The organism is Streptomyces sp. NPDC055025, assembly GCF_053608565.1.
This window is the reverse complement of the sequence record NZ_JBSGVS010000050.1, coordinates 1-57,530: the sequence shown is the minus strand read 5'-3', so window position 1 is coordinate 57,530 and position 57,530 is coordinate 1. Positions and strand designations below refer to the sequence as shown.

48 protein-coding genes and 1 pseudogene (1 of these 49 running past the window's edge) are annotated in these 57,530 nt (G+C 70.3%); 36 read left to right on the top strand and 13 right to left on the bottom strand.

The genetic code is table 11. The features are described 5' to 3' along the window. On the bottom strand, window positions 1–787 hold the 5' portion of the coding sequence (locus tag ACWGDX_RS27690) for an ABC transporter ATP-binding protein (RefSeq protein WP_453629817.1). 197 nt of this gene lie to the left of the window's left edge; only the first 787 of its 984 coding nucleotides appear in the window; its start codon is at window positions 785–787; the stop codon falls past the left edge of the window. A gap of 300 nt (window positions 788–1,087) precedes the next feature. Here ACWGDX_RS27690 and ACWGDX_RS27685 point away from each other — a divergent pair, with 300 nt between their 5' ends. From ACWGDX_RS27685 to ACWGDX_RS27650, 8 genes are all read left to right on the top strand, one after another. Beyond that, entirely contained in the window at window positions 1,088–1,837 is a 750-nt protein-coding gene (locus ACWGDX_RS27685) for a helix-turn-helix transcriptional regulator (RefSeq protein WP_453629815.1), read from the top strand. After that, window positions 1,834–3,255, top strand: a complete 1,422-nt coding sequence (sufB, locus tag ACWGDX_RS27680) for a Fe-S cluster assembly protein SufB (RefSeq protein ID WP_453629813.1) — start codon at window positions 1,834–1,836, stop codon at window positions 3,253–3,255. Before ACWGDX_RS27685 ends, sufB begins: the two co-directional genes overlap by 4 nt. Before the next feature lie 87 nt (window positions 3,256–3,342). Further along, a complete protein-coding gene (gene sufD, locus ACWGDX_RS27675) occupies window positions 3,343–4,521 on the top strand; it encodes a Fe-S cluster assembly protein SufD (RefSeq protein WP_453629811.1) in 1,179 nt (392 codons plus the stop codon). Beyond that, the gene (locus ACWGDX_RS27670; protein ID WP_365902494.1) at window positions 4,521–4,838 is read left to right on the top strand and encodes a non-heme iron oxygenase ferredoxin subunit; all 318 of its coding nucleotides are present in this window, start codon (window positions 4,521–4,523) and stop codon (window positions 4,836–4,838) included. Before sufD ends, ACWGDX_RS27670 begins: the two co-directional genes overlap by 1 nt. 7 nt (window positions 4,839–4,845) lie before the next feature. Then, on the top strand, window positions 4,846–5,610 hold the full coding sequence (sufC, locus tag ACWGDX_RS27665; RefSeq protein ID WP_453629809.1) for a Fe-S cluster assembly ATPase SufC: 765 nt from the start codon (window positions 4,846–4,848) through the stop codon (window positions 5,608–5,610). Continuing rightward, window positions 5,607–6,881 carry a cysteine desulfurase gene (locus ACWGDX_RS27660; RefSeq protein ID WP_453629807.1) on the top strand — a complete coding sequence of 425 codons (1,275 nt, stop codon included), beginning with the start codon at window positions 5,607–5,609 and terminating at the stop codon, window positions 6,879–6,881. Before sufC ends, ACWGDX_RS27660 begins: the two co-directional genes overlap by 4 nt. A gap of 24 nt (window positions 6,882–6,905) precedes the next feature. Continuing rightward, window positions 6,906–7,370 (top strand): Fe-S cluster assembly sulfur transfer protein SufU, encoded by a 465-nt coding sequence (gene sufU, locus ACWGDX_RS27655; RefSeq protein ID WP_365902497.1) that lies wholly within the window; start codon window positions 6,906–6,908, stop codon window positions 7,368–7,370. Further along, window positions 7,367–7,705, top strand: coding sequence for a metal-sulfur cluster assembly factor (locus ACWGDX_RS27650; protein ID WP_363080665.1), 339 nt, complete (start codon window positions 7,367–7,369; stop codon window positions 7,703–7,705). The genes sufU and ACWGDX_RS27650 overlap by 4 nt, the downstream gene beginning before the upstream one ends. An 89-nt stretch (window positions 7,706–7,794) precedes the next feature. Here the strand turns inward: ACWGDX_RS27650 and ACWGDX_RS27645 are convergent, their stop codons facing one another. Further along, the gene (locus tag ACWGDX_RS27645; RefSeq protein WP_453629804.1) at window positions 7,795–8,793 is read right to left on the bottom strand and encodes an oxidoreductase; all 999 of its coding nucleotides are present in this window, start codon (window positions 8,791–8,793) and stop codon (window positions 7,795–7,797) included. A 315-nt stretch (window positions 8,794–9,108) separates the two neighbouring features. Here ACWGDX_RS27645 and ACWGDX_RS27640 point away from each other — a divergent pair, with 315 nt between their 5' ends. From ACWGDX_RS27640 to dapD, 4 genes are all read left to right on the top strand, one after another. Beyond that, on the top strand, window positions 9,109–9,447 hold the full coding sequence (locus ACWGDX_RS27640; RefSeq protein WP_363080673.1) for a DMT family transporter: 339 nt from the start codon (window positions 9,109–9,111) through the stop codon (window positions 9,445–9,447). Beyond that, window positions 9,447–9,983, top strand: coding sequence for a TetR/AcrR family transcriptional regulator (locus ACWGDX_RS27635; RefSeq protein ID WP_453629802.1), 537 nt, complete (start codon window positions 9,447–9,449; stop codon window positions 9,981–9,983). The genes ACWGDX_RS27640 and ACWGDX_RS27635 overlap by 1 nt, the downstream gene beginning before the upstream one ends. A 33-nt stretch (window positions 9,984–10,016) precedes the next feature. Beyond that, window positions 10,017–10,220, top strand: a complete 204-nt coding sequence (locus tag ACWGDX_RS27630; protein ID WP_363080676.1) for a hypothetical protein — start codon at window positions 10,017–10,019, stop codon at window positions 10,218–10,220. A 221-nt stretch (window positions 10,221–10,441) separates the two neighbouring features. Then, on the top strand, window positions 10,442–11,440 hold the full coding sequence (dapD, locus tag ACWGDX_RS27625; protein WP_453629800.1) for a 2,3,4,5-tetrahydropyridine-2,6-dicarboxylate N-succinyltransferase: 999 nt from the start codon (window positions 10,442–10,444) through the stop codon (window positions 11,438–11,440). A gap of 7 nt (window positions 11,441–11,447) precedes the next feature. Here dapD and dapA read toward each other — a convergent pair whose 3' ends face one another. After that, the gene (gene dapA / locus ACWGDX_RS27620; protein WP_453629798.1) at window positions 11,448–12,350 is read right to left on the bottom strand and encodes a 4-hydroxy-tetrahydrodipicolinate synthase; all 903 of its coding nucleotides are present in this window, start codon (window positions 12,348–12,350) and stop codon (window positions 11,448–11,450) included. Window positions 12,351–12,662: 312 nt separating this feature from the next. Between dapA and ACWGDX_RS27615 the strand changes: the two genes are divergently transcribed. The 4 genes from ACWGDX_RS27615 to ACWGDX_RS27600 all read left to right on the top strand — a co-directional run bounded on the left by ACWGDX_RS27615 (window position 12,663) and on the right by ACWGDX_RS27600 (window position 16,681). Continuing rightward, window positions 12,663–13,295, top strand: coding sequence for a hypothetical protein (locus ACWGDX_RS27615; RefSeq protein ID WP_453629796.1), 633 nt, complete (start codon window positions 12,663–12,665; stop codon window positions 13,293–13,295). Window positions 13,296–13,336: 41 nt separating this feature from the next. Beyond that, window positions 13,337–13,990, top strand: a complete 654-nt coding sequence (locus ACWGDX_RS27610) for an SMI1/KNR4 family protein (RefSeq protein ID WP_453629794.1) — start codon at window positions 13,337–13,339, stop codon at window positions 13,988–13,990. Window positions 13,991–14,225: 235 nt separating this feature from the next. After that, complete coding sequence (locus ACWGDX_RS27605) at window positions 14,226–14,930, top strand: antibiotic biosynthesis monooxygenase (RefSeq protein ID WP_453629793.1); 705 nt, start codon at window positions 14,226–14,228, stop codon at window positions 14,928–14,930. Window positions 14,931–15,196: 266 nt separating this feature from the next. Beyond that, window positions 15,197–16,681 (top strand): hypothetical protein, encoded by a 1,485-nt coding sequence (locus ACWGDX_RS27600; RefSeq protein WP_453629791.1) that lies wholly within the window; start codon window positions 15,197–15,199, stop codon window positions 16,679–16,681. A gap of 458 nt (window positions 16,682–17,139) precedes the next feature. Here ACWGDX_RS27600 and ACWGDX_RS27595 read toward each other — a convergent pair whose 3' ends face one another. Beyond that, window positions 17,140–17,904, bottom strand: coding sequence for an SDR family NAD(P)-dependent oxidoreductase (locus tag ACWGDX_RS27595; protein ID WP_453629789.1), 765 nt, complete (start codon window positions 17,902–17,904; stop codon window positions 17,140–17,142). Window positions 17,905–18,009: 105 nt separating this feature from the next. Between ACWGDX_RS27595 and ACWGDX_RS27590 the strand changes: the two genes are divergently transcribed. Then, window positions 18,010–19,428, top strand: a complete 1,419-nt coding sequence (locus ACWGDX_RS27590) for an alkaline phosphatase PhoX (protein ID WP_453629787.1) — start codon at window positions 18,010–18,012, stop codon at window positions 19,426–19,428. A gap of 256 nt (window positions 19,429–19,684) precedes the next feature. Beyond that, a complete protein-coding gene (locus ACWGDX_RS27585; protein WP_078490871.1) occupies window positions 19,685–19,912 on the top strand; it encodes a hypothetical protein in 228 nt (75 codons plus the stop codon). A gap of 83 nt (window positions 19,913–19,995) precedes the next feature. On the opposite strand, the gene ACWGDX_RS27580 is transcribed toward ACWGDX_RS27585, so the two are convergent. Next, window positions 19,996–21,201, bottom strand: a complete 1,206-nt coding sequence (locus ACWGDX_RS27580) for a TerD family protein (RefSeq protein ID WP_453629786.1) — start codon at window positions 21,199–21,201, stop codon at window positions 19,996–19,998. Between the two features lie 155 nt (window positions 21,202–21,356). Continuing rightward, on the bottom strand, window positions 21,357–22,166 hold the full coding sequence (locus ACWGDX_RS27575; RefSeq protein ID WP_453629784.1) for an NAD-dependent epimerase/dehydratase family protein: 810 nt from the start codon (window positions 22,164–22,166) through the stop codon (window positions 21,357–21,359). Between the two features lie 326 nt (window positions 22,167–22,492). On the opposite strand from ACWGDX_RS27575, the gene ACWGDX_RS27570 reads away from it, so the two are divergent. Further along, window positions 22,493–23,545 (top strand): 5-dehydro-4-deoxyglucarate dehydratase, encoded by a 1,053-nt coding sequence (locus ACWGDX_RS27570; RefSeq protein ID WP_453629782.1) that lies wholly within the window; start codon window positions 22,493–22,495, stop codon window positions 23,543–23,545. Beyond that, entirely contained in the window at window positions 23,542–24,744 is a 1,203-nt protein-coding gene (locus ACWGDX_RS27565) for a hypothetical protein (protein WP_453629780.1), read from the top strand. Before ACWGDX_RS27570 ends, ACWGDX_RS27565 begins: the two co-directional genes overlap by 4 nt. A 69-nt stretch (window positions 24,745–24,813) precedes the next feature. Here ACWGDX_RS27565 and ACWGDX_RS27560 read toward each other — a convergent pair whose 3' ends face one another. Beyond that, a complete protein-coding gene (locus ACWGDX_RS27560; protein WP_453629779.1) occupies window positions 24,814–26,046 on the bottom strand; it encodes a sialidase family protein in 1,233 nt (410 codons plus the stop codon). A gap of 573 nt (window positions 26,047–26,619) precedes the next feature. On the opposite strand from ACWGDX_RS27560, the gene ACWGDX_RS27555 reads away from it, so the two are divergent. The 10 genes from ACWGDX_RS27555 to ACWGDX_RS27510 all read left to right on the top strand — a co-directional run bounded on the left by ACWGDX_RS27555 (window position 26,620) and on the right by ACWGDX_RS27510 (window position 43,638). After that, window positions 26,620–30,744, top strand: a complete 4,125-nt coding sequence (locus ACWGDX_RS27555; protein ID WP_453629777.1) for a LamG-like jellyroll fold domain-containing protein — start codon at window positions 26,620–26,622, stop codon at window positions 30,742–30,744. A 168-nt stretch (window positions 30,745–30,912) separates the two neighbouring features. Next, complete coding sequence (locus tag ACWGDX_RS27550) at window positions 30,913–37,794, top strand: polymorphic toxin-type HINT domain-containing protein (RefSeq protein ID WP_453629775.1); 6,882 nt, start codon at window positions 30,913–30,915, stop codon at window positions 37,792–37,794. A 15-nt stretch (window positions 37,795–37,809) separates the two neighbouring features. Continuing rightward, a complete protein-coding gene (locus ACWGDX_RS27545) occupies window positions 37,810–38,043 on the top strand; it encodes a hypothetical protein (RefSeq protein ID WP_453629773.1) in 234 nt (77 codons plus the stop codon). Between the two features lie 154 nt (window positions 38,044–38,197). Then, window positions 38,198–38,461, top strand: a complete 264-nt coding sequence (locus ACWGDX_RS27540; protein WP_453629771.1) for a hypothetical protein — start codon at window positions 38,198–38,200, stop codon at window positions 38,459–38,461. Next, window positions 38,451–38,708 (top strand): hypothetical protein, encoded by a 258-nt coding sequence (locus ACWGDX_RS27535; RefSeq protein WP_453629769.1) that lies wholly within the window; start codon window positions 38,451–38,453, stop codon window positions 38,706–38,708. Before ACWGDX_RS27540 ends, ACWGDX_RS27535 begins: the two co-directional genes overlap by 11 nt. A gap of 147 nt (window positions 38,709–38,855) precedes the next feature. Continuing rightward, complete coding sequence (locus ACWGDX_RS27530; RefSeq protein WP_453629767.1) at window positions 38,856–39,644, top strand: GNAT family N-acetyltransferase; 789 nt, start codon at window positions 38,856–38,858, stop codon at window positions 39,642–39,644. Between the two features lie 157 nt (window positions 39,645–39,801). Beyond that, entirely contained in the window at window positions 39,802–39,936 is a 135-nt protein-coding gene (locus ACWGDX_RS27525) for a hypothetical protein (protein ID WP_453629765.1), read from the top strand. 63 nt (window positions 39,937–39,999) lie between these two features. Further along, window positions 40,000–41,472, top strand: coding sequence for an NCS2 family permease (locus ACWGDX_RS27520; RefSeq protein ID WP_453629763.1), 1,473 nt, complete (start codon window positions 40,000–40,002; stop codon window positions 41,470–41,472). Between the two features lie 190 nt (window positions 41,473–41,662). Beyond that, complete coding sequence (locus tag ACWGDX_RS27515) at window positions 41,663–41,965, top strand: hypothetical protein (RefSeq protein ID WP_453629761.1); 303 nt, start codon at window positions 41,663–41,665, stop codon at window positions 41,963–41,965. Window positions 41,966–41,988: 23 nt separating this feature from the next. Next, window positions 41,989–43,638, top strand: coding sequence for an amidase (locus ACWGDX_RS27510; protein WP_453629759.1), 1,650 nt, complete (start codon window positions 41,989–41,991; stop codon window positions 43,636–43,638). A 168-nt stretch (window positions 43,639–43,806) separates the two neighbouring features. Here ACWGDX_RS27510 and ACWGDX_RS27505 read toward each other — a convergent pair whose 3' ends face one another. The 3 genes from ACWGDX_RS27505 to ACWGDX_RS27495 all read right to left on the bottom strand — a co-directional run bounded on the left by ACWGDX_RS27505 (window position 43,807) and on the right by ACWGDX_RS27495 (window position 46,684). Continuing rightward, window positions 43,807–45,255, bottom strand: coding sequence for a penicillin-binding transpeptidase domain-containing protein (locus ACWGDX_RS27505; protein WP_453629757.1), 1,449 nt, complete (start codon window positions 45,253–45,255; stop codon window positions 43,807–43,809). Window positions 45,256–45,428: 173 nt separating this feature from the next. Next, window positions 45,429–45,914 (bottom strand): GNAT family N-acetyltransferase, encoded by a 486-nt coding sequence (locus ACWGDX_RS27500; protein WP_453629755.1) that lies wholly within the window; start codon window positions 45,912–45,914, stop codon window positions 45,429–45,431. Next, window positions 45,914–46,684, bottom strand: a complete 771-nt coding sequence (locus ACWGDX_RS27495) for an IclR family transcriptional regulator (RefSeq protein WP_453629754.1) — start codon at window positions 46,682–46,684, stop codon at window positions 45,914–45,916. The genes ACWGDX_RS27500 and ACWGDX_RS27495 overlap by 1 nt, the downstream gene beginning before the upstream one ends. Before the next feature lie 231 nt (window positions 46,685–46,915). Here ACWGDX_RS27495 and ACWGDX_RS27490 point away from each other — a divergent pair, with 231 nt between their 5' ends. Together ACWGDX_RS27490 and ACWGDX_RS27485 are read left to right on the top strand one after the other, a co-directional pair. Next, window positions 46,916–48,487, top strand: coding sequence for an aldehyde dehydrogenase (NADP(+)) (locus ACWGDX_RS27490; protein ID WP_453629752.1), 1,572 nt, complete (start codon window positions 46,916–46,918; stop codon window positions 48,485–48,487). A 165-nt stretch (window positions 48,488–48,652) separates the two neighbouring features. Next, window positions 48,653–49,948 (top strand): MFS transporter, encoded by a 1,296-nt coding sequence (locus ACWGDX_RS27485; RefSeq protein ID WP_453629750.1) that lies wholly within the window; start codon window positions 48,653–48,655, stop codon window positions 49,946–49,948. Window positions 49,949–50,048: 100 nt separating this feature from the next. Here ACWGDX_RS27485 and ACWGDX_RS27480 read toward each other — a convergent pair whose 3' ends face one another. Then, window positions 50,049–51,029, bottom strand: a complete 981-nt coding sequence (locus tag ACWGDX_RS27480; RefSeq protein WP_453629748.1) for a quinone oxidoreductase family protein — start codon at window positions 51,027–51,029, stop codon at window positions 50,049–50,051. 181 nt (window positions 51,030–51,210) lie between these two features. Between ACWGDX_RS27480 and ACWGDX_RS27475 the strand changes: the two genes are divergently transcribed. From ACWGDX_RS27475 to ACWGDX_RS27465, 3 genes are all read left to right on the top strand, one after another. Further along, a complete protein-coding gene (locus tag ACWGDX_RS27475) occupies window positions 51,211–51,876 on the top strand; it encodes a TetR family transcriptional regulator (RefSeq protein WP_453629747.1) in 666 nt (221 codons plus the stop codon). A gap of 205 nt (window positions 51,877–52,081) precedes the next feature. Then, window positions 52,082–52,810 carry a DsbA family oxidoreductase gene (locus ACWGDX_RS27470; protein ID WP_453629745.1) on the top strand — a complete coding sequence of 243 codons (729 nt, stop codon included), beginning with the start codon at window positions 52,082–52,084 and terminating at the stop codon, window positions 52,808–52,810. Window positions 52,811–52,879: 69 nt separating this feature from the next. Then, a complete protein-coding gene (locus ACWGDX_RS27465) occupies window positions 52,880–53,929 on the top strand; it encodes an aminotransferase class V-fold PLP-dependent enzyme (RefSeq protein WP_453629743.1) in 1,050 nt (349 codons plus the stop codon). A 54-nt stretch (window positions 53,930–53,983) separates the two neighbouring features. On the opposite strand, the gene ACWGDX_RS27460 is transcribed toward ACWGDX_RS27465, so the two are convergent. Together ACWGDX_RS27460 and ACWGDX_RS27455 are read right to left on the bottom strand one after the other, a co-directional pair. Then, on the bottom strand, window positions 53,984–55,483 hold the full coding sequence (locus ACWGDX_RS27460) for a serine hydrolase domain-containing protein (protein WP_453629741.1): 1,500 nt from the start codon (window positions 55,481–55,483) through the stop codon (window positions 53,984–53,986). Window positions 55,484–55,668: 185 nt separating this feature from the next. After that, window positions 55,669–56,247 (bottom strand): annotated as a pseudogene (locus ACWGDX_RS27455) (MarR family winged helix-turn-helix transcriptional regulator); the annotation flags it as partial. Window positions 56,248–56,398: 151 nt separating this feature from the next. Here ACWGDX_RS27455 and ACWGDX_RS27450 point away from each other — a divergent pair. Continuing rightward, window positions 56,399–57,463, top strand: a complete 1,065-nt coding sequence (locus tag ACWGDX_RS27450; RefSeq protein ID WP_453629739.1) for an alkene reductase — start codon at window positions 56,399–56,401, stop codon at window positions 57,461–57,463. Window positions 57,464–57,530 lie beyond the last annotated feature (67 nt).

Sequence of the window (57,530 nt, the reverse complement as noted above, 5' to 3'; positions counted from 1 at the left end):
CCTTCAGCAGCGAGCCCAGGTCCAGCCCGGGGCGGCCGGTGAAGCGCAGGGTGTTCTCGGCGCCGCCCCGGCACAGCTCCTCCGGGCTGCCCTGGGCGATCACCCGGCCCGCGTCGATGATCACGACATCGTCGGCCAGTTCCTCGGCCTCGTCCATGAAGTGCGTGGTCAGTACGGCGGTGACGCCGTCGGCGCGCAGCTCGCGGACGAGATCCCAGGTGGAGCGGCGGGCCTGCGGGTCGAGCCCGGCGGTCGGTTCGTCCAGGAAGAGCAGCTCGGGGCGGCCGACGACGGCCAGCGCCAGCGCGAGCCGCTGCTGCTGCCCGCCCGAGAGCCGGCGGTACGGGGTACGGCCGCAGTCGCCGAGGCCGAGCCGCTCGGTCAGCGTGTCCACGTCCAGCGGATGAGCGTGCAGCCGGGCCATATGGCGGAGCATCTCGTCGGCGCGCGCGCCGGAGTACACGCCGCCCGACTGGAGCATCACGCCGATGCGCGGGCGGAGCCGGGCGGCGTCGGTGACGGGGTCGAGACCGAGGACGCGCACGGTGCCCTCGTCGGCCCTGCGATAGCCCTCGCAGATCTCGACCGTGGTGGTCTTGCCCGCTCCGTTGGGGCCGAGTACGGCGGTGACCGTACCGGCGCGCACCACCAGATCGAGACCGTCGACCGCGGCCTTGGACCCGTACCGCTTGACCAGGCCACGGACCTCGACGACGGGGTCTCCGGGGGCGGGGTCCGCGGCGGGACCGCGGCCGGGCCGGGAGCCGCCCGGGAAGACGCTGCGCATGGCGGGAAGTGTATGCACGGCCCGCCGACCCCCGGCCCGCGGGGCCGAAAGGGGCCCCCAGGGGGCCGGAAGCCGCCGTATCCGCACCCTCGGCGGAGTGCGCGGAGACCGTTCTTCGCTCCGTTCGCGACCCGTTCTCGGCTCGTTCTCGGCTCTCCGGACCACCGCGCGCACCCGCCGGAAGCCCTTGTCCCATACGGAGGAACGCGGCTTGTTAGGTAACCCTTAGTGATGAAGCGCACCGTCGGCCGCTGCGGACCGTGGTTGTCAGGGCCGCCGGAATTACGCAACAATGGCGTTGTGAAATACGTTGGCGAGGCTCCCCAGGAGGAACTCGCGACCGGTGAGCACTCCACTCGAAACCGCGTCGCGCGCTCCATTCTGGACCACGGCCCCTCCACGGTCTCCGAGCTGGCGGGGCGCCTCGGGCTCACCCAGGCCGCCGTCCGCCGTCATCTCGACGCCCTGGCAGCCGACGCCGTCGTGGAGCCGCGCGAGCAGCGTGTCTACGGCTCGCGGGGGCGTGGCAGGCCGGCCAAGGTCTTCGCCCTGACCGACTGCGGCCGGGACGCGTTCGACCAGTCGTACGACCAGCTCGCCGCCGACGCCCTGCGCTGGATCGCGCGGATCGCGGGCGGCGGGGAGCGGGGTGAGGCGGCGGTCGCGGCCTTCGCCAGGGCCCGGCTCGCCGACCAGTCCGAGGCCTATCGCTCGGCGGTCGAGTCGGCCGAGCCCGGCAAGCGCACCGAGGCCCTGGCCAGGGCGCTGAGCGCCGACGGGTACGCTGCTACGGCGCGTAGCGCGCCGAACCGGCAGGGCGAGCAGCTCTGCCAGCACCACTGCCCGGTCGCCCATGTCGCCGAGCAGTTCCCGCAGCTCTGCGAGGCGGAGACGGAGACCTTCTCCCAACTGCTCGGTACCCATGTGCAGCGGCTGGCCACCATCGCCCACGGCGACGGTGTCTGCACGACGTTCATCCCCCGCGCGGCCGCCACCCAAGAGACCACCCATCACGCATCTGAAAGCACAGCCGGGAGGAACCCCGAATGACGCTCCCCACGGAGACCGCCCACCCCGAGCTAGAGGGTCTGGGTACGTACGAATTCGGCTGGGCCGACTCCGACGCCGCGGGCGCCGCGGCCAAGCGCGGACTCTCCGAGGATGTCGTCCGCGACATCTCGGGGAAGAAGAACGAGCCGGAGTGGATGCTGAAGCTGCGGCTCAAGGGTCTGCGTCTGTTCGGCAAGAAGCCCATGCCGAGCTGGGGCTCGGATCTGTCGGGCATCGACTTCGACAACATCAAGTACTTCGTACGGTCCACCGAGAAGCAGGCCGCTTCCTGGGAGGAACTGCCCGAGGACATCAAGAACACCTACGACAAGCTCGGCATCCCGGAGGCGGAGAAGCAGCGCCTCGTCGCGGGTGTCGCCGCCCAGTACGAGTCCGAGGTCGTCTACCACCAGATCCGTGAGGACCTGGAGGAGCAGGGCGTCATCTTCCTGGACACCGACACCGCGCTCAAGGAGCACCCCGAGCTGTTCCAGGAGTACTTCGGCACGGTCATCCCGGTCGGTGACAACAAGTTCGCCTCGCTGAACACCGCCGTGTGGTCCGGCGGATCGTTCATCTATGTGCCGAAGGGTGTGCACGTCGACATCCCGCTCCAGGCCTACTTCCGTATCAACACGGAGAACATGGGCCAGTTCGAGCGGACGCTGATCATCGTCGACGAGGACGCCTACGTCCACTACGTCGAGGGCTGCACCGCCCCGATCTACTCCTCGGACTCGCTGCACAGCGCCGTGGTCGAGATCATCGTCAAGAAGGGCGGGCGCTGCCGCTACACGACCATCCAGAACTGGTCGAACAATGTGTACAACCTGGTCACCAAGCGTGCCGTCGCCTACGAGGGCGCGACCATGGAGTGGGTCGACGGGAACATCGGCTCCAAGGTGACCATGAAGTACCCGGCCGTCTATCTGATGGGCGAGCACGCCAAGGGCGAGACCCTGTCCATCGCCTTCGCGGGCGAGGGCCAGCACCAGGACGCCGGCGCCAAGATGGTCCACATGGCCCCCAACACCTCGTCGAACATCGTCTCCAAGTCGGTGGCGCGCGGTGGCGGCCGTACCTCCTACCGTGGTCTGATCGAGATCGGCGAGGGCGCCGCGGGCTCCAAGTCCAATGTGCTCTGTGACGCGCTGCTGGTGGACACCATCTCCCGCTCCGACACCTACCCGTATGTGGACGTCCGTGAGGACGACGTGTCCATGGGCCACGAGGCGACCGTCTCCAAGGTCTCCGAGGACCAGCTCTTCTATCTGATGAGCCGCGGTCTCTCCGAGTTCGAGGCGATGGCGATGATCGTGCGCGGCTTCGTCGAGCCGATCGCCAAGGAACTGCCCATGGAGTACGCGCTGGAGCTGAACCGGCTGATCGAGCTCCAGATGGAAGGCTCCGTCGGCTGATCCGTCGGCTGATCCCCGTCCGGCCGGCAGCTCGGCCAGTGACCGTTATTCCTTACGCAGAGGCAGAGAGAGAGCACGACGACAGCCATGGCTGAGGCTCAGAACATTCCGGCGGGTTCCACCACCGCCGGTTCGATCGCGGTGGCCGCCGAGTCGACCGTCGCCACGCGCATGAGCGCGCCCCCCTCCTACGACGTGGCGGACTTCCCCGTCCCGCACGGCCGTGAGGAGGAGTGGCGGTTCACGCCGCTGGAGCGGCTGCGCGGGCTGCACGACGGCACCGCCGTCGCGTCGGACGGCGTCACGGTCGAGGTGACCGCGCCCGACGGCGTCGTCGTCGAGACCGTCGGGCGTGAGGACCCGCGGATCGGCAAGGCCGGTACACCGGTGGACCGCGTCTCCGCCCAGGCGTTCTCCTCGTTCGAGAAGGCCTCGGTCGTCTCGGTGCCGAAGGAGACCGTGCTGAGCGAGCCGATCAGGATCGCCGTCCACGGCGAGGGCGGTACGGCCTACGGCCATCAGATCGTCGAGCTGGGCGCCTTCGCCGAGGCGGTCGTCGTCATCGACCACACCGGCGACGCCGTGCTCGCGGCCAATGTCGACTATCTCATCGGCGACGGTGCCAAGCTGACCGTCGTCTCGCTCCAGGACTGGGACGAGAGGGCCGTCCATGTCGCCCAGCACAACGCGCTGGTCGGCCGGGACGCCTCCTTCAAGTCCGTGGTGGTCACCTTCGGCGGCGATCTCGTACGGCTCACGCCCCAGGTGCGGTACGCGGCGCCGGGCGGCGAGGCCGAGCTGTTCGGCCTCTACTTCACCGACCGCGGCCAGCACCAGGAGCACCGGCTCTTCGTCGACCACAACGCCCCGCACTGCAAGTCCGACGCCGCCTACAAGGGCGCGCTCCAGGGCGTCGACGCACACGCCGTCTGGATCGGTGACGTACTGATCCGGGCCTCGGCCGAGGGCACCGACACCTACGAGATGAACCGCAACCTGGTCCTCACGGACGGCGCGCGGGTCGACTCCGTGCCGAACCTGGAGATCGAGACCGGTGAGATCGCCGGCGCCGGCCACGCCTCGGCCACCGGCCGGTTCGACGACGAGCAGCTCTTCTATCTGATGGCCCGGGGCATCCCGGAGACCGAGGCCCGCCGGCTGGTGGTCCGCGGCTTCTTCGCCGAACTGGTCCAGAAGATCGGACTGCCGGACCTGGAGGAGCGGCTGATGACCAAGATCGACGCGGAGCTGGAGGCGTCAGTCTGATGGCCTTCGTCCGTGTCTGTGGACTGGGCGAGCTGGAGGAGGACACCCCGAAGCGGGTGGAACTCGACGGCACGCCCGTCTCCGTCGTCCGTACCGCGGGCGAGGTGTTCGCGATCAACGACATCTGCTCGCACGCGAATGTGTCGCTCTCGGAGGGCGAGGTCGAGGACTGCATGATCGAATGCTGGCTGCACGGCTCCAGCTTCGACCTGCGCACCGGTAAACCGTCCGGTCTGCCCGCGACGCGCCCCGTCCCCGTATACCCCGTAAAGATCGAAGGGGACGATGTGCTCGTCTCCGTCACCCAGGAGTCCTGAGGCACCCATGGCAACGCTTGAAATCCACGACCTGCACGTCTCCGTCGAGGCCGAGACCGGCCCCCGCGAGATCCTCAAGGGCGTCGACCTGACCGTCAAGCAGGGCGAGACGCACGCCATCATGGGCCCCAACGGCTCCGGCAAGTCGACCCTCGCCTACTCCCTCGCGGGCCACCCCAAGTACACGATCACCGGTGGCACCGTGACCCTGGACGGCGAGGACGTCCTCGGGATGACCGTCGACGAGCGCGCCCGCGCGGGTGTCTTCCTCGCGATGCAGTACCCCGTCGAGGTCCCCGGCGTCTCCGTCTCCAACTTCCTGCGCACCTCCGCCACCGCCGTACGCGGCGAGGCCCCCAAGCTGCGCACCTGGGTGAAGGAGGTCCGGGAGACCATGGAGCGTCTCCAGATGGACCCCGCCTTCGCCGAGCGCAATCTGAACGAGGGCTTCTCCGGCGGTGAGAAGAAGCGCCACGAGATCCTCCAGCTCGAACTGCTCAAGCCGAGCATCGCGATTCTCGACGAGACCGACTCCGGCCTCGACGTCGACGCGCTGCGGGTCGTCTCCGAGGGCGTCAACCGCGTCCGCGAGACCGGCGAGGTCGGCACCCTGCTGATCACGCACTACACGCGGATCCTCCGCTACATCAAGCCCGACTTCGTGCATGTCTTCGCACAGGGCCGTATCGCCGAGTCCGGTGGCGCGGAACTGGCCGACAAGCTGGAGGAAGAGGGCTACGAGGCATATGTGAAGGGTGGCGTACCCGCGTGACAGAGCTGCCGGGCCTTCTCACAGCGTCGGACCGCCTGCTCGACGAGGCGATCCGCAAGGATTTCCCGATCCTCGACCGGGTGATCCACGACGGCAAGAAGCTCGTGTACCTGGACTCCGCGGCGACCTCGCAGAAGCCGCGCCAGGTGCTCGACGCGCTCAACGAGTACTACGAGCGGCACAACGCGAATGTCCACCGCGGCGTGTACACCATCGCCGAGGAGGCCACGGCGCTGTACGAGGGCGCGCGCGACAAGGTCGCCGCCTTCATCAACGCTCCCAGCCGCGACGAGGTGATCTTCACCAAGAACGCGTCGGAGTCGCTGAACCTCGTGGCCAACATGCTCGGCTGGGCGGACGAGCCCTACCGGGTGGACCATGAGACCGAGATCGTCATCACGGAGATGGAGCACCACTCCAACATCGTGCCGTGGCAGCTGCTGTCGCAGCGTACGGGCGCGAAGCTGAAGTGGTTCGGCATCACCGACGACGGCCGTCTCGACCTCTCGGACATCGACCAGATCATCACCGAGAAGACGAAGATCGTCTCCTTTGTGCTGGTCTCCAACATCCTGGGCACCCAGAACCCGGTCGAGGCGATCGTCCGGCGGGCCCAGGAGGTCGGTGCGCTGGTCTGCATCGACGCCTCGCAGGCCGCCCCGCACCAGGTGCTGGACGTCCAGGCGCTCCAGGCCGACTTCGTGGCGTTCACCGGCCACAAGATGGTCGGACCGACCGGGATCGGTGTGCTCTGGGGCCGTCAGGAGCTGCTGGAGGATCTGCCTCCGTTCCTCGGCGGCGGCGAGATGATCGAGACCGTGTCGATGCACTCGTCGACGTACGCGCCCGCGCCGCACAAGTTCGAGGCGGGTACGCCCCCGATCGCCCAGGCCGTCGGCCTCGGCGCGGCCGTGGACTATCTCTCCGCGATCGGTATGGAGCGGATCACCGCGCATGAGCACGCGATCACCGAGTACGCGGTGAAGCGGCTGCTGGAGGTCCCCGACCTGCGGATCATCGGTCCGGCGACGGCCGAGGACCGCGGCGCCACGATCTCCTTCACGCTCGGCGACATCCACCCGCACGATGTGGGCCAGGTCCTCGACGAGCAGGGCATCGCCGTCCGGGTCGGCCACCACTGTGCCCGGCCGGTCTGCCTGCGGTACGGAATTCCCGCGACCACGCGAGCGTCCTTCTATCTGTACTCCACTCCGGCCGAGGTCGACGCTCTGGTCGAGGGGCTGGAGCACGTCCGTCAATTCTTCGGATGAGGACTGAGGACTGAGAGGCTGTCCGTGAAGCTGGATTCGATGTACCAGGACGTCATCCTGGACCACTACAAGCACCCGCACGGGCGCGGTCTGCGGGACGGCGACGCCGAAGTGCACCACGTGAACCCGACCTGTGGTGACGAGATCACGCTGCGTGTGCGGTACGAAGGTTCGCGGATCGCGGATGTCTCGTACGAGGGCCAGGGCTGCTCCATCAGCCAGGCCAGCGCGTCCGTACTGAACGATCTGCTGGTCGGCAAGGAACTGGCCGAGGCGCACAAGATCCAGGGCACCTTTCTGGAGCTGATGCACTCCAAGGGTCAGCTGGAGCCGGATGACGCGATGGAGGAGCTGCTGGAGGACGCGATCGCGTTCGCCGGTGTCTCCAAGTACCCCGCCCGTGTCAAGTGCGCGCTGCTGAGCTGGATGGCGTGGAAGGACGCGACGGCCCAGGCCCTGGGCGACCGTGCGACGAAGGAGACGGCATGAGCGAGAACGAGACCCTGACGATCAAGCCGGCCTCGGAGGACGAGGTCCGCGAGGCGCTGTACGACGTCGTCGACCCCGAACTGGGCATCGATGTCGTCAACCTCGGCCTGATCTACGGCATCCACATCGACGATTCCAACACCGCCACCCTGGACATGACCCTGACGTCGGCGGCCTGTCCGCTGACCGATGTGATCGAGGACCAGGCGAAGGCGGCGACGGACGGCATCGTCAGCGAACTCAAGATCAACTGGGTCTGGATGCCGCCGTGGGGCCCGGACAAGATCACCGACGACGGCCGCGAGCAGCTCCGCGCACTGGGCTTCAACGTCTGAGACCCGAGGAGCCCGAGCGGACGCGCCACAGAAGCCCCATGCCCCACGAACCGGGTCATGGGGCTTCCGCGCGCGGGTGTCCTTCTCCGCTAGGGCGGAGGGGTGGTCGTGGCGGCTGCTTCGGCGAGGGTGGGGGCCAGGTTCTCGGTGCGGATGCGCTGGTCCACGTAGAGCAGGCCCAGTACGAGCTGGGGGAAGACCGTCACGGCGATCTGGCTGACCAGCTGGCCGATCAGGGACAGTGCCAGATAGCCCACGAGGGCGACGAGGGCCAGTCCCGCGGTGAGATCGCCGTTGTCGTCGGCCGTGTCGAACACACCGGGGAACACGCCCAGTGCTCCGACGAATTGCTGGAAGACCAGTCCGGCGAGGGCCGCCATGGCGAAGGCCAGCAGGGAGATCCCGAAGATCCGCCACCAGGCGCCGCGTACCAGGTGTGCCGAGCGGCTCATGGCCGCCAGCGGGCCACGGGACTCGATCATGGCGACGGCGGGGGCCAGGCTGAAGCGGACCCAGAGCCAGATCGCCGGGGGAGCGACCACCAGTGTGCCGAGGAAACCGGCCGGGATCAGCCAGGAGGCCGGGCGCCATTCGCCCGGCGTGGTGAGTGAGATCAGCGTGGCGGTGAACGCCGCCACGAAGAGTCCCAGCGGGACGAGTGCGATCAGCCAGCTCAGGACCGATGTGCCCAGCACCGCGGGGGTGCGTACCGAGGCGCGCCGCCAGGTCTCGCGCAGGGTGGTCCGCCGGCCCAGCACCGCGTTCTGGACCATCGCCGGGCAGGCCGCCTGGACCAGCGCGTTGGCGGCCAGCAGCGCCAGCGTTCCCAGGACCCAGACACAGCCGAAGGCGATCAGCAGCGGCCGGAGGTCGTGCCAGGACGGATCGGTCTCGAAGGCCGTGTCGAAGACCCGGTGCAGATGGTCGCCGACCTCGGCGTAGGCGACCGCCAGCGCGGCGACGACCACCAGGGTGGCGGCGCCGTACACCAGGGCGGCCAGCCCGAACAGCGGCTTCCAGTAGCGCCCCATGGTGGCGAAGGTGCCGCCCAGTATGTCGCCGAGACCGAGCGGTGCGAGCGGGATCACCCCGGGTCTGGGAGGCGGGGGAGGCGGTGTCCAGCCGCCCCGGCCGTACGGCCCGTTCCCGTAAGGACCGTGAGGGCCGTTCCCGTAGGGCCCGTTTCCGTAAGGGCCGTACGGACCGCCGCCGTACGGTCCTCCTCCGTCCCCGCCCGGACCGCCGTCGCCACCGTCCGGGCCGTTCCCCGGCGGATCGTTTCCGTCCCACCCCGTGCCGTGCGTCACAACCCCGCCCCGTTCGCGCTCGCCCCTCCGGACGGCACACCGTAGCCGCCGCGCACTGAGGTTGGCCAGGGAGTATAGGTACGAGCGTACATACCTATGTGTACGATCGTACGCATGGGATATGGACTGCTGGCCGCGGCGATAGCGGCGGAGGTGGCCGGTACGACGGCCATGAAGTACAGCGAGGGCTTCACCCGGCTGTGGCCCTCGCTGATCACCGTTGTCGGGTATCTGGTCGCGTTCGCCCTGCTCGCGCAGACCCTCAAGACCCTGTCCGTGGGCACCGCCTACGCGATCTGGTCCGGCGCGGGCACGGCGGCCATCGCCGTCATCGGCGTGCTCTTCATGAACGAGTCCGTGAACGCGGCCCGAGTGGCGGGTATCGTCCTGGTGATCGCGGGTGTCCTCGTGCTCAACCTGGGAGGAGCCCACTGATGACCCGGCGTTACGACCCCGAGCGGCGTCGGCGCATCATCGACGCGGCGATCCGGGTGGTCGGGCGCGCCGGTATCGCGGGGCTCAGCCATCGCACGGTCGCCGCCGAGGCCGATGTGCCGCTCGGTTCGACCACGTACCACTTCACCTCACTCGACGAACTGCTGATCGCCGCGCTGCGCCAGGCCAACGAGAACTTCGCCACCGCCATCCAGGAGAGCGGCGCCCTCGCCGATCCGGAGTGCGATGTCGCCGGGGAGCTCGCGCGGTTCATGGGGGAGTGGCTCGCCGGGGAGCGTACGGGGGTGGAGCTGGAGTACGAGCTGTATCTCGCGGCCCTGCGGCGGCCCGCGCTGCGCCCGGTCGCGGCGGAGTGGTGTGCCGCGGTCGCCGAGGTGCTGTCCCGGCGCACCGACCCCGTCACCGCGCGGGCGCTGGTCGCGCTGCTGGACGGGATCTGTCTCCAGGTGCTGCTCACGGACACGGTGTACGACCAGGAGTACGCGCGCGAGATGATGGCGCGGTTGATCCCATGAATCCGGCTTGTCGCCTGACGGTAGGTTGATCGGATGAGCAACACCTCTCAGGGGCCCGAGATCACCTACGCCGAGTGCAGGCAGTGCGGAACCCTGATCGCCGGTCTCGACGGCCGTTACAGCTGCGGTGTCTGCGGCTGGGTCAACCATCACTCGGAGGGACACCGCCCGCTGCCGCGCGCCGAGGACGACATCGACCACGCGGCGGCCGGTACGGACGACAACCGGCTGAGCTGACGGCGGTGCTGTCGGCGGTGCCCGGCCGCAGTGGTCGACGGCCGCAGCGGTCGACGGCGGTGGTGGCCGACGGCGATCGCCGGCGATCGCCGAGCCGGCCTGGGTGCCCCGGGGCCGGAGATCCGCCCCCGGAGATCCGACCCGGGGCACGGCCCCGAGGCGCGCGCCCGTCACCTGAGACCGGTTCGCCCGGGTGCCGTCGGGAACGTTAAATTCTGAGCATGACCGACACCTCTTCGCCCCGTTCTTCCCGTACCACCGGCGCCGTCGCCGCCGGCCTCGCCACCCTCACCCAGGACGGCACCGTCCTGGACACCTGGTTCCCCGCTCCCGGGCTCGCCGCGGAGCCCGGACCGGCCGGCACCGAGCGGCTGACCGCCGAGCGCGCCGTGGAACTGCTCGGTGAGGGCGCGGCCAGGGCCGTCGGGCCCGACGCGCGCCGCGGGGTCGAGGTCGTCGCCGTCCGTACGGTCATCACCTCGCTCGACGACAAGCCGCTGGACGCCCACGACGCGTATCTGCGGCTGCATCTGCTCAGCCACCGGCTGGTCCGGCCGCACGGCCAGAACCTGGACGGCCTCTTCGGGCTGCTCGCCAATGTCGCCTGGACCTCGCTCGGCCCGGTCGCCGTCGACGCGCTGGAGACGGTACGGCTCAACGCGCGCGCCGAGGGGCTGCACCTTCAGGTGACCTCGGTCGACAAGTTCCCGCGGATGACGGACTACGTGGCGCCCAAGGGCGTCCGGATCGCCGACGCCGACCGCGTACGCCTCGGCGCGCATCTCGCCGAGGGCACCACCGTGATGCACGAGGGCTTCGTCAACTTCAACGCGGGGACCCTCGGCACCTCCATGGTCGAGGGGCGGATCTCCGCGGGCGTCGTCGTCGGCGACGGCTCCGACATCGGCGGCGGCGCCTCCACCATGGGCACGCTCTCCGGCGGCGGCAAGGAGCGCATCGTGATCGGCGAACGCTGTCTGATCGGCGCGGAGGCGGGGGTGGGCATCGCGCTGGGCGACGAGTGCGTGGTCGAGGCGGGGCTGTATGTCACGGCCGGTACGCGCGTCACGATGCCCGACGGCCAGATCGTCAAGGCGCGTGAGCTGTCCGGCGCGAGCAATATCCTCTTCCGCCGCCACTCGGTCACCGGCGCCGTCGAGGCCCGTCCGAACAACGCGGTCTGGGGCGGTCTCAACGACGTGCTCCACAGCCACAACTGAGAGCGCCTCACCAGCGCGGCGGCGCGGTGGCGAGCTCCCCGTAGGTCCTCAGCAGCCCGTCGGCCGTCTCCCGGCCGGCGGGCAGCAGCGGTTCACGGACCGGTCCCGCGGGCAGGCCGAGCGCGCCGAGCAGCGCCTTCGCGGTGACCGTGCCGGGCAGGCCCGACGCCATCATCGAGGTGGCCAGCGGCAGGGTGAGCTGGTTGAGCCGTACGGACTCGGCGCACGCTCCCGCGTCGTACGCGTCGAGAACGGCCCGTAGGCGGCGGGGCGCGGCATTGGCGACCGTGCTGACGAATCCGGCGCCGCCCACCGCGTACAGCGGGAGGTTCAGCTCCTCGCACCCCGAATAGTACGCGAGCGATGTCGTGGCGATCACCGTGGAACTGCCGAGCAGGTCGTACGCGCAGTCCTTCACGGCGACGATCCGCGGGTGTCCGGCGAGGCGGAGCATGGTCGCCGGTTCGATACGGGTGCCGGTGCGGCCGGGGATGTCGTACAGCATCAGCGGGATGCCCGTCGCGTCGGCGACGCGCAGGAAGTGCGCCTCCACGGCCTCCTGCGGCGGACGGCTGTAGTACGGCGCCACCACCAGGAGGCCGTGCGCCCCCGCCCGTTCGGCGGCCCGCGCCAGGGCGACGGTGTGCCGGGTGTCGGCGCTGCCCACGCCCGCGAGGACCTGGGCCCGGTCGCCGACCTCCTCGCACACGGCCCGTACGAGCGCGGTCTTCTCGGCGTCCGTGGTGGTGGGGGACTCTCCCGTGGTGCCGTTCAGGACCAGTCCGTCACAGCCCTCGGCCACGAGATGACCGGCGAGCTCGCGGGCGCCTGCCAGGTCCAGTTCTCCGGCGGCGGTGAACGGCGTGACCATCGCGCAGAGGGCGCGGCCGAAGGGGCGTGGAGTGCTCATGGCGGCCAGTGTCCGTCCACCCGACTGTGAAGGTCTACTTAGTTCTGCTTGGAGTGAGGGTGAAGCAGCGCTGAACGCAGGAGGTGGCGGGCCGCCGATACGACCGGCGGGACCGGCGGCTTCCTCGTCCCCGCCCTTCGGACCGGCCCCGGGGCGTTGCGAGCGGTCCGGGGGGTGTCCTGAGTGGCCCCGGGGGCATCCTGAGTGGTCCGGGTCTGCCATCGGCAGTATTCCGCTGTCCGTCGTTCGGCGTTCGTATATCGGCATCGAACAGTGATCGGCCGTCCGTTCGGAATGCGGCAGGATGCTCCCATGATGCGTACTCCGCGCCGTCCGCTGCTTCTGCTGTTACCGGCCCTCGCCCTCGCGTCCGCGGCCTGCGGGAACGAGAGGGCGCACGCGGGCGCCCAGGCCGACCGCGCCGAACTGGAGGCGCGCGCCCGGTACATGCAGTCGGCGATCGAGCTGATCCGGGTGACCGAGATGGACGGCTTCGAGGTGGCGCCGCAGTCGGTCGGGGTCGTCGGCGGCGACGGCTTCGGGAGTACATACGTATCGGCGCGCGACGGCGCGCGCATCCAACTGACCGTGGACCGGGGGACGCTGACGGCGGCGACCTGCCCGGACGTCCCGCTCCACGGGGTCTCGGGCGGCCGGGCGGAGTGCGAGCGGGACGGCACCGCCTGGTACCGCCTTTCCGGAGGTACGCACGAGTACGCGCGGGCCGAGGACGGCCTTGTCGTACGGGTCAGCGGCGAGCGGGCGACGGTGGACCGGGGGACGCTGCGGCGCGCGGCGGAGTCCGCGCGCCCCGCCACGGACGCCGAACTCGACGCGCTGCTGCCGGAACAGACGGCTCCGGCGTCGCCGGTCGAACGGGGCGATCTGCCGCCCGTGGGCGACGGCGCTCCCGACAACAGCGTGCCGGAGGGAGCTTCGGGGTAGCAGGGGCCGGACTGTCAGTGGGTGCTGGTCCAATAGGGGACATGGAGGGCATGAAGAGCATGGAGAACGAAAACGCCCACCGGGGCGAAGCAGACCGGGGCGAAGCGGACCGGGATGACCGGGACGCGGGCGATCCGGGCGCGGCCGACCGGGGTGAACTCGACGCGCTGCGCGCGGCCTTCCCACCGGAGCACTGTCTGCCGCCGCTGGGCTGGGACGCGGTGCGCGCCTTCGAGCGCGGGCAGGGGATCGTCCTGCCCGAGCCGTACCGCACGCTGGTCGCCGAGATCTGCGACGGATGCAGCGAGGGCCCGGCCGATGTCGACGGGCTGATACCCGTGGCGGCGGTGCCCGCCGACTGGGGATGCGCGCAGACACAGCGGGTGCTCTCGGAGCCCTTCCCGCTCACCGAGGCCTGGGTGTGGGAGGACGACCCCCGGCCGTACGAGGAGATCGAGCCGCTCATCGACGAGGTCTGCAACCACGGCAGCGTGGTGCTGGGCACGGACGGCTGCGGGATGTACTGGCATCTCGTGGTCACGGGCCCGCAGCGGGGCCGGATCTGGAACATCAGCGATGTGGGCGCGGCGCCGTTCGGGGCGGCGTTCGGCCACACCACCGCGGGGGACGGGTTCGCCGGCTGGGTGGCGCACTGGGCCACCTCGCGGCGGCCGTGGTTCGACGTCGTGGTCTGATTCGACGGGTGTGGTCCGACGGGGACCACGGCAGGACGGGGGTCATGACGGGACGGGTCCGTGGCGGGACGGAGCCGTGACCGGGCGGGGACCGAGTCAGGACGAGGACCGCGACCGGGTGCCGGCCGCGACGGGGCGGGACCGGCGCGGAAGCTGTTTGACCTCAACCGCACTTCATCTTCGAGGCTGGTGGCGAAGGCGCACCGCGGGGGTGCGCCACCCAGGAGGTACCACCATGTCCGTGCGATCCACCACCCTGCCCGAGATCACCCGCCCAGGTGTGGGGGTCGTCATGGTCGGCCGCTGGCGCCTCGGCGCGCCTGAGGCCCGGCGGGCCGCGGTCGAGGCCATCGACCGCGCGTGGCGGAGCCGGGAGTGGCCGGACGCCGGTCCGCTCTCGTACTCCGTCCTCACCGGCAATGACGGCGACAGCCTGCTCCACTACTCGCAGTGGAGCGGCCCGGAGGCGTACGAGGAGTTCGTCCGCACCCACCGCGACGGGCGTGACGCGGAGATCGACGCGGCCGTGCCCGGGATCGAACGGGTCGGGATGGGCGCGTACGAGCTGTACCGCAGCCTGGAGGGTGCCGCGGGCGAGCGCCGGGTCCCCGGCTGTGTCGCGCTCGTCGAGGCGGAGTTCGACGGCCCCGACACCGAGCGGCAGAAGGCCTGGGTCGATGCCGTCTTCGAGGCCCTCGACGACGAGCCGGCCCCGGCGTCCGGCGGGATCTCGGCGCACTTCCACATCAGTGTGGACGGGACCCGTGTCCTGAACTACGCGGAGTGGGAGAGCGAGCAGGCCCATCTGGACGCGCTCGCCGCCCCGGGGGACGGGGTCGGGTCGGACACCGCGGCATGGCGGCGGGTGCGGAATCACCCCGGACTCACCGGCGGCGCGGTGCGGCGGTACACCCCCGCGCTGAGTCTCACCGCGGGGTGAGAGCGGCGGCCCGGCCGTATGTGGGGTACGGCCGGACCGCCGCGGTTCCCGGGATGCGACGCCCCCCCGTGCGAGGGTTTCCGGCCACTTGGGGAAGAGCCGTGCGAGGGCTGGTCTACGCGCGTAATCTCCTTGCTGGACCGCCCAGTTGTCAAGGGTGCCTCGGTCCGCTCCACCTGTCGGGTACATGAACCGGGTGGGATGGGTCCAAATGCGTCTACGCTGGGGGCCGCCGTGAATCCGTACGCCGCGAGGAGAACCACCAGATGACCGGAGACCGCCCCACCGTGCCCCCGGTACGACTGCCCTCGGACGCGGAACTGGCGCGGGACGCGCTGGCCGCGCCACTGCTCGCCCGCGCCGTGCGGCTGGCCCGCTGGGCGGGCCCCGGGACACGCGTGGGGGCGGGCGGCGAACTTCTCGACGAACAGCTCCCCGAGGCGGCGAAGGTGCTCGGTCTCGTGGACGAGGAGCCACGGGGGGACGGCGAGGCGTACGCGAGCGAGGCATGGCGGGTCGCGGTCGACACGGGTCTGGTGACGGTCGAGGACGACGAGACCGAGGACGGCGCGGACGACGGCGCCGGCGGCCGTGTCACGGCCGGCGAGCAGCTCGCCCTGCTCACCTCCGGCTCCCCGCAGGACATCCTGGGGCTCTGGCTGGACGCCTTGGACGTCGTGTTCGCCGACGCGACCGCGCCGGTCCTGGACGATCTGGCCGCGGCGATCGGCGAGGACGGCGAGATCGACTTCGAGTCGCTCGACTGGGACCCGGAGTCGGAGGCGGAGTTCCTGGAGGGCGTGCTCGGCAATCTCTATCTGCTCACCGTCGCGGACGGCGGCGGCGCCGGGGACGGCGTGTCGGGGCCCGTACCGCTGCCGGTCCTCGCCGCGTCGATGATCGTGCCCGACGACATGGGCGAACCCACCGACGACGTCCTGGAGCAGGTCTCCGAGGCGATGATGCGGCTGGACGACCAGTTCCGGCTGCTGGAGCCGGTCGGGCTGGTCTCGTACGTACCGGTGGACGAGGCCCTGATGGAGGAGGACACGGGGGGCGCGGCCGATGCCTCGCTGCCGGTCGGCGAGGAGGACGTCGCCCGCTACGGCATGGTCCGGCTGACACCGCTCGGGCTCTACGGGATCAGGTCCCGGATGCTGGAGGCGGGGGTCGACGCGCCCGCGGTTGGCGATCTCGCGGACAAGGACGCGCACGCGCTGCTGGACGGGGTCGCGGACTTCCCCGAGCTGTCCGCCCGCGCCGAGACCGAGCAGTGGCTGGCCCGCCGCGCACCGGCCGACGCGGCGGGTGAACTGCTGGCCGCCGCGCGCGGCACGGACCAGCGCGCGCCGCTGCGCCGCCTCCACTGCCAGCAGGCGCTCTCCCTGGTCGGCGCGGAGGCGGAGTCGGCGGTACGGGACGTACTGGACGACGCGGAACTGGGCGGTCTGGCGCGGGTCTGGCTGGCCGAACTGGGAGCGCGCGACGTGCCGCCGCCGCCGGAGCCCATGATCTTCTGGCTGGCCATCGACACGATCGCCGCGCAGCTCGACGCGGAGGGTGAACCGGAGGAACTCCAGGAGCTGGTCGAGGGGCTGGTCGGCCGGCACAGCGGCTTCTTCGACGCGGCCTGGCGGATCGACCACCCGGCGACGGCGGAGGTCCTGGAGGCGATGGGGCGGCTGCACCGGGACCGGGGGATCTCGAAGGAGGCCCGAAAGGCGGCGTTCAAGGCGAGGTCCCGGTCGTAGGGGGGTTCGCCTCCCGGCGCTGCGCCTCCCGGCGGGGGGCCGTGGCTCGGGGTGCGTTGCCGACGCGGGCCGGCGGGTGGGTGCGGGTGGTCGCCCGCCGCGCTTCATGCGCGCCTGGCGGCGCGGGGGCGGTGCGCGCCTGCGGCGCGGGGTGCGGTGGGTGGGTGGTGCGGGTGCCGGGGCACTCCGGAGGTACATGTCCGGACGGCATGATTTACGCCGCGTGCGGGTCTCGCTGTCGGGTGCGGCTCGGTGTGCGGCACACATCACGCTTTAGTGTCCGGACACGCACCTCCTGCGACCCCGACCCCCTCCCGCCGGAGGCCCGGCCGCAGGCCGCAATTCAAGCCCGTCCGGCGATTGAGGACGGACCCGTCACGCGGACGGACCCGCACACGACAACCGGCCCCCGCCGAAACGCACCCCCGACCACGGCCCCCCGCCGGGAGGCGCACCGCTCACCGCAGGTGCGACGCGCCGTTGAGGTCCAGGATCGTGCCCGACGCCCACTCCGCCGCCGGTGACGCCAGCCACAGCACCGCCTCCGCGATCTCCTCCGCCGTGGCCACCCGCCCGAAGGGGCTCTGCGCGCGGATCGCCTCGCCCTCCGGGCCCGTCAGGCGGTGCGCCACGCGTTCCGTGTCGAAGAAGCCCGGGGCCACGGACGCGACGCCGATGCCGTACGGGGCCAGGGAGACGGCCAGGGACTGGCCCAGCGCGTGGACGGCCGCCTTGGTCGCGCCGTAGGCCGGATGGTCCGGCTCGCCGCGGAACGCGCCGCGTGAGCCGATGTTGACGATCCGGCCGCCCGTGCCCCGGTCGATCATGGAGCGGGCGGCGCGGTGGCTGAGCAGGGCCGTGCCCAGCAGATTGACGGATATATGGCGCTGCCAGGCCGCCGCCCACTCCTCGTACGACGTCGAGGGCAGCGGATGGGGTTCGTTCACCGCCGCGTTGTTGACCAGTACGTCGATCCCGCCGAGCGCCTCCGCCGCCTCGTCCGCGATCCGCGCGGCCCCGGCCGGGTCGGACAGATCGCCGCCCAGCAGCGCGTGGCCCGTACCGGACAGCGACTCCAGGGTCCGCCGGGCGTCGGCGGCGCGGCTGCCGTAGTGCACGGCGACCCGGTCGCCGTTGGCGGCGAAGGCTCCGGCGACGGCGCGGCCGAGACCCCTGGACGCGCCGCTGACGAGGACACGGCGACCGGTGGCGGGCAGTTTCATGGAAGAGGGCCTTTCTATGTCGGCCGGTGTTCAACCGGCGTTCAGCCATGGGCGGGAGCGTCGGGAGCGTACTCCCTCCCCCCTTGTGCCCTTCAGGAGACCGCGATGTCGTTGACCCGCAGGGATTTCACCGGAAGATCCGCACTCACCGGGGCGGGCTTCGTCCTGACCGGCGCCGCCGGCGCGCTCGCGACCGCGCCCGGGGCGCTCGCCGCCGAGGACGCTCCCGAGGTGGCGAGCGGTCCCGCGCTGGAGCCGGGTTACGGACCGCTGCGCCCCGACCCGCGCGGGATGGTCGCGCTGCCCGCCGGATTCTCGTACAAGGTGATCACACACAGCGGGGTCACCAAACTGGAGACCGGCGAGGACACGCCCTCCAACCACGACGGCACCGCCACCTTCGAGGGCCCGCGCGGGGTCACGCTGCTCGTCAACAACCATGAGCTGGACGGTCCGAGGGACGAGGTGGAGTACCCGGTGCCGCTCACCGAGGGGCTGGTCTACGACCCGGCCGCGCCCGGTGGCTGCACCGTCGTGGAGACGCACCGCGACGGCCGTACCGCGGAGTGGGTCGGTATCTCGGGCACGGCCAACAACTGCGCCGGCGGACGCACCCCCTGGGGCACCTGGCTCACCTGCGAGGAGAACTCCGACCGGGCGGGCCAGAACGGGATGACCAAGGACCACGGCTATGTCTTCGAGGTCGACCCCTACGACCGCCGTGCCAACCGGAACCCCAAGCCCGTCAAGGCCTTCGGCCGCTACGACCACGAAGCGGTCGTGATCGACCCGCGAACCGGGTACGCGTATCTGACCGAGGACGCCTCGGAGCCCAACGGCCTCTTCTACCGCTGGGTCCCGCCGCACGGCTTCAAGCACGGCCGCGGCCAGCTCCGCCGTCTCGCCGACGACGCGGGTGTCCTCCAGGCGCCCCGCTGCTTCGACGCCGGCGGCCGCTTCGTCGACGACCTCTCGCGCGCCGCGAAGCTCGGCACCGTCTACGGCGTGGACTGGGTGGACGTACCCGACCGGGACGCCAGGACCGTCGACGTACGCCAGCAGTTCGAGGGCGAGGACGTCACCCGGGCCAGGAAGCTGGAGGGCATGTGGTGGGCGGACGGGGGCGCGTACATCGTCTCCTCGTACGCCCGTGACGAGAGCCCCGGCCGCCCGCACGACGGCCAGGTGTGGTTCTACCAGCCCCGGCGCCGCACGCTGACGCTCAAGGTGCTGCTGGGCGTCAACGCCGAACCCGGCGAGGACGGCGCCTTCGACGGCCCGGACAACATCACCGTCTCGCCGTACGGCGGACTGGTCATCGCCGAGGACGGCGAGGGGGTCCAGCATCTCTTCGGCGCCACGGAGCGCGGACGCACCTACCCGATCGCCCGTAACGATCTCAACGACAGCGAGTTCACGGGTGTCGTGTTCTCGCCCGACGGCCGCACCCTGTTCGCCAATATCCAGGAGCCGGGCATCATGCTCGCCATCACCGGCCCCTGGCGGCGCTCGCCCCGGCACTGACCGCCGTTCGCCCCGGCACCGACCGCTGTTCGTGCCGCCCGTACCGTCGAGCCTCCGGTACGGGCGGGTGTACCGGCCGGTCTCCAGGCCCGGACGCCGTTCTTCCAAGGATTCCGGAGCGGTTCCGGAGCGGCCCCGGACCCGTTCCCGAGCTGCGCCGGAGCGGTCCTCAAGGGGTCCCGGAAGGGGTGATCCGGCGGCCCGTCAGCCGCCGGGCATGGCGCGCCGGGGCTCATTGGGCGCATACTTCCAAGTAATGACAAAGTCAGCCGGATCCCGGCGCCACCTGCCGTCCAGTCCCTTCAACCGCCAGGCCCCGGCCTCACCCCCGCCCGAGCAGTTCGATGTGGGAGACCGTGTCTCACACGATCAGTTCGGTCTGGGCAGAGTCATCGGAGTCGAGGGCGAACACGCCGTGCTCATCGATTTCTCGGGGCGACAGGGGAGGATCCTGAGCCCCTTCGCCAAGCTGACCAAGCTCTGAGGCGGAGCCAGAACGCCGCGCCCCCGGGCCGCCGCGGGTCCTGACGGGACCCCGCGGCGGCCCGTAGGCCTGCCAGGGGTCCGTCAGAGGATCTTCGCGGCGGGCTTGACCATGCCGCGGACCGTGCGGGACTTCACGAACTCCCCGAGACCGGTCATCTCCCACTCGCCGGAGAACTGCTTGATCAATTTCGCCATGATCACACCCGTCTGCGGCTCGGCCGTCGTCAGATCGAAGCGGACGAGCTCCTCGCCGGTGGCCGCGTCGATCAGCCGGCAGTACGCCTTGGCGACCTCGGTGAACTTCTGGCCCGTGAAGGAGTTGACGGTGAAGACCAGCCCCGTCGCGTCCGCGGGCAGCCGGCCGAGATCGACGACGATCACCTCGTCGTCGCCCGCGCCCTCCCCGGTGAGATTGTCACCGGAGTGCTTGATGGCTCCGTTGAGGATGGAGAGCTTGCCGAAATAGCAGCTGTCGAGGTGGTTGCGGTTCGGACCGTAGGCGATCACCGAGGCGTCGAGATCGATGTCCTTGCCGCGGTACGCGGGCTCCCAGCCGAGGCCCATCTTGACCTGGCTGAGCAGTGGCCGGCCTCCCTTGACCAGCGACACCGTCTGGTTCTTCTGGAGGCTGACCCGGCCCTTGTCCAGATTGATCTTGCCGCTGCCGGGCGCCGCGGCGGGCGGTCCCGGCGGCGCGGCCGGGGCGGGCGGCGCGGCCTGCGCGGGGGCCTGTGCGGGGGCGGGTGCGGGGGTGGGGACCGGGATCGCGACAGGAGCCGGGGCGGGCTCCTCGACCGAGACACCGAAGTCGGTCGCGATCCCGGCCAGTCCATCGGCGTACCCCTGGCCCACCGCGCGCGCTTTCCACGCGCCGTTCCGCAGATAGATCTCCACGATCACCAGGGCCGTCTCACTGCCCAGCCGCGGCGGGGTGAACGTGGCCAGCGCGCCGCCCGTGGCGGCGTCGCGGATCGTCGCGGTGGGTTCGATGCCCTGGAAGCTCTGCCCGGCGGCGTCCGGGCTCGCCGTGACGACGATCTTCTCGATACCCGGCGGGACGGCGGTGGTGTCGACGACGATCGCGTCCGGCGCCGACCCTTCGCCCGAGCGGTACGTCACGCCCGGACCGGCCGGCTGGTTGTAGAAGATGAAGTCCTCGTCCGAGCGCACCTTGCCGTCGGCGGTGAGCAGCAGGCCCGATACGTCGAGCCGCACGGGGGCGGCGACGTCCACCGCGACATGGGCGGTGGGCAGAGGGATGTTCGAGCCTGGGGTCATAGCTGTCATGCCGACGTAACGAACGACCCCGCTTTACCGTTCCCTTACCTACGCCATTCGCGTCGGCGCCGCGTCCGTACCGCGTCCGTACCGGGCCCGTACCTGCTCAGGCCCACGTCAGGGCCGCGTGCGGCGCCGGGCCCAACACGGAGCCGGACGGGTCGTCAGTGGGGCCAGCGCGGCGGGTCGGTGACGAACCCGCCGCCCAGATACGCGTGGTCCCGGTTGGCCGGGTCGAGCGGTCCCTGCGCCTCGATGAGCTTCTCCGCGAACTGCTCCGAGTCGTCCTGGGGCTCGTACCCCAGCGCCCGCGCGCTCGTCAGGTCCCACCACAGCCGGGTGTTGGCGGAGGAGCCGTAGACGACGGTGTGGCCCACCTCCTCGGCGGTGAGCGCGGCGTGGAAGAGCCGGGCGCAGTCGCCGGGGCTCAGCCAGACGGAGAGCATCCGGACCGTGCTGGGCTCCAGGAAGCAGGAGCCGATCCGTACGGAGACGGTCTCCAGCCCGTGCAGATCCCAGTAGAGCTGGGCGAGGTCCTCGCCGAAGCACTTGGAGAGCCCGTAGAACGTGTCGGGGCGGCGCGGGGTGTCGACGGGGATCAGCGGATCGTCGCCCCGGGGGCGCGGGGTGAAGCCCACGGCGTGGTTGCTGGAGGCGAAGACCGTGCGCCCGACCCCCTCCGCGCGTGCCGCCTCGTAGAGGTTGTACGTCCCCTCGACATTGGTGCGCAGGATCTTGTCGAAGCTGGACTCCAGCGAGATACCCGCGAGATGGATGATCGCGTCCACGCCCCGGACGGCCTCGCGCAGCGCGTCCGTGTCCGCGAGATCGGCCGTGACGGCGTCGGGCGCGCCGTCGACGGGGTTGACGTCGAAGAGCCGCAGTTCGTAGCCGTACGCGGGCAGCAGGCCCCGCATCAGGGTGCCGAGGCCGCCGGCGGCGCCGGTGAGCAGAACGGTGCGCGGTGCGGGCATGGGGAAATCTCCTCGGCGGCGTGGATCCCCTCGGCGGCGCGGATCCATGGACGGCGGTCTCGGCGGGTGGGCGGCCGGCCGGGTGTACCCGGCGTACTCAGCATGCTCAGATCCGTAGACATTATTCACATGCGTGGACACGCTAGGGAGTCGGGACCGGCAGCGTCAAGTGTGGCGCGAGGGCGGTGAATCCGTCCCTGAGTTGCGGTTTCTCGTCTTGACCCGCGCCGCGCGGCTGCCCTAGCGTGGCGTTGTTCAGGGATATGGACATCGATCAGAATTGTGCACGAGCGGTCGCCGCTCGCTGCATGGCCAAGGGAGCGCTCGTGACCTCAGCCCCGCTCGCCGCACGCCTCACCCGCGTGGCCGGGCCGCTGTTCTTCCCCGTCACCGCGTACGGGCCCGACGGCGCCCTCGACCTCGACGCCTTCCGCGCGCATGTCGGAGCGGGCGTCGACGCGGGAGCCGCCGCGGTCTTCGCGTGCTGCGGCACCGGTGAGTTCCACGCCCTCACCCCGGAGGAGTTCCGGGCCTGCCTCGCCGCGGCCGTCGAGGCGGCCGACGGCCGGGTGCCGGTCGTGGCGGCGACCGGTTACGGCACGGCGCTCGCGATCCAGTACGCGCGCATCGCCGAGGAGGAGGGCGCGGACGGGCTGCTCGCGATGCCGCCCTACCTGGTCGTCGCCGACCAGGAGGGGCTGGTGCGCCACTACACCGCCCTGGCCGCGGCCACCTCCCTGGAAACCATCGTCTACCAGCGCGACAACGCCGTCTTCACCCCCGCGACCGTCGTCGAACTCGCCGCGGTGGACGGCATCATCGGTCTCAAGGACGGGTACGGCGACCTCGATCTGACGCAGCGCATCGTCAGCGCCGTACGCAATGAGCTGCCCGACCGCGAGTTCCTCTTCTTCAACGGTCTGCCCACCGCCGAACTGACCGGCCTCGCCTACCGCGGTATCGGGATCACCCTCTACTCCTCCGCGGTCTTCGCCTTCGCCCCCGATATCGCGCTCGCCTTCCACCGCGCCCTGGTCACCGGCGACGACACGACCGTCGGCCGGCTGCTCGACGGCTTCTACGCGCCGCTGGTCGAGCTGCGCAACCTCGGCCGCGGCTATGCCGTCTCGCTCGTCAAGGCGGGCGTACGGCTGGGCGGTCTGGACGTGGGTGAGGTACGGCCGCCACTGAGCGAGCCCGCCCCCGACCATGTCAAGGCGCTCGCCGTGCTCATCGACCGGGGCAGGTCCCTGCTCGCGGACATCGAGGGCGCGGACACGGCGGACGGTCCGGCCGGCGGCCCGGTGCGAGACCCGGCCGACGGCCCGGTGCAGGGCCCCGCCGGCGGTCCGGCCGGCGGCTCGGGGGCGGGCCGGTGAGGACCTCCGTCTTTCTCTATCCCTGGGACGTGGTGGGCGATCCGGACGCCCCCGCCAGGATCGCGGAGCTCGGCGTCCAGCAGGTCACCCTCGCCTCCGCCTACCACTCCACCCGCGCCCTGACCCCCCGTCATCCGCGCCATCGTGTCGTCACCGCCGAACACGCCGCCGTCCTCTACCCGCCGGACCCGGCGCGCTGGGCGGGCCATGACCTGCGTCCGTACCCGGCGGGCGACTGGGCCCCCGGGGACGCCCACGGCGAGGCCGCGGCGGCGCTCATGGACGCCGGACTCGACGTGCACACCTGGGTGATCCTCGCGCACAGCTCCCGGCTGGGCGCCGAGCATCCCGCCACCTCCGTGGTGAACGCCTACGGTGACCGCTATCCCTGGGCGCCCTGTATCGCGCGGCCCGCGGTCGCCGGGTATCTGACCGAACTGGCCGCGGAGGCGGCCGTACGCCCCGGCGCGCGCGGTACCGAGCTGGAGTCGTGCGGCTGGTACGGACTCGCCCATCTGCACGCCCACGACAAGACCGCGGGCGTCGGCCTCGGTGACGCGGCCCAGTATCTGATGTCCCTCTGCTTCTGCTCCGTCTGCCGGGAGGGGTACGCGGGCCTCGGGGCGGAACCGGACGGACTGGCCTCCGCCGTGCGGCGCGCGCTGGAGCCCGGCTGGGCCGCCGGCTCCGCCGAGGCCGGCTGGTCCGGTATCGAGAAGCTGCTCGGCGCGGATCTCGCCGCCGTCACCCTCGACTGGCGCGGCGGGATCGCCCGTACGTTCCAGGAGTCGGCGGTCGCGGCGGTACGGGCGGCGGCCGGCCCCGGGTTCCAGGTGCTGCTGCACGCCGACCCCGTGCCGTACCGCACCGGTGCCAACGCCGGTGTGGACCCGGCGCACATCCTCGGAGTCGCGGACGGTGTCGTCCTGCCCTGCGCCGGGGGCGCGGCCGGGACCGTGCTGCCCCCCTTCGCGGACCATCGCGCCGCGTCCGCCGCGTCCGCCGTGCCCGCCGTGTCCCCGGTGCTCGCCGCCAACTTCAATGTCGTCAGCGGTATGGGCGGCAGCCCGGCCTCGCTCGCCGAGGACGCCGCGCGGGCGAAGGAGCTGGGAGCGACCGAACTGCGCCTCTACCACGCGGGGCTGGCCTCCGACGCGGATCTGGCGGCGGTCGCGTCGGCGCTCTCACACCTGAGCTGAGCGGGCCTTCCGGGCTGCCGGGCGCGGACGCGCCGTCCCCCGTGGGGGTCGTCCCGTCCCGTCCCGGGGCTACCGGAGCCGGTCGAGGGGGAGCCGGGTGAAGGTGATGGTTTCGTACGGCTTGCCGCGGCCGGTCTCGTACAGGATCCCCGCGGTGCCCTCGTCGATCTGGACCAGGTCGGAGTAGGCGGCGGGGTGGGTCGTGAGGCGGAGGCCGGTGGTCCAGTTCAGGCCGCCGTCGTCGCTGGAGCGTACGGTCATATGGCTGCGTGCCCGGGGGTCGGCGGGTGCGGACAGCAGGAGGGGGCCGGTCCGCCGGTCCCGCTGTGTCTGGAGGACGCTTCCCTCGATGATGGGCGCGGTCACGTCCTCGGTGGGGGCGAAGGGCGCGTCCAGGGACTGTCCGCCGTCGTCGCTGTAGGCGTGGGCGCGGGTGACGGGGATGGTGCCGTGCTGGTCGCGGGCGTTGAAGTAGACGCGGCCGTCGGGCAGTTGGGCGGCGGTGGTCTCATTGACGTTGACGCGGCCGTCGGGTGTGGCGTCGACGTAGCCGATGCGCCAGGTGGTGCCGCCGTCGTCGCTGAGCAGGGAGTGCCCGCCGTAGTAACGGGGTTCTGTTCCGTTGTCGGCGCTGCCCGCGGGGGGTGCGGTGGAGTGGTTGGCGGGGATGACGAGGCGTCCGGTGTGGGGGCCGTTGGTGAGCGCGAGGCCATGGCCGGGGCCGGTGGCGTACCAGCGCCAGTCCTGCCGCTTGGCCTGGTCGGTGATCTCGGTGGGGGCCGACCAGGTGCGTCCCCCGGTGTCGCTGTGCTGGACGTAGACCCGTCGGCCCGCTGCTCGGGGGTGGTCGCCGCGCAAGATGGCTTCCTCGGTGGCGGTCGCGGCGTTGCCGCAGGTCAGGAGGACCAGACGGCCGGTCCCTGGTACGACGACGGGGACGGGGTTGCCCACCGTGTCCGCGCCGGCGTCGGCGACCAGTCGCAGGGGTGACCAGGTGCAGCCGCCGTCGGTGGAACGCCGGGAGACGACATCGACGTCACCGGTGTCGGCCTGTGCGTTGCGGCGTCCTTCGGCGAAGGCGACGAGGGTGCCCGGGGCGTCCGGGGTGCCGTCTGCTGTCGTGACCACGGCAGGTATACGGAAGGTGTGGTACCCGCCGGTGCCGGCGCGGAAGACGACGGAGGACTCGCAGCCGCCCGCCCCGCCCGCGGAGTGTTCGGCCGCGGGCGTCGGATCGACGCAACCGGACAGCAGGGCGGCGAGCCCCACCAGCATGGTGCCGCGTGTGAACAGAGAGGGCACCGACGACTCCCGGAGGATATGAGACGCGCTGAAGTTCTCAGACGCGTGTTGTGGGGTTGCTGACCGTCATCGCGGCTGGTGGTGCGCGTGCGTGTGGCATGCCGCAGAGCTGGCATAAAACATGATCGAGACGTACACCTCGGTGAACACCGGGGGAACGCGACCTGGCCGTCCGTCGGCGATTTCCCGTCGCCGGCTCTTCCGTCGAGGTCGCGGACTCCTTGTGCCGCTTGGGTGCACCGCGATGTGGCGTTCATGACATGCCAATTCTATTGGTGTGGAATTTACCATTCCTTTACCTGTCGCGCCTAGTTTCACGAGTCGCACACAGCGTGATCTTGTCCGGTGCAGGGGGAGGGGCGGGGGATGTTTCGTAGTGTTCGAAGGGGCGGGAGGGGCGGCCGACGGCTGGGGGGTGGTATAGCCCTCATGGCGACGGCGGTGCTGCTGCCTGTGGGAGCGCTCCCCAGTGCCTCGGCGCAACCGCTCGCCGCTGTGCGTGGAGTGCCCGCACAGCCGTCTTCCGTTGACGACGATGCCACTGCCGCGAGCTCCGAGGAGGAGGCTCTCGCGTTGGCGAAACGTTCCGGCAGGAAGGTCGAAGCGGTCTCGCTGCGCTCGGAGACCAGCGATGTGTTCGCCACCCCCGAGGGGGAGTTGGAGGCGCGGGAGTACCTGCGTCCGGTGCGGACCCGGATCAACGGTGCGTGGCAGCCCATCGACACGGATCTCGCCAGGGCGGGAGCGGGCACGGTCGCGCCGAAGGCGGCCACGGTGGGGCTGACGTTCTCGGGTGGCGGAGACGGACCACTGGTCCGCATGGAGCGCGCGGGCCGCACCCTGGAACTGACGTGGCCGGAGCCTCTGCCGGCACCTGTGCTGAACGGCGACACCGCGACCTATCCCGATGTTCTGCCGGATGTGGATCTGAGGCTGGCCGCCCGGCCGGAGGGCTTCACCCAGCTCCTCGTGGTCAAGTCGGCCCAGGCCGCGAAGAGCGAGGACCTGGCTGAGCTGCGGCTTCAGCTGGGTGGCGAGGGCATGTCGGTGCGGGAGACCGTCAACGGCGGTCTCGAAGCCGTCGACAAGGGCGCGGGGGGTGTGGTTTTCGAGGCGCCGACACCGATGATGTGGGATTCCAGCTCGGGCGAGCAGGGCGACGCCCCCACTGTCCGCCGGGCCGCGGCGCCTGGCGTGGAGGACGACGCGACGGGAGAGCCGGGCGAACCCGGTGCCGGGGAGTCGGGACGGCTGGCGCCGGTCGGTGTCGACGTCGCTTCCGGCGGCGAGGAACTCGTACTGACCCCCGACCGTGACCTCCTCACGGGCCCCGGGACCGTGTATCCCGTCTTCATCGACCCGCAGTGGGACACGCCGCGGGCCTCCGCGTGGACCATGGCCTCCAAGTACTGGGCCGGCTCACCCCAGTGGAAGTTCAACGGGGACGCCGACGGGGGCCTGGGCTACTGCGGCTGGGTGTACTGCCAGCCGTACGACGTCAAGCGGCTCTTCTACCAGATATCGACCACCAAGTTCGCCGGACGGTCGATTCTGTCGGCCGAGTTCGTGGTCCGTGAGACGCACGCCGCCTCCTGCGACGCGCGCGAGGTCCAGCTGTGGCGGACCAAGGGCATCAACTCGTCCACCACATGGAACACGCAGACCGCCGACGGCTTCTGGGTCGACCACCTTCAGACACGGAGCTTCGCCTACGGATACGACGGGTGCGCCTCGAAGGACGCGGAGTTCGATGTGAAGGCCGTCGTGGCCGAGGCGGCCTCCAAGAAATGGCCGTCGATCACCTTCGGGATGCGCGCCACCAGCGAGGACGACCTCTACACCTGGAAGCGGTTCTCGGACTCGGCGTATCTGCGGGTGACCTACAACCGCCCGCCGTCCCAGATCAAGACCTCGCAGCTGACGATGGATCTGGGTGGCACGTGTGTGAAGGCCGACAAGATGCCACGCGCACGCTCCCTGCCCACCCTGCGGGTCGACAATGTCACCGACCCGGACGGTGACCGTGTTTCCGTGCAGTTCCAGGCACTGTGGGACACGGGCGACGGGCGGAAGCCGCGCTGGAAACCCGCGAGGACGTCTTCCAAGCCATCCGGCTCCGGCTTCTCGCTCAAGTTGCCGACGAGCCTTCCGAAGAACACGACGATCGTCTGGCACGCGCGTTCCTGGGACGGTGCCCAGTGGTCGCCGTGGAGTTCGGTGAACGCGAACGGCTGCTATGTCATGTACGACACCAGTGTGCCCGCCGGTCCGTCGATCACCTCGGCGCTGTATCCGGCGTCCGACGCGGAGGACCCGAACGACCCCTGGTGGGACGGTGTCGGCCGCTACGGCGCCTTCACCCTCGACTCCTCGTCGTCCGATGTCGGCATGTACTGGTTCGGGATCAACGAACTGCCCAGCAGCAAGCACACGCTGACGACCTCCGGGGGCGCTGCCAAGACGACGAAGTTCACACCGGCCAAGCCGGGCCTGAACTTCATCACCGCTCAGGCTTTCGACGCGGCCGGCAACGGCAGTGAGATCCGCACCTACTACTTCCGGGTCCGTTCCGGCCAGCCCGACCGGCTGACCTGGGGCCTCGACGAAGGCGCGGGCGGGAACGCCGTCAGCGGCTCGGGCGGTGCGTGGCCGGCCGAGCTGCACGGAGGGGCGGCGCCGGGAGGCGAGGGAGTGACCGGGGGCGGGTTGCGTTTCGACGGCGTGGACGACCGTGCCGCGACGCTCTCGCCCGTACTGAATACCCGTAAGAGCTTCTCCGTGTCGCTGTGGGCGAAGCTCGGCGATCTCGATCCGTCACACGGCGCGGTCGCGCTGGCCCAGGCCGGAAACGTACGCAGCGGGTTCGAGCTGTACTTCTCGCCGTCGCGCAGCGGCTGGGTCTTCGTACGTCACGCCGCCGACGCCGAGGACACGACGGCCTCGCGGGCGATGCAGCCGGCGTGCGCCACCGGTGATACGGCGTGCACGAGCAGCAGGCTCGGCACCTGGACCCATGTGGTCGGGGTCTTCGACAACCCCAACAGCCAGGTGCAGCTCTACGTGAACGGCACGTTGGCCGGCACGGCGCCGTTCAGCGGGCCCTGGGACGCGCGTGGCGGCACCTTGCTGGGTGCTACGGAGTCCTCCCGTACGCCCAACGGATTCTTCTCCGGCGACCTGGACGAGGCGCAGCTCTTCGACTACCAGCTCACCGCGGCCGATGTGACCCGGCTGCACGGCAAGCAGCCGGTGGACTCCGGCACTCGTCCGGCCAAGCTCGTCTGGCCGATGGACGAAACGGCGGACGCCCCGGCGGTGACGGGGCGGGCCCAGCAGGTGCGCGCCACCGTGCACGGCGGTGCTCAGTTCGGCGGCGGAGGAGTCGACGGTACCTCCCTGCACCTGGACGGCGACGACGACTACGCGACGACCGCTCAACCGGTGCTGGACACCTTCCAGAGCTTCTCCGTGTCTCTGTGGGCCAGGCTGCCCGCGAACAAGGAGAACCGGGCGATGACCGCCATCACCCAGGCCGACTCGAACAGCCCGGGATTCGCCCTCTACCACTCCTCGGCGCTGGGCGGCTGGGTATTCGCGCGGGAGGAGTCCAATTCGACCACCTCCACCGTGGTCCGTGCCGAGCAGAGCGCCTGCCCCGCCGAAACCCCCAACTGCGCCGCCGCGCAGTTGGGCCAGTGGGCGCACGTGGTGGGTGTCTACGACTACGACGCGGGACAGATCCGGCTCTACGTCAACGGAGTACTGAAGGACACAGCGGAGTTCACCACCCCCTGGCTGGCGATCGGCCCGGTCACCCTGGGCCACTCCCTCGCCTCCACCGGGCCGAGCGGGCTCTTCGAGGGCGACCTCGACGACGTACAGCTCTACGACCGGACGGTCTCGGACCATGAGGTGCGCCAGCTCTTCAAGCAGAACCCCGTGGTCAAGAGCCGCTGGAAGTTCGAGCAGGCCACCGGGACTCCGCCGGTCACCCCGGACGCCTCGGCGTCGGGCAACGGTCTGACGCTGTACGGCGGTGCGAGTACAGCGCCGGGCGGGGTGGACGGAAGCCTGGAACTGGACGGCGTGAACGACTACGGCGCGACCGCCACCGTGCCCGTCGACACGAGCGCGAGCTTCACCGTCTCCGCCTTCGCACAGTCCGCGGGCGTTCCGGAGGCTCCCGTGACCCTGCTCGGCGCACCCGGTGTCAAACAGAACGCCCTCGCGGTGCGTTACGTACCGAGCGCCACCCCCGGGGCCGATCCGGGGCGCTGGCAGATCACCACGGCCGACAAGGACAGCACGGACGCCTCCGTCACCCAGGTGCGGAACGGACAGTTCTTCGGACCGCAGGAGCGGAACCATCTGGCGCTGGTCTACGACGGCTTCGCCTCGGAACTGCGGCTCTATGTCAACGGCCAACTGGAGATGACGGCCTGTGCGGACACCGACGGCGACGGGGAGCCCGACGAGGCGGACTGCCTCGACCAGACGTCCCAGGCGGAGGGCGTCGTGACGTTCAAGGCGGCGCAGGGGCTGGAACTCGGCCGCGGCAGGGCGGGCAGCGCCGGTACGGAGTACTGGCCCGGCAGTGTCACCGACGTGTGGACCTTCCAGGGCGCGTTGACGGAAGCGCAGATCGGCGGTCTCGCGATCGGCCAGCCCGGCCTGGACACCGTCGTTCCCAACGGCTGACCTCGATCGCGGCGGGCCGGCTCCATGGGCCCGGTCGGGGGGGGGCGGGGGCCCCGGGGCCGGCCCGCCGCGAGGTCATCGACCCGGCTCCACTCAGACAGGTTTCCGATCCGCCCGTGGTGAACGTGTCCCATGGCGCACGCGGCAAAGGACGAGGACAGGACAGGGATGAACGTCAGACTGAGCAGACGGATCCGAGTGGTTCGCCGCCGTGTCGCACTGGCCTCGGCCACGGTGATGGTCGCGACACTGCTGCAAGCCGTGGCCGCGGCGCCCGTGGCGATCGCCGAGGGCACGGGCCGCCCCGATCTGCCGCGGGCCGAGAAGCCCGTGCCGGGCGCGACGGCGGGCCGGGCCGAGCCACGTACGCTCATGAAGGGCCCGCGCACCCCGCAGGCGGAGCCCGACGCGGACTGGCCGAAGGCCGCCTCGGCGGTGGTGGAACTGCCCACAGGGGCCGGGGCCGCTCCCGTGAAGGTCCAGGGCGTGCCGCTCACCCTGGAAGCACCGGCAACGCGCGCCAAGGACGCGGCGTGGGGCACGGTGCGGGCGGGAGTACTCGGCCGTGACGCGGCCGAGAAGGCAGGTGTCGGCGGTCCGCTGTTCACCCTGCGCTCCTCGTCCGCGCAGGGCGGCGGCCCGGGACGGGTGCGAGCCGAACTGGACTACTCCTCCTTCGCCGGGGCCTTCGGCGGCGGCTACGCGTCCCGGCTGACACTGGTCGAATTGCCCGCGTGTGCCGTGACCACACCGGAGAAGGAGCGCTGCCGCTCCGCCGAGCCTGTCCCCACGGTCAATGACACCGAGAAGCGGACACTGACCGCCGACGCCGTTTCCGTGCGCGCGGGCGCACCGACGGTCCTGGCGGCGGTCGCGGAGGCGAGCAGCGGGAGCGGCGACTACACGGCGACTCCCCTCTCGCCCTCCGCCACCTGGAGCACCAGTCTCAATACCGGTGACTTCTCCTGGTCGTACGACATGCCGGCACCGGATGTCCCCGGCGGACTGACGCCCAGCGTCGGCCTGTCGTACTCCTCGGGCTCGGTCGACGGCCGGACCGGAGGAACCAACAACCAGTCCTCGTGGGCGGGCGACGGATTCGACCTGTGGCCCGGATTCATCGAGCGCCGCTACAAGACGTGTGCGGACGACGATGCCGAGAACGCCGATGGCGACACCCCGGGCGATCTGTGCTGGGGCTACGACAACGCGTTCATATCCTTCAACGGCAAGGGCGGCGAGTTGGTGCCGAACGGCACCAACTCGTTCAAGCTGAAGGACGACGACGGCACCAAGGTCGAGCGCGTCTACGGCACCACCGGCGACGTACGGTCCAACGACGCCCGCAACGACGAGTACTGGAAGATCACCACCCCGGACGGCTTCCAGTACTTCTTCGGCTACAACCGGCTGCCCGGATGGGCGGCCGGCAAGGAGACCACCGACTCCACCTGGACCGTTCCCGTCTTCGGCGACGACTCCGGCGAACCGTGCCACGCCTCCACCTTCGCCGCCTCCTGGTGCCAGCAGGGCTGGCGCTGGAACCTCGACTACACCGTCGACCCGCACGGCAACGCGATCGCCTACTACTACGACAAGGAGTCGAACTCCTACGGTCGCAACCTCAAGGCCGAGGACGACACCCCTTACACCCGCGGCGGTTACCTGGACCGGATCGAATACGGCCTGGACTCCTCCGCCATGTATGCGGCCAAGGCGCTGGCCAAGGTCGACTTCACCAGCGGCGAGCGCTGCATCCCGGACACGCAGACCGACTGCGACTCCATCGCCGATGACGCGTTCTACTGGTACGACACGCCCTGGGACCTGAACTGCGCAGCGGGTACGGACTGTGACGAGGGCCGGCTCTCCCCGGCGTTCTTCACCCGCAACCGGCTCACGTCGGTGGCCACCCAGGTGCTGAGGTCCAACGCGTACCAGAACGTCGACTCGTGGAAGCTCACCCACCGCTGGGGCATGGCCGACACCAACTACCAGCTGCTGCTGGACTCCGTCCAGCGCACCGGCCACACCGCCACACCGGCGATCACGCTGCCGAAGACCACCTTCTCCTACACCCAGCTCGCCAACCGTCTGGACAAGACCGGCGACGGCTACGCCCCCTTCATCAAGGACCGCCTCTCGACCATCGCCGACGAGGCCGGCGGCCAGACCGATGTCGGCTATTCGGATCCCGCGTGCGACTGGGACGCGCTGCCGACCCCGCAGACCAACACCACCCGCTGTTTCCCGCAGTACATCGGCGGCACCACCACGGACGACCCGGAACGGCAGTGGTTCAACAAGTACGTCGTCACCTCTGTGACCGCCACCGACCGCACGGGCGGCTCCCCGGACCGGGTCACGAGGTATGAGTACCTGGGCGGGGCGGCCTGGCACTACGACGATGACGACGGCCTGACGAAGGAGAAGTTCAAGACCTGGTCGCAGTGGCGCGGTTACGGCCGGGTCCAGGTCAAGACCGGCGGCCAGGGCGGCGCGGCCGCGATGAGGTCCCAGGCCGAGACCTACTTCATGCGCGGCATGGACGGCGACAGGGCGAGTCCCAGCGGCGGCACCAAATCCGTCAGTATCGCCCTCGGCACCGACGAGGGCGATCCGCTCACCGACCATGAATCGGCCGCCGGCTTCACGTACAAGGCCGTCAGCTACTCGGGCCCCGGCGGCAAGGTGCTCAACAGGACCGTGAACCGGCCCTGGCACCACGAGACGGCGAAGAAGGTACGCGACTGGGGCACGGTCAGCGCCAACTTCACCGGCACCAAGTCCACCAAGTCCTGGACCTCCCTCGACGACGGTGCGGGCACCCGGTGGCGTAGCACCGAGTCCGACACGGAGTTCGACACCGTGGCCGGACGGGTGACCGAGATCGACGACTTCGGCGACAGCTCCACGTCCGCCGACGACAAATGCACCCGCACCACCTACACCACCAACACCGCCGGCATTCTCACCCTGCCCTCCCGGGTCGTGGCGATCGCCCAGAGGTGCGGTCTCCCGGAGACGTCCCCGGTCGTCATCTCCGACGTACGCAACGCCTACGACGGAGGCGGCTACGGGACCGCGCCCACGAAGGGCGACTCCACGGCGACGGCGCTGCTCAAGTCCCAGGACGCCACGACCCGTACCTATGCGGAGTCCGGCGCCACCTACGACGCGTACGGACGGAAACTGACCAGCACCGACCTGACCGCGAACGTCACGGTGAAGGACGGCGTACTCACCCGTACCGCCCGCTCCGACGGCCGTACCACCACCACGGCATACACGCCGACCACCGGATTCCCGGCGTCCGCCAAAGTCACCGCACCTCCGGCGACACCGGGCGACAGCACCACCGCGCAGACCTTCACCACCACCCGTGAACCGCTGCGCGGGGTACCGCTGACGCAGACCGACACCAACGGCAAGGTCACCACCTTCACCTATGACGCGCTGGGCCGCTCCACCAAGGTGTGGCTCGCCGACCGGCTGACCGGCCAGACGCCGACCTACGAATACACCTACACCGTCGTGGACGGCCAGCCGATCGCCGTTGGAACCAGGACACTCGGCAACAACGGTGTGCAGAGCACGTCCTACACGCTCTACGACGGATTCCTGCGCCCCAGGCAGACCCAGGCACCCGGCCCCGGCGGCGGGCGGCTCCTGGCCGACACCTTCTACGACGAACGTGGCCTGACGGAAAAGGAGTTCGCCACTTACTACGCGACGGGCAAGCCGTCCACCGGGCTCTTCGAACCCGCGGACGCGCTCGGTGTCGAGACCCAGAACCGCTACGCCTACGACGGCCTCGGCCGCCAGGTCGAGGCGCGCCGGATCGCCGGGAACGGGGACGGCGGTGATGTCCTCGGCGTGACGAGGACGATCTACGGCGGCGACCGCACCACCGTCATCCCGCCGGACGGCGGCACCGCCGCCACCACGTTGACGGACGCCAGGGGACAGACGACCGAACTGCGCCAGCATCACCAGCGCACCGCCGACTCCGCGTACGACACCACGAAGTACGCCCATACACCGCGCGGCGAACTGAGCACGGTCACCGACCCGGCCGGCAACGAGTGGAAGTACACCTACGACCTGCTCGGACAGGTCACCGAGACCAAGGACCCGGACAAAGGCACGATCGACCAGCACTACGACGACCGCGGCCTGCTGACCTCCGTCGTGGACGACCGGGGAACCACACTGGCCTACGTCTACGACGGTGTCGGCCGCAAGACCGAACTGCGCTCCGGGTCCGCCACCGGTACCCTCCGTGCGAAGTGGGTGTACGACACCGTCAGCGGGGCCAAGGGACAACTCGCCGAGTCCACCCGCTACAGCGGCGGCCAGGCGTACACCAGCAAGGTCGTCACCTACGACCGGCTGTACCGGGCCACGCTCAGCAGCGTCACGATTCCCGCGACGGAAGGCGCCCTCCAGGGCACCTATCAGTCGACGACGTCGTACGACGTGGCCGGAACCGTGCACGGCGTCGGCCACCCCAAGGCCGGGGCGCTGCCCGCCACCACCGTCTCGTTCACCTATGAGGACGAGACGCTGCGCCCGATCGCGCTCGCCGAACAGCAGGGAGTGGACGCCACGGTCAGCTACACCCTGACCGGCAAGCCGACGCAGTACGAGCTGTCCAACGACGACGGCAAGAAGCTGTGGGCCACCAACTCCTACGAGTGGGGCACCCAGCGCCTGGCCAACGCCCGGGTGGACCGCCAGGACGTGCCGGGCGTCGACCAGTCGTCGACCTTCCGCTACGACGAGGCCGGCAACGCGCTGTCCGTGTCGGACGTCTCCCGCTCCGGCACCGACACCCAGTGCTTCGACTACGACTACCTGCGCCGCCTGACCGAGGCGTGGACACAGCCCACGACGGTCTGCTCCGAGGCGCCGAGCGGCGGGGTCCTGGGCGGCCCGGCTCCGTACTGGCAGTCGTACACGTACGACAAGGTCGGCAACCGGCTGACCGAGGTCGAGCACGATGTCTCGGGCGACGCGTCCAAGGACGTCACCCGTTCCTACGACTACCCCGAAGCGGGCGCGGGCGCGGTCCGGCCCCACGCCCTGACCTCGGTCACCACGACCGGTCCCGGCATCGAGACGCTGGGCAGCTACACCTACGACGAGATCGGCAACACCGACACCCGGGTTCTGGGCAGCGGCACCTCCCAGGATCTGGACTGGGACGCGGAGGGCCATCTGGCGAAGGTCACCGAACCCGTCGAGGGCGGCTCGCCGAAGGTCAGCGAGTACCTCTACGACGCCGACGGCAACCGGCTGATCGCCCGCACCCCCACCGAGTCCACGCTCTACCTGGGCTCCACCGAGGTCACCGTCGCCAAGGGCGCGACGACCGCCAAGGCCACCCGCTACTTCGATCTCGGCGGAGGCCACCAGGCCGTCCAGGAGGACAACGGCACGGTCTCCTTCACCCTGGCCGACCATCACGGCACCGCCCAGCTCGCCGTCAATCCCGCCACCCAGGCGATGTCCCAGCGCCGCACCCTGCCCTTCGGCGGCCTTCGCGGCACTCAGCCGGCCTCCTGGCCCGGCACGAAGGGTTTCGTCGGCGGCACGAACGACACCTCCACCGATCTGACGCACCTGGGCGCCCGTGAGTACGACCCTTCGACGGGGCGTTTCCTCTCCGTCGACCCGGTGATGGATCTGACCGACCCGCAGCAGATCCACGGCTATACCTACGGCAACAACAATCCGCTCACCTTCTCCGATCCCAGTGGCCTGTTCTGCGACGGATGCAGTGCGAACAACCCGGGCACCGTCTGGACCCCGGACAACGGTCCCGGTTGCACCACGCAGAACTGCTACGACGACGACGGGAAGGTCATCTACCCGGTGGGCGGCGGTGGGGGCACGTCCAAACCGGACAGCGACACTCCCGCCCGTACGGTCGACGTCACCCAGGACGAGAACGGCCAGATCCTGATCGAGGGACAGGCCCTCCCGCCCGCCATCACGCTTCAGGCCATGTACCCCCTGGTCGAGAACGACGAGCGCCTGGGCGAGTGGGCGCAGGACATGTGTTCCGCGGACCAGGGCACGGCCTTTTGCCAGGCGGCCGAGGCGATGGGACTGGTGACCCTCGGCCAGAGCCAGTTCGACAAGTTGGTGACGGCCGTCGTCGTCAGTCTGGTCGCTCCGGACATCGACTCCTGGAAGAGCTGCCTGGGCGGCGAAAGCTGGTCCAGTTGCGGGAACGCCGCCCTCGACCTGCCCCTGGCACGGGTACTCAAGGGCGCCAAGGTCCTCAGGGCCTGCAACAGCTTCGTCCCCGGGACCGAAGTCCTCATGGCCGACGGCAGCACCAAACCCATCGAGGACGTCGAGAACGGCGACAAGGTCATCGCCACCGACCCCAGGACGGGCAAGACCGCCGTCAAGACCGTCACCGCCGAAATCACGGGCGAAGGCCTGAAGCGCCTCGTCACCATCACCCTGGACATCGACGGCGACAGGACGACCGTCACGGCCACCGACGGCCACCCCTTCTGGCTGCCCGAAGTCGGCGAATGGGTCGACGCCACCGATCTTGAGCCGGGCCAGTGGCTGCGCACGTCCGCCGGCTCCCGCATCCAGATCACGGCGATCGCCCGCCGGGCCCAGCAGGCCACCGTCCACAACCTCACCGTCGCGGACACCCACACGTACTATGTACTCGCCGGTGAGACGCCGATTCTGGTTCATAATTCGAACTGCTTCAAACCCGACGTAAATCCCGATGGATCCGTGCCAATGCCTGGAACGAATGGCACCAGGCCGCTGGAAGGTGGTCCGACGGCTGCGAGCGTTGGTAGCAGGATTTGGGGAGGATCGCCAGACGGCGTTGCAAAAGCCCTGGGTGAGTCTCCGAGTGCGGAGGTGCTGCGTGGCCAAGCCTCACTTTCCGATGCACTTAGGCTCCGCAAGTTCTATGTCAATGCTGATGCGCTCCGTCCTCAGAACCCGAGTGCCGCAGGTCGCGTCAAGCTGCTTCAGCGCATTATTGACGCTTATGGACATGACGGATAGATCGAGGGATGGCGTATGAGCAGGGTCAAGATTGCAGCAGACCAGACTGTCGGCTTTACGCTGATGATCGAGCCGCTTGGAGTTAACTATGAGCTAGAGCCGGGCGCGTTCATGTTCTTTGAATTCTCGCCATCCAGGCTTGATGAAATGGAAATCATCTACTGGGCCGGAGGGGTTTCGGTTTGGCTGTATGGGGATGTTGTCGTTTTTGATCAAGATGGAAAAGAGGTAGATCGACTGTTCTCGTGATTGAGATATAGGCATGGCCAGATGCTGCACGCCGTCTCAATAAGGCGCTCCAGCACGATTCGGTGTGGGTTCCGACGGTGTCGCCAAAGACCTGGCAAATCCTCTGCCCGAAAGCGGCGGTTACGTGAAGCCGCCCACGCTTGAGGGGGGAAGGATGAATATCGTCGGCAACAAGATTTGGGGCAACAGCGACCCCGAAGAACTCATTGGCACGCGTACGCCGGAAGTTCTCCGTGGTCTTGCCGGCCGGAGCGATGCGGAGAAGCTCCAGGACTTCTATCAGGGAGCTGTCAACGCGGGCAAGGGCGGCGCGGCCGGACGGGGAGTGCTGAACTCCGGATCACCCGTGAACACCGCAAGAAACCGCGTACAACTGTTGCAGGAGATCATTGACGCCTGGAGGTGGCGTGGAGACTGATCGTTCGGTGATGAATATGAAGCTCGCTGCGGCCGACGGGCCCGCACGAGTTACGTTCGAGCCGGGTGGGGTCGTCTTCACACTCGGCGCCGATGAATTCATCACGTTGCAACTGGACCCGGGCCTTGCTCCTTCCGTCGAGATTAATATCTGGTCGAATGGAATATCGGTCTGGCTGCCCTATCCGGGGGAGTCCGACTATATTGTCCTGGACTCCAGTGATCGCGAAGTCGCCCGCCTGTGGTGATTTCGTAGTCAATATTCAGTTGGAAAGCCCTGTCGGTGCTGCTCAAACTAATCCGACAGGGCTTTTCGATGTTTTGATCAAGACTGTTCTGCGAGCCGCGTGCGTAATCCAGTGGTGCGGTCGCCCTCCCCATGCTGGAGTGAGCGGATGAACCATGAAGAAGTACGTGCCCTGTTCGACCGTCAGTTGAGGCGCGACGCGCGGGCCGACGGTCCCGGGGCCCGTATCGAGCGTGACGGCGACGTCGTGCGGCAGGCCGGCGCGGATCATGACTGGAACGGCGTCCTCTGGTCGGATCTCGACCACACCACGGCAGACGCGGCGATCAGGGAACAGACGCGGTACTTCGCCGCACTTGGGCGGGAGTTCGAATGGAAGACATACGCCCACGACCGTCCCGGTGACCTCGGGAGGCGGCTGAAGTCGGCCGGGTTCACGGCTGAGCCGCAGGAGGCTGTCATGGTCGCGCCGGTCCGGGACCTGCCCACCGACACCGCGCTGCCCGACGGCGTGCGTCTGTGTCCGGTGACCGACACCGCCGGGGTGGACCTCGTGGCAGACGTCCACGAACAGGCCTTCGGCACCAGCGGTGCCCGTCTGCGGCAGCGGCTGCTCACCCAGCTCGCCCAGAACTCCGAGACCGTCAGCATGGTCGTCGCGATGGCCGACGACCTGCCCGTGTGCGCGGGGCGGATGGAACTGAGACCAGGCACCGACTTCGCCGGCCTCTGGGGCGGCGGCACCGTGGCCGCCTGGCGGGGCCGGGGTATCTACCGGGCTCTGGTCGCCCACCGCGCCCGGACCGCCGCCGACCTCGGCTACCGCTACCTTCACGTCGACGCCACCGACATGAGCCGCCCCATCCTGCAACGACTCGGGTTCACCGTGCTGAGCACCACGACTCCCTACGTCTACGATCCCCACCGCGACGCGTAACCGATGACGCGGCTGCCGGACACCCGGCGAACCTTCACGCCGCCTGCCGACGACGTGGGAATCCCGTCCAGGTTCTGGACGCGTGGAGGAGAGGCTGATGGTGGCGCGGGGGTTCACTCTCACCCTCAGAGCCGATGCCGGAAGCTCACTCGCTGTCATGTTCGAGCCGAGCGGGATGCTGTATGAACTGGGCCCGTCCGAGGTGATGTTCGCACGGCTCGACGATCCCGACTCGGAAGGGCGGACTCGGTTCGCGCGTGGGGGCAAGGTCGTTAACACGGCGAAAACCTGAACTGTCCCTGACAGGGGCACAATCCCTCTACCCCCCGCGACCGTCGTCGGCAAGAGGAGCCCCATGTCAGGCCAGACCGTGGACCCGACCCCGCAGTCGCCAGAGAGCCCGGAGAGCGCCGCCGGGCCCCGACGCGACGCCGTGGACCGGTACTTCAAGATCAGCGAGCGCGGTTCGACCTATGGACGCGAGGTGCGCGGCGGCTTCGCCACCTTCTTCACGATGGCCTACATCCTCGTACTCAACCCGATCATCCTCGGTGGTGCCGAGGACAAGTTCGGCGCCCATCTCTCCGGGCCCCAACTCGTCACCGCCACCGCGCTGGTGGCCGCCGTGATGACCGCGGTCATGGGTCTCGGCGGCAATCTGCCGCTCGCCGTCGCCGCCGGCCTCGGACTCAACGCCGTCGTCGCCTTCCAGCTCGCGCCGCTGATGAGCTGGCCCGACGCGATGGGGCTGATCGTCCTCGAAGGACTGGTGATCTGCGCGCTCGTCGTGACCGGGCTGCGCGAGGCGGTCATGCACGCCATCCCGCACTCGCTCAAGCAGGCCATCAGCGTCGGCATCGGCCTCTTCATCGCCTTCATCGGCTTCATCGACGCGGGCTTCGTCACCCGTATCCCCGGGGAGACCGGTTCCGTACCGGTGCAGCTCGGCGCGGCGGGGCAGCTCTCCGGCTGGCCCGTCCTGGTCTTCTGCCTCGGTGTGCTGCTGACCGTCGCGCTGGTGGCGCGGAAGGTGAGGGGCGCGATCCTCATCGGTATCGTGGTGATGACCGTCGTGGCCGTCGTCATCAACGAGATCGCCGATATCGCGCCCACCGCCTGGGGCCTGACCGCACCGTCCGTCCCCGACGATGTCGTCGCCGCGCCCGACTTCGGGCTCGTCGGCTCCTTCAGCCTCTTCGGCGCCTTCGAGCAGATCGGTGTGATCACCCTCGTCCTGCTCGTCTTCACGCTTCTGCTCAGCGACTTCTTCGACACCATGGGCACGGTCGTCGGTGTCTCCAGCGAGGCCGGACTCCTCGACGAGAACGGCAAGGTGCCCCATCTCGGCCGCGTCCTGCTGATCGACGGCGCGGCGGCGGTGGCGGGCGGCGCGGCCTCCGCCTCCTCCAACACCTCGTACATCGAGTCGGCGGCGGGCGTCGGCGAGGGCGCGCGTACGGGCTTCGCCTCCCTCGTCACCGGCGCGCTCTTCGGACTCTCCCTCTTCCTCGCCCCGCTCGCCCTGGTGGTCCCCGCGCAGGCGGCGGCCCCGGCGCTGGTCGTGGTGGGCTTCCTGCTGATGACCCAGGTGCGGCACATCGACTGGGAGAAGTACGAGATCGCGATCCCGGCCTTTCTGACGATCGCCGTCATGCCGTTCACGTACTCGATCACCAACGGCATCGGCGCCGGGTTCATCGCGTACGTCCTGATCAAGACAGTGCTGGGCAAGGCGCGTGAGGTGCACTGGCTGCTCTGGGGGACGGCGGCGCTGTTCCTCGTCTACTTCGTGATCGACCCCGTCGAGCAGTTGCTCGATGTGACGTAGTGGCAGCCGCGCCACCGGCGTCGTGCCAGGTCGCCGGGGGTGCGGCCGGGCCGCGGCCGGGGGTGCGCGGGGTCGCGGGGGTGCGTTCGATGTAACACCCATGAAGCATGTGCTCAATGGGGCAGTCATCGGCGGCTGATGGAGTCACGCCCGCACCCCCCGCACGGCATGCACCTTCCCGGAGGTTCTTTTGAGCCAGCCTCAGCCGCCCACCCAGGAGCAGTTGGACGCGTACATACGGACCAGACTCGCCCTGGCTGGCGTCGACCTCGATCTGCTGCCCGCGCAGCCGGACCCCGAGACCGGCGTCCCCACCCGTGACCAGGCGCTGCGCTCGCTGCGCTCCTTCGTGACCGGAGGCCCCGCCGCCATCGCCGGCTGGACACCGCCGGTGAGCGGCACCCCGGCCGCCGCGTACGCCCAGCAGGCCTCGCCCCCGCTGCTCTATCCCTCGATCACCGAGGCCTGGACCGGAAAGGCGGACGGACGATGAGCCCCGATGTCAACGGACGCGTGATGAGTGCCGACGTCAACCGTCGTGCCGTCAACCGCCGTGTCTTCCTGGCCAGTTCGGCCGCGGTGACGGGCGCCGTCATCAGCGGATCCGCCCTCGCGACCCCCGCCGCCGCGCACACGTCTTCCTTCAGCGGTTCCAGCGGTTCCAGCGGCTCCGGCAGTTCGGCGGGCTCGGCCGGGCGCAAGCCGTATCTCCCCGACATCGACGTACGCGACGCGGCACGCCGTGATCCCACGGAGGCGACGCTCGCCGAGGCCGCCGTCCTGATGAGCCGCCGCAAGCTGACGTCCACCACGCTCGTCGAGGCGTACCTCGACCGCATCGAGACCTACGACTCCACCTATCAGGCGTTCGCCGAGGTGACCGGCGAGAGCGCGCTCGCCGCAGCGCGCAAGGCCGACCGGAGCGGCGGGCGGGGCGGGGTCCTGAGCGGAATCCCGCTCTGTATCAAGGACAACTACTACACGCGCGGAGTGCCGACGCGCTGCAACTCCTTCATCTTCGAGGACTTCGTCCCCGACCGCGACGCCACCGCGGTCGCACGGCTCACCTCCGCGGGCGGCATCGTGCTGGGCAAGGGGCAGATGGGGCCGCTGGCCACCACCCGCGCGACCACCCCGAACGGAACGGTCACCACCGTCAACGCCTGGACCCCGGAGAATCCCGCCACCGATCCCGGCGGCTCCTCCACCGGCCCCGCCTGCGCCGTCGCCGGACGGCTGGCCTCGTCCTCCATCGGTACACAGACCGGCGGATCCATCGTCCAGCCCTCCAACCGGCAGAATCTCACCGGGCTGAAGCCGACCATGGGCCGGGTCTCCGCCTATGGCGTGATCCCGCTCTCCTACACCCGTGACCACCCGGGGCCGCTCGCGCGCGACGCGATGGACGCGGCGCTGATGCTCGCGGTGATGGCGGGTCCCGATCCGCACGACCCGCGCACCCTCGGCCTTCCCGCCCTCCCCGATCTCGTACGGGCCGCGACCCCGGTGCTCTCGCGGGGCAAGGTGAAGCTGCGCCGGGCCACCAGGATCGGTGTGCCCGCGGACTTCCTCAGCTCCGCGGCCGATCCGCGCCGGGCGTTCCTCGACAAGCTCGACTCCCTCTCCGGGGTGACGCTCGTCGATGTCACCTATCCGGCCGACTGGTCGCTGCTGACCGGTTCGTTCAACGACGCGCGGCTGTCCGAGCGGACCGAGCCGTTCCGGTACTGGCTGCGTGAGGACCCGGCCAAGTTCGGGGTCTCCCTGCTGAGCTGGCTCCAGGGGCTGATGCTCTCCGGCGACGAGTGGATCACGGCACAGCGCGCCAAGAACCATCTGCTGCGCGAGGTGCTCGACGGGGTCATGGCCCGCTGCGATGTGCTGCTCCAGACCGGGCCCGTGCCGTTCGACATCCTCGGACTGCCGGAGATCGCCTTCCCCGTGGGCTTCACATCGGGGATCCCGGCCGGGGTCATCCTCGGCGGCCGGCCGTATGAGGAGGACCGGCTGCTGGAGGTCGCCGCCGCGTACCAGGCGGTGACGGACTGGCACACCCGGCGCCCGGCGGACCCGGCGCCGACGGCCGCGGGCCGGACCGCCGAGCGGATGGCGGTGGCCGGCAGGCCGCGCATCACGGCGGAGGAGGCGGCCGCGCAGAGCGCGTAACAGCTCGGGTTCCGCATGATCCCCCGGCGCGGCGGGCCGGTCGGCCGGTTTGGTCGCCCGGTCGCCCGGTTCGCCCGGTCGGCCGGGGATCATGCGGCGGACCGTACGCCGGTCGCTGTACGGGCGTTACCTCGGCGCGGTCATCTCGGTGCCGTCACGTCAGGGCGGTCACCCCAGGGCGGCCGTCATCATCGTCCGCGCGATCGGAGCGGCCAGGCCGTTGCCGCTGACCTCCGAGCGCGCCGCGCCCGAGTCCTCGACCACCACCGCGACCGCCACCTCCTTGCCGGTGGCCGGGTCCTTCGCGTACGAGGTGAACCAGGCGTAGGGCGTATCGCTGTTGTCCACGCCGTGCTGCGCCGTACCCGTCTTGCCGCCCACCTCGGCGCCGTCGATCCCGGCGTTCGTCCCCGTACCGTCCTCGACGACCGTCACCATCGCGCTGCGCAACTGCTCCGCCGTCGACGAGGAGACGATCCGGGTGGTGTCCCCGTCCGGGTACGACCGCAAGGCGTCACCGCTCGCGTCCACCACCTTCGACACCATGTGCGGCGCCGCCAGCTCTCCGTCGTTGGCCAGGGCCGCCGAGACCATGGCCATCTGGAGCGGGGTCGCGGTCACATCGAACTGGCCGATGCCCGTCAGCGCCGTCTGCGCCCGGTCCATGCCGGACGGATAGACACTCTCCGAGGCCCGCACCGGCACATCCTGGGTGGTGTCGCCGAAACCGAACCTCTCCGCCATGGCGCGCACCTTGTCCTGGCCGAGGTCGTCGGCCATCTTCGCGAAGACGGTGTTGCAGGAGTACGCGAGGGCGGTACGGATGCTGGCGTTCTCGCACGGCGCCGAGCCGTTCTCGTTCCGCAGGACGGTGGCCGTGGCGGGCAGTTCGTACGGATCGGGGCTGTCGGTCCGTTCGTCGACCGAGCCGTACAGACCGTCCTCCAGCGCCGCCGCCGCGACGACCAGCTTGAAGGTCGAGCCGGGCGGCAGCGGCTGCCGCAGCGCGCGGTTGACCATCGGCTTCGCCGGGTCGCCGGTCAGTGAGCTCCAGGCGTCGCCGTCCGTCGTCCCGCTGATCCTCGTCGGGTCGTACGAGGGGGTGCTGACCACCGCGAGCACCCGGCCGGTCACCGGGTCGATGGCGACCGCGGCGCCCTTCTTGGCGCCCAGCGCGGCGTAGCCGGCCTCCTGTACGGCGGGATCGATCGTCGTCAGGACATCGCCGGGCGCGGTCTGCTTGCCCAGGGCCGCGTCGAGCGGGTTCTTCAGCCGGCTGTCCGTCCCGTCGAGCACATCGGAGTAGATGCCTTCGAGCTGGGTGGAGCCGTACGCCTGTGAGCTGTAGCCGGTCACGGGCGCGTAGAGCGCGCCGTCGGTGTAGGTGCGCTCGTACGCCAGATCACCGCCCGCCGTCTTCCTGGAGCCCGTGACGGGCGAACCGGCCACGATGATGTCGCCCAGCGGCTGTGCGTACTGGGCGATGATCTGCCGCCTGTTGTGCTTGTCGTCGGCGAGGGCCTTGGCCTCGTACGCCTGCACCCAGGTCGCCCGTACCAGCAGGGCCAGCACCATCAGCAGACAGACCACCGCCGTGTGTCTGATCGTTCTGTTCATCTTCATCCCCGTGCGTCGTCCCGTACGGGGGACGAGCGGGAGCGGGGGCGGTGTTCCCCGTGGCCTCGCTTCTCAGGAACTCTTCAGGAAGGCCTCGTGGGGGCGGAGCCCTGGGCGGCCCGGCTCCTGGGGGCGGCTCGTCCCCCGAGAGTGGCCCATCCCCCGAGGGCCGCTCATCCTTCGAGGGTGAGGAGCACCTCGTCGATCTCCTCGCCACGCCCCGGCGCGTAGTCCCTGTTCCGGCCGCTGACGGTGAACCCGCACTTCTCCAGCACCCGGATCGAGCCCGCGTTGTCGGCGGCGGCCCGCGCGAACAGCGGCCGTTCCGGTACGGCGTCGAGCAGCGCCCGCAGTGTGGCGGTCGCGATGCCGCGGCCCCACCGGGCGCGGTCGATCCAGTACGTCACCTCGCGCTCCCCGGCCGGCCCGTACACCGCCGCGTGCCCCGCCACCGCCCCCTCGGCGAGCACCGTGCGCGCGACGATCCCGGCCGAGTCCAGGATCCGCGCCCAGTGGGCGTCGAAACGCGCCCGGTCGGCGGGGTCCGCCGCGGTGAACGCGGCCATCCGGTTCGCCTCGGAGTCCTGCGCCATCGCGAAGAAGAGCGGCAGATCGCTCTCCCGCACCTCGCGCAGACGCACGTCGCTCCCGGCGTTCATCAGAGCCGCCGGGTCGCGAGCGTGAGCCGGTCGCGCGCGTCGAACAGGGTGTCCTTGATCATCTGCTCATGCCCCGGGGTGAGCCGAGCCACCGGCACCGAGCAGCTGATGGCGTCGCGGGCCGGGGTCCGGTAGGGGATCGCGATACCGAAGCAGCGCAGCCCGAGGGTGTTCTCCTCACGGTCCACGGCGAAGCCCTGCTCACGGACGGTGTGCAGCTCCTCGATGAGCTTCTCGCGGTCGGTGATGGTGTGCTCGGTCAGCGCGGGCATGGTCTCCGGCAGCATCTTGCGCACCTGCTCGTCGCTGTGGGTCGCGAGCAGCGCCTTGCCGAGCGAGGTCGAGTGGGCCGGGAGTCTGCGCCCGACCCGGGTGAAGGGCCGCAGATAGTGCTGGGACTGACGGGTGGCGAGATAGACGACATTGGTGCCGTCGAGACGCGCGAGGTGGATGGTCTCGGTGGTGTCGTCGGAGAGCCGGTCCAGGGTGGGGCGGGCCGCCGCCACGACCTCGTCACCGTCGATGTACGAGGTGCCGACCAGCAGGGCCCGTACGCCGATGCCGTACCGCGTGCCCGTCGCGTCCGTCTCCACCCAGCCCAGCTCCACCAGCGTGCGCAGCAGCATGTACAGGCTGGACTTGGGGTAGCCGACCGCCTCCTGGACGCCGGCGAGGGAGTGCATGCCGGGGCGCCCCGCGAAGTATTCGAGCAGTTCCACCGTCCGTACGGCGGACTTGACTTGTGCTCCACCGGTCTCAGCAGCCGACATCGTCCTCGCCCCTTTTCGCCTTCCGGACCACTCTTGACCACACAGAACGCGCGGAAATAGAGTCCCTACAGATTCACCATCACGAATCCTGTTCAGAATACCGAACAAGTTCCGATGGGTGACAGTCGGTCCAAACGGTTGAAACGGTCGAAACGCTCGAACGGTCCACCGGTCGCACATCGGGGGAGTCGGGCGGGTCGGGCGGGTCGGGCAGTCGGGAAGGAAGCCGCGGTGGCAGCAGCACCAGTCTGGAGTGTCGACCCCCGAACGGGGAAGCCACGTGAACAGGTCGCGCACGAGGCCACGGCCGAGGAGATCGACCGCGCGGTGCGGGGCGCGTACGCCGCCAGGGGCGCGCTCGCCGACCGTACCGTCCGCGCCGCCCTGCTCCGTGCGGCGGCGGATCTGCTCGACGCCTCCGGTGAGCACGTCATCGAGGCGGCGGACGCCGAGACCGCTCTCGGACCCGTCCGGCTCACCGGTGAACTCGCCCGTACGACCGCCCAGTTGCGTGCCTTCGCCGAGGTCGTCGAGGAAGCGGCCTTCCTCGACGTACGGATCGACCACGCCGATCCCGGCCGTACACCGCCCTGGCCCGATCTGCGCCGCTGGAAGGTGCCGCTCGGTGTGGTCGCCGTCTACTCCGCGAGCAACTTCCCGCTCGCCTTCTCGGTGCCCGGCGGTGACACCGCGAGCGCGCTCGCGGCGGGCTGCCCCGTCGTCGTCAAGGCGCACCCCGACCACCCGGGCACCTCCGAGCTGTGCGCTTCCGTGCTGCGCAGGGCGGCGGCCCGGGTCGGGCTGCCCGAGGACGTCCTCACCCTGGTGCACGGTTTCGAGGCGGGCGTCGAGCTGGTCAAGCACCCGCTGGTGGCGGCGGCCGGCTTCACCGGTTCCGTACGCGGCGGGCGCGCCCTCTTCGACGCCGCGGCGGCCCGGCCCGCGCCCATCCCGTTCCACGGCGAGCTGGGCTCCCTCAACCCGGTGGTGATCACCGAGGCGGCGGCCGACGAGCGCGCCGAGCAGATCGGTGCCGGGCTGGCGGGCTCCATGACGCTGGGGGAGGGGCAGTTCTGCACCAAGCCCGGGTTCGTACTGGCCCCGGCCGGCGAGGCCGGCGACCGGCTCGTCACCTCCCTCACCGCGGCCGTCAGCGAGACCGAGCCCGGGGTGATGCTCGACCACCGGATGCGGGACGCCTTTGTCGCGGGCGTACGGGAACGGGCCGCGCTGCCGGATGTCGACGCCCCGATCACCCCCGGCGCGGGCGGCGAACACACCGTCAGCGCGGGCTTCCTCTCCCTGCCCGCCGAACTGCTCACCAAGGCCGGACCGCACGATCTCCTGCTGGAGGAGTGCTTCGGCCCGGTGACGGTGGTCGCGCGGTACGGCTCGACCGACGAGATCAGCTCCGTTCTCGCCCGGCTGCCCGGCAATCTGACCGCCACGCTCCAGCTCGCGGAGGCGGAGAGCGCGGGCGCCGTGCCGGGGACCGCCGAGCTGCTCGCCGAACTGACCCCGCTCGCCGGGCGGGTCCTGGTCAACGGCTGGCCGACCGGTGTCGCCGTCGCCCCGGCCCAGCACCACGGCGGCCCGTACCCGGCGACCACCTCGACCTCCACCTCGGTCGGCGCGACGGCGATCGAGCGCTGGCTGCGCCCGGTCACCTACCAGTCCACGCCGGCGGCGCTGCTCCCGCCGGAACTGACCGACGAGAACCCGCTGGGTGTGCCACGCCGTGTCGACGGCCACGCGGAGGTTCCCGTACCTCCCGTACCTTCTGTACGTTCCGTGCGTGAGTAAGTGCGAGCAAGCGGGAGCAAGGGTGAGTCGTGAGTGAGGGGGCGGGCCGGGTGGATCGGGTGGAATCGCTCGGCCTGTCCGGCGCCTCCTGAGCTTCCCGGACCGCGCCGTCCACCGTCCGGAAACACGTGTGGGCGGAGAGCGCGCGGCCTAGGGTGACTCGCCATGACAGCAGCCTCGGCGCCCGCGCCGCTCCTCCGTGACCGGCGGTTTCTTCTTCTGGCGGCGGCCCGTACCGTCTCGGTGCTGGGCAATGGATTCGCGCGGGTGGCGCTGGCGTTCGCGGTGCTGGCCCTCCCCGGCGCGGGGCCCGGGAAGCTCTCGCTGGTGCTCGCCTGCCAGGCACTTCCGCAGCTTCTCTTCGTCCTTGTCGGCGGGGTGATCGCCGACCGGATGTCGCGCTCGCGGCTGATGGTTCTCTCCGATGCCGTCGGCGCCGCCGCGTACGGGGGACTGGCCGCGATGGTGCTCACGGGCCACGCGCCCCTGTGGGCCCTGTGCGTCCTGGCGGTGCTGGCCGGGACGGCCACCGCGATGTTCCTGCCGGCGATGGAGGGTGTCGTCCCGCTGATCGTGCCCGCGCACCATCTCCAGCGGGCGAACGGCGCGCTGCGGATCGGCACGAACAGCGCCATGCTGCTCGGCCTCGCGCTCTCGGGGGTGTCCGTGGCCCTGGTCGGCGCGGGCTGGGCCCTCGCGCTGAACGCCGTGTCCTTCGCCGTCAGCGCGCTGTTCGTGAACGGTCTGCGGCTCACCACCTCGCCCCGCGCCGTCTCCTCCGGCTGGGCGGATCTGCGGGACGGCTGGCACGAGTTCGCCTCCCGGCAGTGGCTGTGGGCGGTGGTCGCCCAGTACGCCGTCGTCGTCGCCGCGATCAACGCGACCCTCGGGGTCCTCGGCCCCCTGACGGCCGAGGAAGGGCTGGGCGGCGCGCGGGCCTGGTCACTGATCGTCGCGGCCCAGGCGCTGGGAATGATCGCGGGCGCCGGTATCGCCACGCGCGTACGGGTACGCCGGCCGGTCCTGGTCGCGGTGCTGGCGACCTTCCCGGCCGCCGCCCCCATGATCCTGCTCTCCGCGCACGCGCCCGTCTGGTCGATCGCCGCCGCCATGTTCTGCGCGGGTGTCGCCAACGACATCTTCGGAGTGCTGTGGTCCACCACCGTCCAGCGCGAAGTGCCCGAGGCGGCGCTCTCCCGCGTCAGTTCCTACGACATCTTCGGATCCCTGGCCTTCGCCCCGCTGGGCCTGCTGATCGCGGGCCCGATCGCCGCGAGGACCGGCACGGGCCCCGCCCTCGCGGGCTGCGCGGCCCTGGTCGTCCTCGCCACCGCCGCCGCCCTGCTGGCCCCCCAGGTACGCACACTCCGCACACCGGCACACCCCCTGGACGAACACGGCACGTCCGCCCGGACCCGCCCCCACCCGGTCCCGTCCCCGGCCACCCCGGACCACGACTGACCCCGATCAACCCCGGCAGGACGTCGCCGTCGGCGTGCGGGCTCGGCGCTCACGGCGTGAGGGCGATAACGGTGTGGGGACGTTCACGGCGCGGGGACGCTCACGGTGTGAGGACGATGCGGCCGTTGACCGAGCGGCTCTCCATCCGTTCGTGCGCGGTCACGGCGTCGGCCAGTGGGAGGACATCGACCTCGGTCTCGGCCAGGCCGTCCGCGACCGCCCTCAGCGCGGCCTCGGCCGCGGGCCGGAGTTCCTCCATGTGCGCCGGAATGTAGGAGCCCGCCGAGAACCCGGAGACGGTCAAACCGTTGAGCCAGAGGCGGTTGCTGTCGATGGGATTGTTCCAGTCGCCACTCGCGTTGCCGACCAGCAGGAGACGGCCGTACGGTGCCAGCAGATCGAGGCTCCGGGCCCGGACCGCACCCCCCACCGGGTCGATGACGACATCGAACGTCTGGCCGTGGAGGGCGTCGGGCAACTCCGCGGAGTCGACGATCTCGTCGTACGGCAGTCTGGTGGCGGAGGCCGCCTCCAGCTTGCCGGCGCGGACGGAACCGACCACCCGTGACGCACCGAGCTGTCGTGCGATGCCGGGAAAAGCGGATGCGAAACCACCCAGGGCGCCGTGGACGAGGATGCTCTCCCCCGCGGACATGCGGGCGACGCGGGTGAGTGCGAGGGAGGCCATCGCCGCGTTGGGGACGGCCGCGACGGCGAGGGCGGGATCGATGCCGTAGCCCTCCGTGGATATGACGAGGGCCTGGTCGCTGACGAGCACCGAGGCATACCCTCCCGTGCCGGTGGCGGAGAGCGTGACCACCTGCTCGCCGACCGCGAAGCCGGTCACCCCGTCGCCGAGCGCGCTTACCGTGCCCGCGACTTCGAGACCGGGAACGAACGGCGGCCGGGGCAGCCCCTCCTGGTCCTTGAACAGCCCCTGGCGGAAGAAGACGTCGATGAGCCCGACGGCCGCGTGGGTGACGTCGATCGAGATCTGTCCGGGCCGGGGTTCCGGATCGGGCAGATCGACGACGCCCAGCACGGTCGGGTCGCCGAATCGTGTGAGGTGAACGGCTTTCATGATGGTTCCTTTTCTTTTGCGCTGTTTCGCACCGTTTCGCGTTCTTTCGCGCTGTTTCGCGCGTGACCGCTGAAGGTCGCGTTCCAGGAGTCGTAGCGCCGTAACGCACCTCGTGATGCGTTACGGCGAACGTAGCATGCTCCCACCGAATAGCGCACCTCGCGAGCGTTAGAGTTCGGGTATGCACCGCAGAGCCCGATCGACCGAGGACAAGACACGTCGCTCCGAAGACCTGCTGGCGGCGGCCGAGGCGCTCGCCCTGGAGCTCGGCGGCGTCCGGCACATCACCCTGGCGCCGGTCACCGAACGCGCGGGCCTGCACCGCACCGGCGTGCGGCGCTACTACGCCAGCAAGGAGGAACTGCTTCTCGAACTGGCCGAGCGGGGATGGGGCCGGTGGCGCGACGCGATCAAGGGCGAGGCCGGCGATCGCACCGGGCTCGGGCCCCGGCAGATCGCGAAGCTCGTCGCCGGGACTCTCGCCTCGCTGCCCGTCTTCTGCGACCTGCTGACCCATGTCCCGTTGTCCCTCGAAGGCGACGTCGACATCGAACGGGCCCGCCGTTACAAGACCAACGCCTTCGCCGCTCACGACGAGATCGTGAGCACGCTGGATCGCGCGAGCGGCATGACGGCCGAGCAGATCGAGGGCCTGCTGGCCACGGCACTCGCGCTCGCGGCGAGCCTCTGGCAGGTGTCACACCCGACTCCGACGCTCGCCGCCCTCTACGAGCAGGTACCGCGCTGGGGCCATGTCGCCCTCGATTTCGCCCCGAGACTCGGCTTCCTTCTCGAAGCGACCGCGGTCGGACTCGTCGAGACGATGGCTCCGACGGACGCGCGCTGAAGAGGGAGAGTTGAAGAGGGAGAGCTGAAGACGGAGAACGGGACGCGCCCCGAGCCCGCCCCGAGCCCGCACCGAGCCCGCCCCGAGCCCGCACCGCTCCCGACCCCCGGGGCGGCGCGGGAATGGGGTGGCGGGGCAGGATGTTCCCGTAATGGCGGAGGGGGTCTCCGCTTGGACCGGTACCGAAGCGGAGAGAAGCGGAGCTATGCGCGTCGAGATCTGGAGTGACATCGCCTGTCCCTGGTGCTACATCGGGAAGGCCCGTTTCGAGAAGGGGCTGGCGGCCTTCGCCCATCGGGACGAGGTCGAGGTGGTGCACCGGTCCTTCGAGTTGGATCCGGGGCGGGCCAAGGGGAATGTCGGTCTGGTGGTCGACATGCTGGCGGAGAAGTTCGGGCGGAGCCGGGAGGAGGCGCTCGCCATGGAGGAGCACGTGGCCTCCAACGCGCGGTCCGAGGGGCTCGGTTACCGGATCGAGGGGCGCGACCACGGCAGTACGTTCGACATCCACCGGGTGCTCCATCTCGCCAAGGCCCACGGCCGGCAGGACGCGCTGCTGGATCTCGCGTACAAGGCCAACTTCGCCGAGGACCGGTCCATCTACGACCAGGAGACCCTGGTGGGCCTCGCGGTCGAGGCCGGGCTCGCGGAGGGCGAGGTGCGCCGGGTCCTCGCCGACCCCGACGCCTACGCCGACGACGTACGGGCCGACGAGCGCGAGGCCGCCGAGCTGGGGGCGAACGGGGTGCCGTTCTTCGTACTCGACCGGCGGTACGGAGTCTCCGGCGGGCAGCCGGCCGAGCTTTTCACCCAGGCCCTGGAGCAGGCGTGGCAGGGACGTGTGATCACGCCCGTCGCCGTCACCGCGCCGGATGCCGCGGTGTGCGACACCGACGGTTCCTGCGAGATTCCGCAGGCCGGAGCCCATTCATAAGGACTGCTTGGGTGTGCTCATTAGTATTAAGCGATTGACTATGAGGTAGGCGGGTTCCAGGGTGGGTTCATGGACACCCTGGGAGGCGCCGAGTTCGCGCCCGAGACGACCTATCTCAACACCGCCAGTTGCGGTCTGCTGCCCCGCAGGGCCGTCGCCGCCGTGCACGCGCTGGTCGAGGAGAACGCGAGCGGGCGCGGGGTGGGCATGGGGAACTTCGAGACGGTCGGCGCCGCCCGTGCCTCCTTCGCCCGGCTCGCCGGTGTGCCGGCCGAGCGCGTCGCCACCGGCGGCGGGGTCTCGATCCATGTCGGACTGATCGCGGCCACGCTGCCGGCGGGCGCCGAAGTCCTCCTCCCCGAAGGGGACTTCAGCTCGGTGATCACACCGTTCGCCGTACGGGGCGACCTCAAGCTGCGGTACGCGCCGCTGGCGGAGCTCGCGGAGGCGGTACGGCCGGGCACCGCGCTGGTGGCGTTCTCCGCGGTTCAGTCGGCGGACGGCCGGATCGCCGATCTGGCGGCGGTACGGGCCGCCGCCGTCGCGCACGGCGCCCGTACGCTGGTCGACACCACCCAGTCGGCGGGCTGGCTGACCGTGGACGCGGGAGCGTTTGACTACACCGTCACCGGCGGGTTCAAGTTCCTCGTCTGTCCGCGCGGTACGTCATTCCTCACGGTGACGGAAGAGGCGCAGGAGACGCTGGTGCCGCTGCACGCGGGGTGGATCGCGGGGGAGGACCTCTGGGCCAGCACCTACGGTCCCGTCAAGGAACTGGCCCACTCCGCGCGCCGGTTCGACGAACCGACGTCCTTCCTCTCGTACCACGGCGCCGCCGAGTCCCTCGCGCTGCTGGAGGAGATCGGAGCCGACGCGGTCCGCGCGCACAACACGGCGCTCGCCGCCCGCTTCCGGGAGGGCCTGATCGGCCTCGGCCATGAGCCGGTTCCCGCCGAGGGCTCCGTCATCGTCTCCGTACCGGGGCTGACACACCGTCACCCGGACCTCGAACGGGCCCGGGTGGCCGTCGCGATCCGCGCGGGCAATGTGCGGGCCGCCTTCCACATCTACAACTCCACCGCGGATGTGGACCGGGCGCTGGATGTGCTGGCCGGGTGAGTGACCGGCCCGGCTGGTTCCGCCGGTCCGGTCAGCCGGGTCGGTCCCGGTCGGTCAGGTCAGCTCGGTAAGTTCGGTCAGTTCGCAGGGGTGGGTCAGGAAGTTCCCCAGCAGACCTTCCGCGTCACCGGACTTGTAGGTCTGGGCCACGCCGGTCAGCCTGTTCCCTTCGAGCCGGAGGCCGAGGAGCAGACGAGGACTGCTGACGCGCGCGTCCGCCGTCGGCAACTGCCAGGGGACATCGGCCCGTAGATCCCAGGCGTCCGAGGCGAGGGCCGGGGCGCGGGCGATCAACGGGGCGGCCGCGGCGGCGCCCTCGCCCGTGCCGTCGCCGTCACCGAGCCGGATCTCGACCTGAGGACCGACCTCGTGATCGCCCTGACGGCTCTCCTGACGGCTCCCTTGACGATTTTCCTGACGAGACGTCAGAAAGCGCACCGCTATGGGGACATCGCCCTCGGGTGTGCCGATCCTGCCCGCCCACGCACCACCCGCCGGCAGCCTCGAAGGACGCTCGGGGTCGGGGATCCACGGGGAGATACGCTCGCTCGTACAGCCCGGGACGAGTACGTCCAGTACGTACCGGACGATCGCGTCGCGCGCCGCCTTGCCGGTGCTGTTGGACAGCACGGCGAGGGAAAGCTCTCGTCCGGGCACGGCGACCGTCATCGCCGCGACCCCGCCCCCGCCGCCGCCATGGCTGAGCACGGTCAGGTCCGCGCCGTCCGCGGGTCCTTCGGCGCGCGACACACACCAGCCGAGCCCGTAGCCGACATGGGCGTTGATCGGGACCCCGGTCCTCATGGCCGCGGCGGTGTCCGGCTTCAGCAGCCGCTCGTACGACTGTGCGAAGAGCGCCAGTTCACCGGCCGGGGCCCAGCCGAGGGTGGCACCGGGGTGGTCGCAGCCGTAGTCCGGGTAGGCGCGGCCGTCGACGGTGTAGCGGACCGCCGAGGGCGCGGGGCCCGGGTAGGTACGGGCGATATGGCAGCCGGTGAGTCCGAGCGGCTCGAACACCCGCTCCCGTACGAACGCGCTCAACTCCTGCCCGGTGACCGTCTCCAGCAGCCGCCCCAGGGCCCGGTAACCGAGATTCGCGTACTCGAAGCCGGTGCCCGGCTCCCGGTGGAGCCGGGTGTAGGCGTCCGCGTCGACCGTCCGCGCCCCGTCTCCGTAGTCCCAGGCGTAGAACGCGCCGAGACCGCCCCGGTGCTGGAGCAGCTGACGTACCGTCGGCGCCGGCCACCGGTCGTGGCCTGCGGAGGGCGTGCGTACGGCCCCGGGCACCGGCTCGTCCAGATCCAGCAGTCCTTCGTCGGCCGCCAGACAGACGGCGGTCGCCGTGACCGGCTTGGTGACGGAGGCCAGTCCGTACGCCGTGGCGGGTGTCGCCGGGCGGCCGGTGGCGGTGTCGGCCGTGCCGTACGCCTCCGCGAGGACCACCTCGCCCCGCTCGGCCACCGCGACCGAGACCGAGGGAGCGCCGTGCTCCGCCAGGGCCCCGGCGCAGAACTCCCCCAGGCCGTGGCGGAGTTTGTCCAGTCGCTCGTCCATCGTTGAAGGCCCCTTCCCGCACCCGGCTTTCGCCGGTGCTGTCGACCGGTCTACGCCCGGTGCTGCTGCCCGGTCCGCGGACGGCCCTTCTCGCTTGGGTGCCGCTCCTCCGCCGGGCCGGGGACCTCCGCCGAAGGTCGCTCCTCCGCCGGACCCGGCACCTCCGCTGTACGCGTCTCCCCGTGCCGTTCCGGACACTCCTGGGTCTCCCGGCAGAGGTTCGTCTCGACCTTGGCGAGCAGCCGCGTCAGCTCCTCGCGCTCGGCGTCGTCGAGCCCCGCCAGCGTGTGTTCCTCCAGGGTCGTCCAGGCGTTCGCGACCTCCCAACGCAGCGCACAGCTCTCCCCGGTCGCCTCGACCAGCACCGCCCGCCGGTCCCCCGGATCGGCCGAGCGCTTCACATAACCGGCCTGGTCCAGCCGCTGGAGCATCTTGGTGACGGTCGACGGATCGAGATCCATCGACTTGATCAGTTCGGACTGGCGCGCGGTGTCCGTGTCCCAGAGATACATCATCAGAAGCTCCTGGCCCGGGTAGAGGCCGGCGCTCCGCAGCAGCTTCGCCGCCGCGATGCGGTGCAGCCGCGCGACCCGGGACAGGCTGTGGCTGACCGGGCCGCCTCGCGCGGCGCCCGGCAGATCGCCCGACGGGCCGTCCGGCAGTCGATCCGGCAGTTCGTCCGACAACTCGTCCGCCGGGTCGCGTGGCAGGTCGGGTGGCGCGTCGCCGGTACAGGCAGGGTCGTCCGTGCGCTCCGAGGTCATGGGGAAGAGTTTAGCTTGGTCGGCCAAGGAATACGTTAGGGTGATCCACGGTTGATTACTTGGCCGACCACATACCGGTCGGTGCATCGCAGTCGCCATGTCTGTCGTGCCGGCCGTTCACAGTCGGCCATTCACCGCTCCGGGAGCGTTCATGACCACAGCGTTCGACCCGATCGACCTCTCGGGTACGCAGCTCGCCAACCGCATCGCCATGGCTCCGATGACCCGCAGCCGCGCCTTCGGCACCGGCCACTCGCCCACCGACTCGGTGGTGGAGTACTACGCGCAGCGCGCCTCCGCCGGTCTGATCATCACCGAGGGAACCCAGCCCTCCGTGGTCGGCCAGGGCTACCCGGACACCCCCGGTCTGCACAGCGCCGAGCAGATCGCGGGCTGGCGCAAGGTCACCGACGCCGTACACGCCAAGGGCGGCAAGATCTTCGCCCAGATCATGCACGCCGGCCGGATCGGCCACCCGGACCTGCTTCCCGACGGTCTGGTGCCGGTGAGCGCCTCCGCCGTCGCCGCGGAGGGACAGGTCTATCTCCACGACGGCCCCAAGGACTTCGTCACCCCGCACGAGCTGACCTCCGACGAGATACGGGAGACCATCGCGGACTTCGCCTCCGCCGCCCGCAACGCGATCGAGGCCGGGTTCGACGGGGTCGAGCTGCACGGTGCCAACGGCTATCTGATCCACCAGTTCCTGGCCCCTGGCTCCAATGTGCGCACCGACGAGTGGGGTGGCTCGGTGGAGGGCCGTATCCGCTTCGCGGTCGAGGTGACCCGCGCGGTCGCCGACGAGATCGGCGCCTCGCGCACCGCGATCCGGATCTCGCCCGGAAACCAGTACAACAGCATCGTGGAGCCCGAGCCCGACGCCGCGTACATCGCGCTGGTCAAGGAGTTGGAGCCGCTCGGCCTCGCCTATCTGCACCTGATCGAGAACACCCGTGATCTGACGGTCGTGCTGCGCAAGCAGTTCTCGGGCACGCTCGTCCTCAACGCCGCGACCGAGGGCTTCACCGGCGCCGGTGAGCTGAAGCTGATCGAGGACGGTACGGCGGACATCGTCTCCTTCGGAGCGCTCTTCCTCGCCAACCCCGATCTGCCGGACCGGCTGAAGACCGACGGCCCGTACAACACCCCTGACCCGGCGACCTTCTTCGGCGGCGACGACAAGGGCTACATCGACTATCCGTTCCTGGAGAACTGACCGGCTCCTGGAGAACTGACCGGCGCGGATGAACAGGGGTGCGGGGCAGACCGTCATGGTCTGCCCC

Excerpts from the sequence above, each read along its gene's own strand:
- sufB (WP_453629813.1), top strand. The coding sequence starts at position 1,834 with ATGACGCTCCCCACGGAGACCGCCCACCCCGAGCTAGAGGGTCTGGGT.
- sufD (WP_453629811.1), top strand. The coding sequence starts at position 3,343 with ATGGCTGAGGCTCAGAACATTCCGGCGGGTTCCACCACCGCCGGTTCG.
- ACWGDX_RS27670 (WP_365902494.1), top strand. The coding sequence starts at position 4,521 with ATGGCCTTCGTCCGTGTCTGTGGACTGGGCGAGCTGGAGGAGGACACC.
- sufC (WP_453629809.1), top strand. The coding sequence starts at position 4,846 with ATGGCAACGCTTGAAATCCACGACCTGCACGTCTCCGTCGAGGCCGAG.
- ACWGDX_RS27650 (WP_363080665.1), top strand. The coding sequence starts at position 7,367 with ATGAGCGAGAACGAGACCCTGACGATCAAGCCGGCCTCGGAGGACGAG.
- ACWGDX_RS27640 (WP_363080673.1), top strand. The coding sequence starts at position 9,109 with ATGTGTACGATCGTACGCATGGGATATGGACTGCTGGCCGCGGCGATA.
- ACWGDX_RS27635 (WP_453629802.1), top strand. The coding sequence starts at position 9,447 with ATGACCCGGCGTTACGACCCCGAGCGGCGTCGGCGCATCATCGACGCG.
- ACWGDX_RS27630 (WP_363080676.1), top strand. The coding sequence starts at position 10,017 with ATGAGCAACACCTCTCAGGGGCCCGAGATCACCTACGCCGAGTGCAGG.
- dapD (WP_453629800.1), top strand. The coding sequence starts at position 10,442 with ATGACCGACACCTCTTCGCCCCGTTCTTCCCGTACCACCGGCGCCGTC.
- dapA (WP_453629798.1), bottom strand. The coding sequence starts at position 12,350 with ATGAGCACTCCACGCCCCTTCGGCCGCGCCCTCTGCGCGATGGTCACG.
- ACWGDX_RS27615 (WP_453629796.1), top strand. The coding sequence starts at position 12,663 with ATGATGCGTACTCCGCGCCGTCCGCTGCTTCTGCTGTTACCGGCCCTC.
- ACWGDX_RS27610 (WP_453629794.1), top strand. The coding sequence starts at position 13,337 with ATGGAGGGCATGAAGAGCATGGAGAACGAAAACGCCCACCGGGGCGAA.
- ACWGDX_RS27605 (WP_453629793.1), top strand. The coding sequence starts at position 14,226 with ATGTCCGTGCGATCCACCACCCTGCCCGAGATCACCCGCCCAGGTGTG.
- ACWGDX_RS27600 (WP_453629791.1), top strand. The coding sequence starts at position 15,197 with ATGACCGGAGACCGCCCCACCGTGCCCCCGGTACGACTGCCCTCGGAC.
- ACWGDX_RS27595 (WP_453629789.1), bottom strand. The coding sequence starts at position 17,904 with ATGAAACTGCCCGCCACCGGTCGCCGTGTCCTCGTCAGCGGCGCGTCC.
- ACWGDX_RS27590 (WP_453629787.1), top strand. The coding sequence starts at position 18,010 with ATGTCGTTGACCCGCAGGGATTTCACCGGAAGATCCGCACTCACCGGG.
- ACWGDX_RS27585 (WP_078490871.1), top strand. The coding sequence starts at position 19,685 with ATGACAAAGTCAGCCGGATCCCGGCGCCACCTGCCGTCCAGTCCCTTC.
- ACWGDX_RS27580 (WP_453629786.1), bottom strand. The coding sequence starts at position 21,201 with ATGACAGCTATGACCCCAGGCTCGAACATCCCTCTGCCCACCGCCCAT.
- ACWGDX_RS27575 (WP_453629784.1), bottom strand. The coding sequence starts at position 22,166 with ATGCCCGCACCGCGCACCGTTCTGCTCACCGGCGCCGCCGGCGGCCTC.
- ACWGDX_RS27550 (WP_453629775.1), top strand. The coding sequence starts at position 30,913 with ATGAACGTCAGACTGAGCAGACGGATCCGAGTGGTTCGCCGCCGTGTC.
- ACWGDX_RS27545 (WP_453629773.1), top strand. The coding sequence starts at position 37,810 with ATGAGCAGGGTCAAGATTGCAGCAGACCAGACTGTCGGCTTTACGCTG.
- ACWGDX_RS27540 (WP_453629771.1), top strand. The coding sequence starts at position 38,198 with ATGAATATCGTCGGCAACAAGATTTGGGGCAACAGCGACCCCGAAGAA.
- ACWGDX_RS27530 (WP_453629767.1), top strand. The coding sequence starts at position 38,856 with ATGAACCATGAAGAAGTACGTGCCCTGTTCGACCGTCAGTTGAGGCGC.
- ACWGDX_RS27525 (WP_453629765.1), top strand. The coding sequence starts at position 39,802 with ATGTTCGAGCCGAGCGGGATGCTGTATGAACTGGGCCCGTCCGAGGTG.
- ACWGDX_RS27520 (WP_453629763.1), top strand. The coding sequence starts at position 40,000 with ATGTCAGGCCAGACCGTGGACCCGACCCCGCAGTCGCCAGAGAGCCCG.
- ACWGDX_RS27510 (WP_453629759.1), top strand. The coding sequence starts at position 41,989 with ATGAGTGCCGACGTCAACCGTCGTGCCGTCAACCGCCGTGTCTTCCTG.
- ACWGDX_RS27505 (WP_453629757.1), bottom strand. The coding sequence starts at position 45,255 with ATGAACAGAACGATCAGACACACGGCGGTGGTCTGTCTGCTGATGGTG.
- ACWGDX_RS27500 (WP_453629755.1), bottom strand. The coding sequence starts at position 45,914 with ATGAACGCCGGGAGCGACGTGCGTCTGCGCGAGGTGCGGGAGAGCGAT.
- ACWGDX_RS27495 (WP_453629754.1), bottom strand. The coding sequence starts at position 46,684 with ATGTCGGCTGCTGAGACCGGTGGAGCACAAGTCAAGTCCGCCGTACGG.
- ACWGDX_RS27485 (WP_453629750.1), top strand. The coding sequence starts at position 48,653 with ATGACAGCAGCCTCGGCGCCCGCGCCGCTCCTCCGTGACCGGCGGTTT.
- ACWGDX_RS27480 (WP_453629748.1), bottom strand. The coding sequence starts at position 51,029 with ATGAAAGCCGTTCACCTCACACGATTCGGCGACCCGACCGTGCTGGGC.
- ACWGDX_RS27475 (WP_453629747.1), top strand. The coding sequence starts at position 51,211 with ATGCACCGCAGAGCCCGATCGACCGAGGACAAGACACGTCGCTCCGAA.
- ACWGDX_RS27470 (WP_453629745.1), top strand. The coding sequence starts at position 52,082 with ATGCGCGTCGAGATCTGGAGTGACATCGCCTGTCCCTGGTGCTACATC.
- ACWGDX_RS27465 (WP_453629743.1), top strand. The coding sequence starts at position 52,880 with ATGGACACCCTGGGAGGCGCCGAGTTCGCGCCCGAGACGACCTATCTC.
- ACWGDX_RS27460 (WP_453629741.1), bottom strand. The coding sequence starts at position 55,483 with ATGGACGAGCGACTGGACAAACTCCGCCACGGCCTGGGGGAGTTCTGC.
- ACWGDX_RS27450 (WP_453629739.1), top strand. The coding sequence starts at position 56,399 with ATGACCACAGCGTTCGACCCGATCGACCTCTCGGGTACGCAGCTCGCC.